The organism is Galbibacter sp. PAP.153, from assembly GCF_037029175.1.
In the GTDB taxonomy this organism is placed as follows: Bacteria; Bacteroidota; Bacteroidia; order Flavobacteriales; family Flavobacteriaceae; genus Galbibacter; species Galbibacter pacificus.
Map to the genome: position 1 here is coordinate 1 of NZ_JAZEUN010000011.1, position 57,671 is coordinate 57,671.

43 protein-coding genes (1 of these 43 running past the window's edge) are annotated in these 57,671 nt (G+C 38.0%); 30 read left to right on the top strand and 13 right to left on the bottom strand.

Features of this window, described 5'->3' with window-relative positions; genetic code table 11:
* Window positions 1-665 precede the first annotated feature (665 nt).
* The 7 genes from ssb (at window position 666) to UXI14_RS08545 (ending at window position 6,143) form a co-directional block, all read left to right on the top strand.
* Window positions 666-1,007: a single-stranded DNA-binding protein gene (gene ssb / locus UXI14_RS08515; RefSeq protein ID WP_335965764.1), complete on the top strand. Its 342-nt coding sequence runs from the start codon at window positions 666-668 to the stop codon at window positions 1,005-1,007.
* A gap of 64 nt (window positions 1,008-1,071) precedes the next feature.
* The gene (locus tag UXI14_RS08520) at window positions 1,072-1,521 is read left to right on the top strand and encodes a JAB domain-containing protein (RefSeq protein WP_335965765.1); all 450 of its coding nucleotides are present in this window, start codon (window positions 1,072-1,074) and stop codon (window positions 1,519-1,521) included.
* Window positions 1,522-1,903: 382 nt separating this feature from the next.
* A complete protein-coding gene (locus tag UXI14_RS08525; RefSeq protein ID WP_335965766.1) occupies window positions 1,904-2,518 on the top strand; it encodes a BfmA/BtgA family mobilization protein in 615 nt (204 codons plus the stop codon).
* Window positions 2,487-3,521: a MobB family relaxase gene (gene mobB, locus UXI14_RS08530; protein ID WP_335965767.1), complete on the top strand. Its 1,035-nt coding sequence runs from the start codon at window positions 2,487-2,489 to the stop codon at window positions 3,519-3,521. Before UXI14_RS08525 ends, mobB begins: the two co-directional genes overlap by 32 nt.
* Window positions 3,518-4,954, top strand: coding sequence for a type IV secretory system conjugative DNA transfer family protein (locus tag UXI14_RS08535; protein ID WP_335965768.1), 1,437 nt, complete (start codon window positions 3,518-3,520; stop codon window positions 4,952-4,954). Before mobB ends, UXI14_RS08535 begins: the two co-directional genes overlap by 4 nt.
* Window positions 4,955-5,259: 305 nt before the next feature.
* Entirely contained in the window at window positions 5,260-5,700 is a 441-nt protein-coding gene (locus tag UXI14_RS08540; protein ID WP_335965769.1) for a hypothetical protein, read from the top strand.
* Window positions 5,700-6,143, top strand: a complete 444-nt coding sequence (locus UXI14_RS08545) for a hypothetical protein (protein ID WP_335965770.1) — start codon at window positions 5,700-5,702, stop codon at window positions 6,141-6,143. The genes UXI14_RS08540 and UXI14_RS08545 overlap by 1 nt, the downstream gene beginning before the upstream one ends.
* Before the next feature lie 387 nt (window positions 6,144-6,530).
* On the opposite strand, the gene UXI14_RS08550 is transcribed toward UXI14_RS08545, so the two are convergent.
* A complete protein-coding gene (locus UXI14_RS08550) occupies window positions 6,531-6,899 on the bottom strand; it encodes a VOC family protein (protein WP_335965771.1) in 369 nt (122 codons plus the stop codon).
* A 236-nt stretch (window positions 6,900-7,135) separates the two neighbouring features.
* Here UXI14_RS08550 and UXI14_RS08555 point away from each other — a divergent pair, with 236 nt between their 5' ends.
* The 5 genes from UXI14_RS08555 (at window position 7,136) to ligD (ending at window position 12,530) form a co-directional block, all read left to right on the top strand.
* Window positions 7,136-9,010 (top strand): tyrosine/phenylalanine carboxypeptidase domain-containing protein, encoded by a 1,875-nt coding sequence (locus UXI14_RS08555; RefSeq protein WP_335965772.1) that lies wholly within the window; start codon window positions 7,136-7,138, stop codon window positions 9,008-9,010.
* Window positions 9,011-9,037: 27 nt separating this feature from the next.
* On the top strand, window positions 9,038-10,087 hold the full coding sequence (locus UXI14_RS08560) for a glutathione synthetase (RefSeq protein WP_335965773.1): 1,050 nt from the start codon (window positions 9,038-9,040) through the stop codon (window positions 10,085-10,087).
* 11 nt (window positions 10,088-10,098) lie between these two features.
* Window positions 10,099-11,007 carry a succinylglutamate desuccinylase/aspartoacylase family protein gene (locus tag UXI14_RS08565; RefSeq protein WP_335965774.1) on the top strand — a complete coding sequence of 303 codons (909 nt, stop codon included), beginning with the start codon at window positions 10,099-10,101 and terminating at the stop codon, window positions 11,005-11,007.
* Between the two features lie 135 nt (window positions 11,008-11,142).
* A complete protein-coding gene (locus UXI14_RS08570) occupies window positions 11,143-11,724 on the top strand; it encodes a DNA polymerase ligase N-terminal domain-containing protein (protein ID WP_335965775.1) in 582 nt (193 codons plus the stop codon).
* Window positions 11,721-12,530 (top strand): non-homologous end-joining DNA ligase, encoded by an 810-nt coding sequence (gene ligD / locus UXI14_RS08575; protein ID WP_335965776.1) that lies wholly within the window; start codon window positions 11,721-11,723, stop codon window positions 12,528-12,530. Before UXI14_RS08570 ends, ligD begins: the two co-directional genes overlap by 4 nt.
* A 14-nt stretch (window positions 12,531-12,544) precedes the next feature.
* Here the strand turns inward: ligD and UXI14_RS08580 are convergent, their stop codons facing one another.
* Together UXI14_RS08580 and UXI14_RS08585 are read right to left on the bottom strand one after the other, a co-directional pair.
* Window positions 12,545-13,501: a cation diffusion facilitator family transporter gene (locus UXI14_RS08580; RefSeq protein WP_335965777.1), complete on the bottom strand. Its 957-nt coding sequence runs from the start codon at window positions 13,499-13,501 to the stop codon at window positions 12,545-12,547.
* Window positions 13,498-13,908, bottom strand: a complete 411-nt coding sequence (locus tag UXI14_RS08585) for a transporter substrate-binding domain-containing protein (protein ID WP_335965778.1) — start codon at window positions 13,906-13,908, stop codon at window positions 13,498-13,500. The genes UXI14_RS08580 and UXI14_RS08585 overlap by 4 nt, the downstream gene beginning before the upstream one ends.
* Window positions 13,909-14,308: 400 nt before the next feature.
* Between UXI14_RS08585 and UXI14_RS08590 the strand changes: the two genes are divergently transcribed.
* A complete protein-coding gene (locus UXI14_RS08590; RefSeq protein ID WP_335965780.1) occupies window positions 14,309-15,574 on the top strand; it encodes a GAF domain-containing sensor histidine kinase in 1,266 nt (421 codons plus the stop codon).
* A gap of 135 nt (window positions 15,575-15,709) precedes the next feature.
* Window positions 15,710-16,192, top strand: coding sequence for a DUF4199 domain-containing protein (locus tag UXI14_RS08595; RefSeq protein WP_335965781.1), 483 nt, complete (start codon window positions 15,710-15,712; stop codon window positions 16,190-16,192).
* Between the two features lie 20 nt (window positions 16,193-16,212).
* Here the strand turns inward: UXI14_RS08595 and UXI14_RS08600 are convergent, their stop codons facing one another.
* Complete coding sequence (locus tag UXI14_RS08600) at window positions 16,213-16,716, bottom strand: pyridoxamine 5'-phosphate oxidase family protein (protein WP_335965782.1); 504 nt, start codon at window positions 16,714-16,716, stop codon at window positions 16,213-16,215.
* Window positions 16,717-16,952: 236 nt separating this feature from the next.
* Window positions 16,953-17,876: a diacylglycerol kinase family protein gene (locus tag UXI14_RS08605; protein ID WP_335965783.1), complete on the bottom strand. Its 924-nt coding sequence runs from the start codon at window positions 17,874-17,876 to the stop codon at window positions 16,953-16,955.
* 145 nt (window positions 17,877-18,021) lie between these two features.
* Here UXI14_RS08605 and surE point away from each other — a divergent pair, with 145 nt between their 5' ends.
* On the top strand, window positions 18,022-18,762 hold the full coding sequence (gene surE / locus UXI14_RS08610) for a 5'/3'-nucleotidase SurE (protein WP_335965784.1): 741 nt from the start codon (window positions 18,022-18,024) through the stop codon (window positions 18,760-18,762).
* Window positions 18,763-18,825: 63 nt separating this feature from the next.
* Here the strand turns inward: surE and UXI14_RS08615 are convergent, their stop codons facing one another.
* Window positions 18,826-19,374 (bottom strand): hypothetical protein, encoded by a 549-nt coding sequence (locus tag UXI14_RS08615; protein ID WP_335965785.1) that lies wholly within the window; start codon window positions 19,372-19,374, stop codon window positions 18,826-18,828.
* A 24-nt stretch (window positions 19,375-19,398) separates the two neighbouring features.
* Complete coding sequence (locus UXI14_RS08620) at window positions 19,399-20,250, bottom strand: SDR family oxidoreductase (protein ID WP_335965786.1); 852 nt, start codon at window positions 20,248-20,250, stop codon at window positions 19,399-19,401.
* 253 nt (window positions 20,251-20,503) lie between these two features.
* Here UXI14_RS08620 and UXI14_RS08625 point away from each other — a divergent pair, with 253 nt between their 5' ends.
* The 4 genes from UXI14_RS08625 (at window position 20,504) to UXI14_RS08640 (ending at window position 23,563) form a co-directional block, all read left to right on the top strand.
* Window positions 20,504-20,989 (top strand): ferritin-like domain-containing protein, encoded by a 486-nt coding sequence (locus UXI14_RS08625; protein WP_335965787.1) that lies wholly within the window; start codon window positions 20,504-20,506, stop codon window positions 20,987-20,989.
* 245 nt (window positions 20,990-21,234) lie between these two features.
* Window positions 21,235-22,260, top strand: a complete 1,026-nt coding sequence (locus UXI14_RS08630) for an AraC family transcriptional regulator (protein WP_335965788.1) — start codon at window positions 21,235-21,237, stop codon at window positions 22,258-22,260.
* A gap of 19 nt (window positions 22,261-22,279) precedes the next feature.
* Complete coding sequence (locus tag UXI14_RS08635; protein WP_335965789.1) at window positions 22,280-22,930, top strand: flavodoxin family protein; 651 nt, start codon at window positions 22,280-22,282, stop codon at window positions 22,928-22,930.
* A 177-nt stretch (window positions 22,931-23,107) separates the two neighbouring features.
* Window positions 23,108-23,563, top strand: a complete 456-nt coding sequence (locus UXI14_RS08640; protein WP_335965790.1) for a PA2169 family four-helix-bundle protein — start codon at window positions 23,108-23,110, stop codon at window positions 23,561-23,563.
* A gap of 26 nt (window positions 23,564-23,589) precedes the next feature.
* Here the strand turns inward: UXI14_RS08640 and UXI14_RS08645 are convergent, their stop codons facing one another.
* A complete protein-coding gene (locus tag UXI14_RS08645) occupies window positions 23,590-24,630 on the bottom strand; it encodes an AraC family transcriptional regulator (protein WP_277899499.1) in 1,041 nt (346 codons plus the stop codon).
* Between the two features lie 202 nt (window positions 24,631-24,832).
* Here UXI14_RS08645 and UXI14_RS08650 point away from each other — a divergent pair, with 202 nt between their 5' ends.
* On the top strand, window positions 24,833-25,870 hold the full coding sequence (locus UXI14_RS08650) for an AraC family transcriptional regulator (RefSeq protein ID WP_335965791.1): 1,038 nt from the start codon (window positions 24,833-24,835) through the stop codon (window positions 25,868-25,870).
* Window positions 25,871-25,884: 14 nt separating this feature from the next.
* Here the strand turns inward: UXI14_RS08650 and UXI14_RS08655 are convergent, their stop codons facing one another.
* Entirely contained in the window at window positions 25,885-26,832 is a 948-nt protein-coding gene (locus UXI14_RS08655) for a glycoside hydrolase family 43 protein (protein WP_335965792.1), read from the bottom strand.
* A 316-nt stretch (window positions 26,833-27,148) separates the two neighbouring features.
* Between UXI14_RS08655 and UXI14_RS08660 the strand changes: the two genes are divergently transcribed.
* From UXI14_RS08660 to UXI14_RS08705, 10 genes are all read left to right on the top strand, one after another.
* Window positions 27,149-29,248, top strand: a complete 2,100-nt coding sequence (locus UXI14_RS08660) for an alpha-glucuronidase family glycosyl hydrolase (protein ID WP_335965869.1) — start codon at window positions 27,149-27,151, stop codon at window positions 29,246-29,248.
* Window positions 29,249-29,269: 21 nt separating this feature from the next.
* Window positions 29,270-30,436, top strand: coding sequence for a mannonate dehydratase (uxuA, locus tag UXI14_RS08665; protein ID WP_335965870.1), 1,167 nt, complete (start codon window positions 29,270-29,272; stop codon window positions 30,434-30,436).
* Between the two features lie 414 nt (window positions 30,437-30,850).
* Entirely contained in the window at window positions 30,851-33,892 is a 3,042-nt protein-coding gene (locus UXI14_RS08670; RefSeq protein ID WP_335965793.1) for a TonB-dependent receptor, read from the top strand.
* A gap of 10 nt (window positions 33,893-33,902) precedes the next feature.
* A complete protein-coding gene (locus UXI14_RS08675; protein ID WP_335965794.1) occupies window positions 33,903-35,369 on the top strand; it encodes a RagB/SusD family nutrient uptake outer membrane protein in 1,467 nt (488 codons plus the stop codon).
* Between the two features lie 357 nt (window positions 35,370-35,726).
* Window positions 35,727-38,819 (top strand): TonB-dependent receptor, encoded by a 3,093-nt coding sequence (locus tag UXI14_RS08680; RefSeq protein ID WP_335965795.1) that lies wholly within the window; start codon window positions 35,727-35,729, stop codon window positions 38,817-38,819.
* Between the two features lie 11 nt (window positions 38,820-38,830).
* Entirely contained in the window at window positions 38,831-40,780 is a 1,950-nt protein-coding gene (locus UXI14_RS08685; protein WP_335965796.1) for a RagB/SusD family nutrient uptake outer membrane protein, read from the top strand.
* Between the two features lie 176 nt (window positions 40,781-40,956).
* Window positions 40,957-43,809 carry a glycosyl hydrolase 115 family protein gene (locus tag UXI14_RS08690; RefSeq protein WP_335965797.1) on the top strand — a complete coding sequence of 951 codons (2,853 nt, stop codon included), beginning with the start codon at window positions 40,957-40,959 and terminating at the stop codon, window positions 43,807-43,809.
* A gap of 145 nt (window positions 43,810-43,954) precedes the next feature.
* Complete coding sequence (locus tag UXI14_RS08695; protein WP_335965871.1) at window positions 43,955-44,932, top strand: glycoside hydrolase family 43 protein; 978 nt, start codon at window positions 43,955-43,957, stop codon at window positions 44,930-44,932.
* 7 nt (window positions 44,933-44,939) lie between these two features.
* Window positions 44,940-46,865, top strand: a complete 1,926-nt coding sequence (locus tag UXI14_RS08700; protein ID WP_335965798.1) for a sialate O-acetylesterase — start codon at window positions 44,940-44,942, stop codon at window positions 46,863-46,865.
* A gap of 96 nt (window positions 46,866-46,961) precedes the next feature.
* Window positions 46,962-47,156 (top strand): hypothetical protein, encoded by a 195-nt coding sequence (locus UXI14_RS08705; RefSeq protein ID WP_335965799.1) that lies wholly within the window; start codon window positions 46,962-46,964, stop codon window positions 47,154-47,156.
* A 223-nt stretch (window positions 47,157-47,379) separates the two neighbouring features.
* Here UXI14_RS08705 and UXI14_RS08710 read toward each other — a convergent pair whose 3' ends face one another.
* The 4 genes from UXI14_RS08710 to UXI14_RS08725 all read right to left on the bottom strand — a co-directional run.
* Window positions 47,380-51,543, bottom strand: a complete 4,164-nt coding sequence (locus UXI14_RS08710; RefSeq protein WP_335965800.1) for a two-component regulator propeller domain-containing protein — start codon at window positions 51,541-51,543, stop codon at window positions 47,380-47,382.
* A 601-nt stretch (window positions 51,544-52,144) separates the two neighbouring features.
* On the bottom strand, window positions 52,145-52,813 hold the full coding sequence (locus UXI14_RS08715) for an alpha/beta hydrolase-fold protein (protein WP_335965801.1): 669 nt from the start codon (window positions 52,811-52,813) through the stop codon (window positions 52,145-52,147).
* A gap of 235 nt (window positions 52,814-53,048) precedes the next feature.
* Window positions 53,049-55,784, bottom strand: coding sequence for a beta-galactosidase GalB (galB, locus tag UXI14_RS08720; protein ID WP_335965802.1), 2,736 nt, complete (start codon window positions 55,782-55,784; stop codon window positions 53,049-53,051).
* A gap of 122 nt (window positions 55,785-55,906) precedes the next feature.
* Window positions 55,907-57,671, bottom strand: partial view of a glycoside hydrolase family 43 protein gene (locus UXI14_RS08725; protein ID WP_335965803.1) — the 3' portion only. 5 nt of this gene lie beyond the right edge of the window; only the last 1,765 of its 1,770 coding nucleotides appear in the window; its start codon lies beyond the right edge, outside the window; it ends in the stop codon at window positions 55,907-55,909.

Genomic DNA, 57,671 nt, shown 5'->3' on the forward strand with positions numbered 1-57,671 from the left:
ATATATTAGTAATGTATTACTTAACTTCAATTAGAACAAAAAAAGCAATATTGATGGGGCATACTTTTAAATTCACTCCCTCTATTCCATAACAATTTCAGCAGTAGTAGATAATTCTTAAAATGAAACCCATACCAGAAATAAATTCCATCGCACACAACTTTCCATTTTTCTAAAAAGCTATTCTCTGTAAATTCTTCTTGGGAATTTTTCTGTCGAATAGCTGAAAATTGTAAAGTTGCTTCCCACCATTTTAAGGGTTTATAATAAAATAAGCCTCTTATTGTTTTCCGGGACAGCGGAAAAACAAGGTAGGGAAATAAAGGGTTCTAACCCGCTGTCATTTTCTTTGCTCACTTAACTTTTCTGTAACGTTCACACAAAAATGCACCGACTAAGAATCCCTAATTCCCTTATGGAACCTCTCAAGGTTATACAAGGTTTTGCTCACTAATAAGGTTTCTACTTCCTTGAAAACCATAAAGGTTTTACATGCGTCGCAGACACTCCTGATTTCTTCCCAAAAACCTTGACAGAACCCACTTCTTTTATGGGTGCTGTGCACGCAAGAAGGCAAACAAACACCCCTTAAAATGTAAACGCTCGCTACCTAAAGTGAGGTACACTGCACAGGGGAATTTAGTAACCTTTTAAATTTTTTAGTTATGAGTACTTTAAAAAATCAAGTGCAACTGATCGGAAATGTGGGGCAGGAGCCTCAGGTAACCATTTTGGAAAATGGAAAAAAAGTAGCCCGAATTTCACTGGCTACCAATGAGAATTACAAAAACTCCAAAGGAGAGAAACAGACCAATACCGACTGGCACCACCTTGTTGCCTGGGGGAAAGTCGCCTCCCTTATCGAGGAGTATGTATTTACGGGCAAAGAGATCGCCGTACAGGGAAAACTTTCCTCTCGCTCTTATGAGGATAAAGAAGGGGTTAAACGTCATGTAACCGAAGTGATCGTTTCAGAAATTTTATTCCTTGGAGGAAGTCCTAAGTAATCCAAATATAAGAGCAGGATCCCCCGGCCTGCTCTTATTTAACTATTTCTAAAATCGTATAGTTATGTTAAGCAAAGTAAGCGAAATACAGCTCTCCTATAAGGACGTTTTTTTGACGAGCCACACCACTGCAATTAAATGCAGTAGCGATGCCGCAGCCCTTTTATATCAGTCTTTTGATACCAAGACCATTGCTTTACAGGAAACCTTTAAAGTGCTGTTGTTAAACAATGCCAATATGGTAAAAGGCATTTATACCCACTCTACAGGCGGAATCACCGGAACTCTGGTAGATATCCGAATCATTTTTGCAGTAGTACTAAAAAGCCTTTCTACTTCAATTATTTTATGCCATAATCATCCAAGTTGCAATCTAAAAGCCAGTACCCTGGATAAGGAACTCACCGGAAAGATTGTAAAAGCAGCTTCGTATTTGGATGTCAAAATTCTCGATCATATTATTTTAAGTCCAAAGGGAAACTTCCTCAGTTTTGCCGATGAATCCTTAATTTAATTTTATTTGCTTTAATTTCAATAGTTTAGGGTATTTCTTTTTATAAAGGAATGCCCTATTTTTATAAGGTAACATCCCCATCCTTTTTTTGATCCTCATTAGCGGGTCTCATTAAATGCATGATTTAACTTTCAAATTTTGATCCTTGCTATGACTTGTCCGGTTTATGATAAGGTTATGGTGTAGCTTATCCAGTCTTTTGTTTTTTAAAGAGGGATTGGACGGCTGTTTTTTATCCCTGCGGGATAAAAAGGTACAGCAAGAGGGCAACACGCTGGCGCGGTGTTCCGGTTTATTTATATTTTTAAGTTACTGAATATCAGTTTCTTAAAGTCGTATAAATAACTGACTGTCAAAGGCTTTTACAGTAAATATTGTTGGAGTGCCCGTAAACAGGGAATTTTTTACAGTAAAAATGGAAGATGCTTATAAAAAATATCGGTTTTCCGCTATCAGTATCAAAAAAGAAACAGCGGATCGGTTTCGGAAGTTTTCCCGGGAGATTTCCGGGTCGCATTCTAAGACCTTGGAGACCATGCTGAATTTTTTTAAGTGGAATGGTCTTTCACCAAATGACAATGTGGGCGTAAAAACCGATACCACTAAAAAACGTATCAATGCCTTGATTGCCATTGTTCGCAATATTGAAAAAGAGCAAACCCTGCCTATCAAAGCTATGTTGGATATTTTATTCCAGGAGGCTTCTCAAATGGAAAATCCTGATGGAAATAAGGAAGAAGAAGTGGGCTTTGATTTTGGATCGCCTGCGATTTTTAATCGGGACACAGAGCTGGAACATTACCAAAATCGCTATGGGGAAATGCAATGGCAGCTGAGTCAATATAAAAACAAAATACAGGAACTCTTGGAGCGATTGACCTATATAAAAGGCACTTTTGGGAAGGGGTATTACAAACTGGATATGGATTATAACGAATTGGAGAATTTTAAAAAAGAACTGGATTATGTACATCACCATCACCCCACAAAGTCTTGATGGCAATTTTAACCAAAGTGCTGCCGGCTTTGTAGACTATCTGGAAAAAGAGAATCAGGGGAAACCACTTTCTGAAATGGAACACTTCTTTGATCAGTACGGAGATGAAATTTCCGTGGAAAAGGTCATCAAAGAAATTGATGGTAATACGGCTAAGCTTAAAAAGACCGAGCCGAAATTCTATTCTATCACCTTAAATCCAAGTCAGCGGGAACTTAAAAGCATAAAGGATTCTCCAGAAGCTTTAAAGCGTTATACCCGGGAAGTAATGAAGGCTTACTCCAAAGCGTTTAATCGCAAGATAGACGGCAGAATTGTCACCGTGGATAATATTAAGTACTATGCCAAGGTAGAACGGCAACGTACCTTTAGTAATCTGGACAAAGAGATACGGGAAAACCAGCCCTATGCTACCCAAATACTAAAATTAAAACAAGAAGTTCGTAGTATTGAGCGCGGGGAGCTCCGTGGAAATGTCAAAATACTACAAAAACAGCTCCAACAGCTGGAGCAAAAAGCGCCGCATAAAATAGATGGGAAACGGATTGTACATGGTATGCTTAAACCAGGACCACAAAGCCATGTCCATATTATTGTCAGTCGAAAAGATACCACCAACCGGTATAGTCTCTCTCCGGGAAGTAAGTATAAAGCCTCGGAAGTAGAAATGAACGGCAAGATGGTAAAACGGGGTTTTGATCGGGACGCTTTTTATAAAGGTGCCGAAAAGACCTTTGATACTATGTTTAATTACAACCGAAATTATGTAGAAAGTTATGCGGCCAGGAAAACCTTTTTAAAAGATCCCAAACTGTATTTTTCTACCATAACCAGACTTCCGACTAGTGAAAGGGCGATGGCCTTTAAATTGTTGCAAAAGACTGGGGTTAATACTTCTTTACTCAGTATTCCAACCAATAAGCTTCAACTCACAATGAAGGCAATTAATACCCTTAAAAAAGGTGTTGGGAAGGTTATTGAATCCGGATCGATTGGGATATGAACTGGCAAATCGTATATATCATCCTATACGTTCTTCCAATGGTGGGTTTAAGCCTTATGCTTTATTTTTTGGTCTACGCAGAAGAAGATGAGCGAATTCCTAAAAAGTACCGAGTGCGTTTTAAACTTAAAAACGCCCAATTTAAAATTGATAATATCCGTCGGGGGGCTTCCGTAATTGGTTCGGCGGGGAGCGGGAAAACCGAGAGTGTGGTTTATAATTTTTTACAGCACTTTAGTAAATACGGTTTTTGTGGGGTCATTCACGACTATAAGGATTTTGAACTTACTGAAATTGCCTATCCCTTGTTTAAGGAAAAGGGCATAAAATTCTATACCCTAGCTTTCGATAAGATTCATTATCGGGTCAATCCCATAGCTCCTAAATACCTGCCCAATGAGGAAAGTGTCAATGAGCTGTCTCGGGTACTTATGGAAAACCTTTTGGAGCAGAATCTTTCGGAGAATATCGGGAGTAATAAATTCTTTTCGGATGCCGTGGAAGGGCTACTCAGTGGGATGATATGGAAAATGAGAACAGACTATCCAGAGTATTGTACCCTCCCCCATGTAATTGCACTTTTCCAATCCATGAGTACCAAACAATTAGTCGCTTTTTTAAAATCAGACCTCACCTCTCATAGTATGGCTAGTGCTTTTATAAGTGGTATTGAATCAGAAAAACAAACCGCTGGTGTAAAGAGTACCCTGGCCAATGCTTTTAAAAAGATCAGTTCTCAAAAGCTGTTTTATGTGTTGTCAAAGGATGAAGTGCCTTTGGATATTAACAATCCGGGAAATCTGGCAGTAATTTCACTGGTCAATCACCCGAAATACGATGCGGCCTACTCCCCTATTATTGCCATGGTAATGCATACCCTGATCAAACAAATGAGTGAACGAGGCAGAGCATCTTCTTTTTTACTCATGGAAGAAGCGCCAACACTCAAACAACCCAATATGCATCGGATACCGGCGACACTGCGAAGCTATGATATTAGTACGGTGTATGTGATGCAAGATAAAATACAGAATGATTTACTTTATGGGGATAAAGCCAGCAAAGCTATTTTAAGTAACCTTTCCTATCAGTTTTTTGGAAAGGCGAATGATCCGGATACCGCTAAATACTACGAGCGTTTTTTTGAAATTATTAAAACCCCCACCAGAAGTATCAGTAAAAGCAGTGGCATGAGTTTTGAAAGTCGTGTTACCAAAGGGGAACGGGAGGTATCTAAGCGAAGGGCTGAGATCTTTTTTAAGTTAAAGCAAGGGGAATTTATTGCATTTGCCGATGGGAAGGATAGAAAGGTGCGATTTAGATTGCAATCCATTTTAAAAGAGAAACCTAAGCAGGAAAGTCATTATTCAGATACGGATATAACCGTGCATTTTCAGCAGATTTATAGGGAGGTATGGGGTTTGTTTAAATGAATATTTTAGAAAAATAGAGAGTTAGTATTTTTTCGGGAGCCTAAAATTATAAGCCTATTTTATATTTTATGAAATTATTTACTTGTAGAACAATTACCGTTTTGTGCTCCATGCTACTTTTTTTATACAGGCTCTCATAATCAATGGAACAGTACTTGTAATGAATAATATATAAATTCGACCAAGAGTTTAGAAAACAACATTTGAAATTCTTACAAAGAATGAATTTAACACCTCATTAATTGATTGAATTCAAATAAAAACTATATTTGTATCATACATTTTTATGTATATTTATAAAGCTTATGACAACTACATTAGAGAAAATAAATAGAGAAATAATAAAATCTTACTCTCATTCATTGAGCGAAGAAGAAAGAGTTAATAAAATTCTTGACCACATCAATGATAAGAAAAAAGAATATTCTATTTTGACCAAATCTCTAGAAAAATTAGGGTTATTGCTCACTAAAATAACTTGGTTAGATAATTTATCAACATCAGATGAAGTGATTATTAGGGGAATTATAGCAATGGGAAAAGCTTCTGACAAACATTTTAAAAAATTCTATTCAGAACAAAGAAAAATATATGTTCCTAAAGGACTTTTCAAAGACAATTTTAAAGAAATGAAAGAAGCAATAGACTTTCACATTGAAGCTGTTAATGAAGTTGAGCATATAATATTCGAATTAAGAAAGAATAATGACTTCAAAGAGTTAAGTTCTTTGGTTAATGAACTTTAATGAAATTTTTCTTCCAAAAAAGCTTTATATCTGAAGTCAAAACACTTCTCAAAAAAAATTCTTACAAAGATTGTGAAAGAGCAATAATCAAAGATATCTTTAAATTAAAATCTGATGATTTATTAGCTCAATGCGTAGCCTACCGACTTAATCCAAATGCAAAAAACCCAATTGCTAAATTAAGAGTTGGCGATGAACAAGGTAAAAGTTCATCTTTTAGAGTATATCTAATTGCAATAGCAATTAAGAATAATTATTATTTCGGATATATTTACCCAAAACAAGGTGTTTATGGAAAAAACGCATTAAAATCTAAAGAAGAAACAAAAATCATAAAAGATCTTTTGAGCGATATTAAGGAAGATAATGTTATAGAAGTTAAACTTAATAAAGATAAAGATAAGATTTGCTTCGTTTCCGATAATAAAGAGATATTTAAATAAGAAACCAAAAAAACATTGAGTAATACTGGTAATCGCTCTCCCCCCCTCTAATTTTATAAAACAAGATGGATTTAAACCTTTTTAAGAGCCTTACTTTTAGCTAAAGTACAGGCTGCACTATATACTTACCTAATCTCTGATTATTTTTTTGATAAATTCAATAGGTGCGTTATTCGGTGCGTATAAAATAATCAACCTCTCATAAGCCCAGTAAATACTATAAAAATAAAATTATGGATAGTTCCTCTTTCTCCGCTGAGAGTGTAACAATCTCAAATAAAATCCCGTAAAACACCAGTGTTTACAGGATTTTTCATTTTATGGCATTTCATTTAAATTTAAAGAATAACAATAGAAAAGAGAATAATTCTATTTGTAGTATCCTATTCATAAATGCATTAATATATTAATTGTAGCCCCGTTGGGGTCTTTTACAAAAAACCTCCTTACGTCCCATTCTTCATTGGTAAGCGGGTATACAATTTCAATATTTTGCTCTTTTGCACGGTTGTACAGGTAATCAACATTGGATACTTCTACGGAAATAAAAATAGCCGTATTGTCCAAAGGTTTGTTCCCGGTGTTTTTAAAAACAGAGATCTGGGCCGTTGGGTTGTCGTTGGATATAAATGTTAATATCCAGCCCATATCCATTGCAAGCTTCATCCCTAGGAATCCGTTATAAAATAGCTTGCTTCTTTCTATATTGTTTGAATATATATTAGGAACCACTCTTTGTATGCCTGTCTCTTTCATTGAATAGTCTTTTTGTTTGAATTTTAATCATTTTTAATTAATAAAAATATTTTTGGCATATTTTAACAATACATAAGCTTTCCATATTAAAAAATTGCCAAAATATTAATTTTAAGTCACTTACCCTTTAAATTATACATAACTTTAAGTATGTTAATAGTGGCGGATATCCCAATGGTACAGGGATTTTAACCCGCATACTACATTTAAAACACAAATAGAAAGATAAAAACAATATGCTTAAATTCAACAAACTTGGTAAGAAAGAAATTGCTGAAATTGTTACTATCCTGGAGCAGGATGAGGAAGTAAATTGTTCGTTGCCCGGAGGAGGATTATTACATATTGAATCGGGATTACCCTACATGGTGGTATATAGAAGGCATAAAGAAAGAAATCATTTAAAGCGTATTGCCATAAATGAGGCTTCATATTTACTTATTGGCAATAAAGATTTTAAAAAATTTCAAAAATTAATTATCGCTATTTCAGATGTGCTTTCTGCAAAGTATAAATCGTTTCTAGTCCTTGAACTTTTTCTGGCAAAAAGCAAGACCAAAACCTTCAAGATTAAAGGGCCGGAGGATATTTTACCGTCATTTTTAAAAACTTTAAAAGAAGCTTTAGACAATTTAGGCAACAACGCTTCTAACGGGCATCTTACTTCAACCATTGAAAATACTACCAAAAGGCAGCCAGAAGGAAAAGCAGCTTTATTAACAATTGGTAAGGCCAAACAATGCGGGGCATTATTGGTGGGCCTCGAAGTGCCACCCGTTTTTTACGATGAAAAATGGAGGTTTTACCCCGTATTTTTTAGAGAATTTAAAGACGCGCTTATTAATGCCATTCACAAAGCTATATTTGAATATATAAGGGTGCAAACTTCGTGTGGGGTGCAAAGTTATCAAGCCCTTGGTAGGCAATCGTTGAAAGAAAAAGTTTTTGAAATCGATAGGAAACTCTCTAAAATAGAGCGTTCATATAAATTTTTATGGTTGGTATCGCCAGCTAACATTTACAATATCAAAAGAACTTTTTTTGAATCGGGATACCATAAAATATTAAAATACCACTACCGCTTGTTACCCATAGACCCCGATATTTTAAAGCGTAACCTCTATAACTTAAGAATTGAGGAAGTAGACGATCCCGCCATGTCTCATTTATTCCGACAGAAAAGAGAGGAACTCGATCTACAGATATCAATGCTAAGTGAACGCGGAACCCCTAACTTCTTTTACAACAGCATTAGACTCTACGGCAACGTTGATGCTATATTGCACGAAACTGCCAAAGCAATACTTACCGAACTCCCGGAAGAAACAGAAAGAGAAGATTGCCCTTCTATGGACGCTATGGAGTTTAGCGCATTTGCGAGAAAGGAATTTGCCTATTTTAAAGACCAGAATACCGATTTTAAAAGCAAGATACACTTGCGTAAGGACGTAAATATTATGATGGTAAACCAAGGCGAATTGTACATTCCTGCCGATTATAAATCTTGTAGAACCGAAGCAAAGGCACTTATACAGCACGAAGTGGGCACTCATGTGCTCACTTATTTTAACGGAAGCAAACAACCTTTGGAACAATTATCTACCGGACTGGCCGATTACGATACCTTGCAGGAAGGCATTGCCGTTATGTCTGAATACCTCTCTGGAGGGCTTACGGTAAACAGGCTGAGAATACTTGCCGGAAGGGTTATAGCCGGAAAGGCTCTTATTGACGGTGGTGATTTTAGGGAAATCTTTAATTTGTTGTTCTCCCAATATGGTTTTTCCAAAGAACACGCCTTTAATATTACCTCGAGGATAATGCAAGGGGGCGGTTTCTTAAAAGATATTATCTACCTAAAAGGCTTGGTAAAGCTTCAGCAATATTTAATAGACGATGGCGATTACGAACAACTATTTGCCGGAAAATTTGGGTTTCACCATATCCACATAATCAACGAGCTTATTCAACGTAAGGTTCTGCATAAAGGAACATTAAAACCAAGTTATGTATATGAAGACTTTTACGAAGACAGGCTTCAGAAGATAAAAAACGGCATGTCTATCCCGAAAATGGCCATAAAACAGACCGAGATGAGCAATACCGCATAAAAATTACTTAAACAAAAAAGAAAAAAGATGAAAATATGCTTTGTATTAAATAAAATTGAAACAGAAAAAGCCGCAACTTCTGTAGCACTTATGACAAAGGCCCATGTAAAAGGACATGACGTTTTTGTAATGGGCGTTGGCGATTTTAATTTTGAATCCAGCGGTACAATTACCCTCAACACAAAACAGGTCCCTACGGGTATTTCCACAAAATCTCCAAAGAAATATTTGGAAATACTGCAAAGTGCCAAGGCCAAAGAGAAAAAAATAGTATCAACCGATGTGGACGTACTTTTTATTAGAAACAACCCTACTGAAGAAGGTGCTACCAGGCACTGGGCAGAACAAGCCGGAATAGCCTTTGGCAGAATGATCCAGCAACAGGGTGTTTTAGTTTTAAACGATGCTTATGCCCTCTCTCATGCTTTTATTGACAAACTTTATTTTGAAGAACTTCCAAAAGACATAAAACCGGCCTCCATAATTACCAGAAAAAAGGAAAATATTTTGTCGTTTTGGGAGAAAAACAATAAAAGAATTGTATTAAAACCTTTGGAAGGATCTGGCGGAAAAGATGTGTATTTAATTGATGAGCATGAAAAAAATACCAATCAGATTATAGAGACCATTAGCAACCATGGGTATGTTATTGCACAAGAATATTTACCTGCCGTGAAAGATGGCGACGTTAGGGTTTTATTAATGAACGGAAGGGTCCTGGAAGAAAATGGTGAGAAAGCTATTATTAGGAGGGTCAGCGGCAAGGGAGAATTTAGGAGCAATTTTAAGCAGGGAGCCACAGCTGACAGCAGCGAACTTACCAAAGAAATGCAATACATTATCGATCTTACGGCGCCCAAATTAATTAAAGACGGCCTCTTTTTTGTAGGGTTGGACATTGTTAAGGACAAACTTATTGAAATTAACGTGCTAAGCCCCGGTGGCCTTGATAGGTTTTCGGATATTGGCCTTCCCGATTTTACAAATACTGTTATCGATGCCATAGAGAGAAAACTTTATTATAAAGAGAAATACAAAGGGCAACTGTCTAACAAAGTGTTGGCCACAATGTATTAAATTAGATAACTATGGATGTTGAAAGAATTATAGGAACTTATACAAGTAACAATCCAGGTCCGCTCTTATTTGTAACTGCTGGAATTCATGGAAACGAACCCAGCGGGGTTCTAGCCCTGCAACATGTTTTCGAGGAGCTAAACCATACAAAACCTACAATAAACGGCACGTTGGTGGGTGTTTCTGGAAATAAGACCGCTTTGGAAAAAAATGTACGCTATATTGACGAGGACCTCAACAGGACCTGGACCGAAGAAAATATAAAATCCGGAAAAAATACTTCGCACGAACATACAGAAATGCATGACATTATAAAAATCCTGCAAACATATCTGGAAAAAGAACATAGCAAGAATTACTTTTTGGATTGCCACACTACCTCATCGGCAAGCCTGCCGTACATTTCGGTACAGGAAGTAAACAATAATGATGCCTGGGCACATCGTTTTCCAACCTATATTGTTAGAGGCTTTAGCGATATTATAACTGGCGACATAGACCATTATTTAAGCAGGATTGGCATTACGGGTTTTGTTTTTGAAGCAGGTCAGCATACCAGCAAAAAAGCCATAGAAAACCACGAAGGCATGATATGGCTTGCCTTGAAGGAAGCCTGTAATATAAAACTGGAAAATTTATCCTGTTATCCCGAATGCGTTACCCGCTTTTCCGTAGACAATGCCCCGGAACAAAAAACTTTTAAAATTTTATATCGGCATGCCCTAAATAAAAAGGATCAATTTAAAATGGAGCCGGGCTTTGAGAATTTCAGCAAAGTAAAAAAAGGACAATTTCTCGCTATGCAAAATGGAAAAAAAATAACAAGCAAGTGGAATGCCCATATTTTTATGCCATTATATCAAGCTCAAGGCGATGATGGCTTTTTTATTATTGATGAAATTGAACCTACTACTGTTTAAGTATTTTTTTTGACGCAATTGGCATAAAACGTAATCCAATGCCTTTTTAAATGTTTTTTTAGCAGTTTCTTATAAAACATTAAGCAAGTTGTTTTATAATTTGTAGTTACCCCATTGAAAATTAGATAATTGATTATGAGAAATAAGGAATATAATAAAAAAAGGGATTTTTCTAAAACAAAAGAGCCAAGAGGAAATTCAAGAAAAAAAGACACAAACAGTCAAATTTTTGTCATCCAAAAACACGATGCCACCAATTTGCATTACGACTTCCGGTTGGAGATAGACAATGTTTTAAAATCATGGTCTGTACCCAAAGGTCCAAGCACAGACCCAAGCATTAAGCGTATGGCAATCCCCACGGAAGACCATCCTCTGGAATATGCCAATTTTGAAGGCACCATTCCAAAAGGACAATATGGCGGAGGCACCGTTATGATCTGGGACAAAGGAACCTATAAAGGCTTAACGGAAGAAGGACAAAACGTATCCGATTCATACAAAAAAGGTGTTCTAGAGTTTTATTTGCAAGGAAAAAAACTACAAGGCGGTTATAGCCTTATACGAATGAATTCGGGTAATATGAAGGGAAATTGGCTTTTGATAAAAAAGGACGACGAAAAGGCAGATGCCCGACGAAATCCCGTTAGTACACAAAACAAAAGTGTAACAAGCAACAGGACACTCAAAGAAATTGCAAAGGAAGAAGCCAAATGAAAATACAAGGAGTACCAATTACACATCCCGATAAAATATTGTTTCCAGAAATCGGCCTGTCCAAAATAGAGATGATTAATTATTACAAAAGGGTTGCAAAATACATGATACCCTATTTAAAAAACAGGCCCCTTACTTTACATAGATTCCCCGACGGGGTGAACAAACAGGGGTTTTACCAAAAAAATGCAGCCGATTATTTCCCGGATTTTATTAAAACCGTACAGATAAAAACCGAAGAAGGGGAAAATACCCAAATTGTATGCAACAATAAAAAAAGTCTAGTTTACCTGGCCAATCAAGGTACTATTGGTTTCCATATTTGGTTGTCCAGAACAGATAAATTGCATAAGCCCGATAAGGTTGTTTTTGACCTCGACCCCTCAAAGGATTCATTTAAAAAATTAAAAGAAGGCGTAAAAATAATCAAGGCGTTTATGGCAAAACAAGGAAAAGAATGTAACGTAATGACAAGCGGGAAAAAAGGAATCCATATCTGGTACCGCATTCGAAGGACTACTACTTTTGAAGATTTACGTCCTAAAATAAAACAATACGCCGAAGAACTTGAAAAATCGCATCCAGAAATTTTTACTACGGCCATTAGAAAAAATAAAAGGAACGGAAAAATTTTTATTGATTATCTTAGAAACTCTTATGCACAAACTTCCGTTTGCCCTTATTCCCTGCGACCAACCAAAAATGCCGGCATTGCCATGCCGCTTTCCTGGAGCGAGCTGGACGATATCCCAGCTTCTGACCATTTCTATGTAAAAAACATTGATAAACGACTTAAGTTTAAATAATTGAGAATGCAGGTTTATACCACATTTTCATCAAAAGTATCTTCTACCATAATAGTTACATCGTGTATTTTCCAATGATAGGCCAATAGTTCGTCCTTGGCTGCTTCAATTTTTCCATCCAGTGCAAAACCCTTCATTGGTATTATGTACAGTTCTCCAAAATATACCATTCCGTGTTCCCTGAACCTAACCCTTACCTGTTTTGCCCAGGGCCATTGTTTTGCCAGTTTTTTAATTTCTTCAACCAGATTGTCCTTTTCATTGTTTTTCACATCCATCGGGTGGCGGTCCATCAAATCGGCTATAGCATTTTTAAGCCCTTTAAAACCATCTTTAATTACCGATATGGATATAAACAATGCGGCCGAAGCATCTGCCCACCAAATTCCAAAACCAACACCCAAAATACCTATAATGGCCGCAAAGGCTGTCATATAATCCGCTTTTTGAGTAGTTGCATCTGTAAATAATATTTTATTGTGCATTTTTTTGGCCAGTGGCATTTTTTTGTACCCCAACCACATGGCCGGAAAGGCACTGTAACACAATGTTAACATCATTAACCACCCCATCCATATCTGGGTATTAAAAACATACACACTTCCAATAGTGGGCCGTTCTGCCTTAATAAGGATAATTGCGGCGTCTATGGCCAAAAAGCAGCCCATGGCAAACAAAGCAACAGAGCCAGTTAAAAAAGCAATGCTGAAAACCTTATGGAACCCATAGGGAAATTCTTTGGTGGCCGGCTTGTTGTATAGACGGCTGGCTATTAAAAAAGATATTGCCGGCAAAATACTCAAGGCATCTTCCAACCAGGCAGTCTTCATGGCTTGCGAGGAACCCATGACCAAAAACATCAAAACAATAACCGTTAATAAATATCCAACAGTCAACCATTCGTAAAAAATTGCTTTTTTAAGTGTTTCCTGCAAATATGGGGGCAATGCAAATTTTCCTGTTATTTTCATCGCGCTTTATTTTTTTCCATAAAGGATTCCAATTCCATCACCAGTTTATTTTCACCTTTGGGTACTAACAATACATGTTCTTCGTCGTAGGTTTTTGTTAAACCTACTTTCTCTTGCCATATGGTGTTTTTTTTAAATCCTCCAATAATGATATGAATATCGGCTTTATTGAGTTTTTTTATCAACTCGCTTTCAGTTCCTTCTATAAGTTGATATGTAATGCTTTTTTCTGAACAAAATTCCTGTAACAATTCAATTTCCGACCCAGAAAACCCTGTATTGTCATGTACGGTAAACGGCGGATTTACAACCACCCCTATTTTTAGTCCGTTAATTTGCGCGTCCAAAACCGAATCTCTTGAATCTTTGGGTAATTCACAGCCTACAAAACTTATATTTATGAACATAAGAAGTAATAACCTTTTTAATATGAATGCCAATTTTTTCATTTTTCTATAATTTGAAGCGTTTTTCAATATTTTACAAGAACTATAACCCCATTTCAGCCTTTTTTATTTATTACAACCTATTAAAATTAACTTAATTTCCCCATAAAGTAATGCTTATCAGATGGATTCAGTCAAGGTAAAAACGGATTGTGTTAATTTCGTTTAACTAGACTGTTCATGCATGGTTTCGGTCATAACAATTTACCAAGCAGCATAATAATGTCACAAACAATTCAATTTTTAACGCAAAAGCGTCAAAATGGATTATTTTATAAAATAATCCATTTTTAAAGCATACCTTTAGGTAAAGAACTCCCTCCTACTGTTAAAAAATAAAATAAACCATTCAATTCACTTTATGGACAACACGTTGGAATTTGATATTCAAAAAGATCTTGATATCATAAACGATTTAAAAATACTTACCGAAATACTGGATATTATCCGCCTTAAAACAGATATGGGGTTTGCCGCCATTACCCGGGTTACCGAAAAAGAATGGATCGTGGCACACATAAAGGACAGCCTACAATTTAATTTTAAAAAGGGCGACAGGCTGCCCTTGCCACATACCATTTGCAGTGAGATAAAACAGGTAAAAAAGCCGCTTCTTATAGAAAACATGGACGAATCCCTTAAATATACCTCGCATCCTTTTAACCTTATCCATAAATGCAAAAGTTTTGCGGGCGTCCCGATATACAAAAACAACAATGAATTATTGGGGACCTTGATAGTCATGGACCGTGATGCCAAGTCGTTCAATACGTATGAAATTACTTCCATGCTCAACAAATATGCATGCATGGTTTCGTCGCAAATAGCCATGAAAGAAACAATTTTGCAAACCAACCGCGAGCTTATGGAAGAAAGAAGGCTGGCCGAACTGCGCGACACCTTTATTGCCATTCTAGGCCATGACCTCCGCAACCCGGTTGGAACCACAAGAATGATCTCGGATATCCTTTTAAAACAATCCCTGCCCGATAACATTGTAAAGCAGATAGAAATTATCAAGTCGTCATCCTACAGGATGCAGGAATTAATAGATACCATTTTGGATTTTGCAAAAGGACACATTGCAGATGGCATCCAACTCCATTTAGTGCGTAATAAAAATCAATTGTTATCTACGCTCTCTCAAGTTGTGGCCGAAGCAAAAGCACTTGACCCCTCCCAAACATTTAAGTGTAAGTTTGAAATTGACAAGGATTTTCCGTGCGACCCAGACAGACTTGGAGAGCTTTTGTCTAACCTTTTGAGCAATGCCATAAAGCACGGCGATAGAAAAGAGCCCATTGTGGTATATGCGGGCATTAAATTTGGTTGCTTTGAAATTTCAGTTACCAATGGCGGTAAAAGAATTCCCGACAACACCATTAAAAACTTGTTCAAACCTTATTACAAGGAAATTTCGGAACAGAACAGACAGGGCCTTGGTTTGGGGCTTTATATTGTTTCCGAAATCGCCAAGGCGCATTCGGGCTCGGTAGAAGTATTTTCGGACTCGCTTAACACCACTTTTCAGTTTAAAATGAACATTAAAAAATTACTTTCGGAATATTACAACTTTAATAAAACAAAATATATAAGCAATGCCAAGCTTGCAAATATGAAAAATTAGCCATTTTATGAAGGAGCATCAAATTTGTATGTAAATTCATTAAATGAGTTAAAAATAATATGGATAGCGTTTATGGTTCTTTAAATATTGTACCAACTTGTATCTTTCTCTGATATTAAAAAATTTGCTTATTCAATGAAAAATCAAAATATATCCATAAAATACGGTGTTGTAACAGGAATATTATTAACTGCCTACTTCTTGTTACTCGCCATGGTTAAACTGCATATACAGCCTGTATTTAGCTTCTTAAACGTTATAATTACGGGTACGGGAATATATTGGGCCATTAAAACCCTAAAAAAATCCAAGGGCGGTGGTTTTAAGTATCAACATGGGTTTTCTGCCGGGTTAATAACAGGATTTACTGCTACTGTTTTCTACACCATTTTTTTCTCGTTGTATATTATTGAGCTGAATCCCGATTTTACGCATAATTTTATGGCCAAATGGAAATTTGATTGGTTTGCCAATACAGGAATGTTAATAATGACGGTCCTGCTCATGGGGCTTGCCACAACTATGGTACTGAGCTTGGCCTTTATGCAATTGTTTAAAGATAGCTGGAACACCAAAGAAGGAAAAAAACACACGCTCTCTAACACTAAAGAGGAATAAACGGAAAATTAAAGATTAGGTTAGCGTTTTAATTTTCCTTTTACATCTTTTTCTGTATGTTTTTCTGTAGATTTATTTTCCACAAAATCCTTTATAAGTTCGATAAATTTATTTTGTTTTTTATCCCAATAATAAGTCGACAAGGGAATCACCTTTATGGCAATCAGCTCTATATCGTCTACACCGTCAAACCATCGGTCGTCCTTTTTGGTATATAATTCTTCAAGTAGTTCTTTGTCTGTATAAATAAATGCTTTTCCATACATGCTTAAAAACTGCTTGTCTTCTGGGTTGCTATATAATAATTGTACTCTTTTATCGGCCAGTATGTTTGAATAATGATCGCTGTTCAGGGAACTTAAAAACCAAATGCTTCCGTCATCCTCAATTTTTTTGGTTTCCATCGGGTTTGCCCCAAGTGGCAATGTGTCAAGATCGGTAAGCAAAATAGCTGTTTTTGTACCCTCTATTATTTCTTTTATTTTTTTTATTGCTTCTGTATGCGATAAATTTTCAGTTTTCATAATCCTATTGATTTGTGATCATTACAAAGCTACAAGACATCATTTTTTATATGTGTTTCAAAAAAACAAATAATTAACCCGCTTAATCATTAGTTTTTTATTCTTTCATCCCAAATTTCCTTATTGAAGCAGAAAACATGCAAATAGAACTTCATGGTGTTAAACTTTGCTTGATTTGGGGCAATTTTTTATAGAAGGGAAGTAGGTTTGGTATTTATCCAAAGATAAAATCATGATTATGGATATTTTATATTTTCAATAAATGTAAAAACCCCTCTTTTTATGGATATATCCATATATTTTCCCGAATAATTTTCCAATAAATTATCGTCTATGTGCAATTGTGGGGCTTTGGCTTTTATTTTTGCCTTTTTGGTTTGAATGCATATGGCAAAGTCATTAATATTTTCGGTTTTGTGCTTGTTTTCTAGCTTTGAGCTCAAGTACCTTATAAATGCTTCTCTTTTGCCTTCGGTAATGAGTATCAAGTAAAAACATTCATCGTTTATGGCGCCATGGGGAGCTAGCTGTAAATTAGGGCCAATATGTTTTATTTTCATAAGTTCTGCCAATAAAAAAGAACCTTCAATGTTTATTCCTTCAACTTTAATTTCCACAGTTACGGGGGGATAATTTTTTACCACTTTAATTAAGTGTTCCAAAGCAAGTTTAATTTTTATTTCGGGAGCTTCATTGTTGGTTTTAAGATCCTTCATAATGGAAAGTAATTGCGGAAAAACTCCAAAGCCCATACTTTCTATAAAAAAGTTTTCTTCTTTAAGCCCTTCAATATTTCCATAATTGTACCATACAGCATTGTTTGCATTATAAATTATTTTTCTATTTGGTTTGCCTTTTATGTTGAGGGTTTTAGAAATATTGTTTGCTTTTCCCAAAGGCAATAGTACAACCTGCGGTCCCGTTCTTTTTTCTTCCCATTTAGCATCTAGCATTTTTTCGAACAACTTTCTCACCGTTCCATCTCCTCCGGCCAATAAAATTAAGTCTTCATCTCCCAAACGGTATTCTTTCCATGCCTCTTCTTTTGTAGAAATATATTCAATTTCCAATAACGATTTATCTACAAGATTCATCAAAAAATTCTTGCTGTGATCGGCACTTCCCGCAGTTGGATTATGTATTATTACTATTTTTTGCATAACTAACTTGTTAATTGTTGGTAGGTATTAAATTATGATGATATATTATTTTTTTTTCATCAATTTAACTAGAATTTAAAAAGCTTTAACAGGATAAAAAAGGTTATTTTTTGTAATTTAAAGTTTAAATGAAAATGTTAAAAAAATGAGAATCCTTGTAACAAACGATGATGGAATATATAGTCCGGGGCTTGCCTGTTTGGCAAAAGTTGCCTCTACTTTTAGTGAAGTCGTGGTCATGGCCCCAGACATAGAACAATCTTCCATGGGACATGCAATAACTTCGGGAAGACCTATTACTTATAAAACATCTCCTATAGTTTTTGATGGCCTGGAAGCATATCGCGTAAAGGGTACTCCCGCAGATTGTGTGGCCATGGGCATTCATTTGTTTGAGAATTTCGATCTAGTACTATCTGGTATAAACATGGGCGCCAACCTTGGAAATTCCGCATGGCACTCAGGTACATTGTCGGCCGCGCGCCAAGCTGTACTTTTTAATGTTCGGGGTATTGCCCTGAGCGTATCGTTGGGCGAAGAGGAAACAGATTTTAATGCCCTTGAAACTTTTGTTAAGAAGACATTGACGGAAGTTATTAATCTTGATGAACAAAAACTCCTCAATATTAACTTTCCACAGCACCCAAACGGAAATATTTTATGGACAAAACAATCAGTACGTCAATACGACGGAAAGGTTATAGCTAGCAAAGACCCCATGGGAAGAGACCATTACTGGTTTACAGTCGTTCCCATAGAAAGTGAAGAAAAAGGGTCGGACAGATGGACCATTAAACAAGGGAACATAAGTATTACGCCCATGCTTTTGGACTTAACCGATAACAAATATCTGGAAGAAAAAATAAAAAATAAGGTTGTGCCTTAGCCCGGTTTCCATTGTAAATTATCAAAGAACGAAAATATTTAAACCCACACCACAAACAATAGGCTAGCGAACCAAAAATTTGGTAAGCTTCCCCCATAAAATATTTTGCAGCCCCAACCAACCACCCCAAGCCATGATAGTATTTATTATTTTACGGCTTCCCGCCTGCTCACCTTTATTATTTATTACTTCGTTACATCCAACTTCGTAACCGACTATGGCTGTTTTCTTTATTTTCACCTTAAAAGTACTGCTGGCTTCCTTTTTTAAAAAGTGATTAATTTTCTTTTTTTTAGCTGAAAAGGGACTGGAAGTTGGTTGTACTACAAAAAAAGCCTCTAAGTCATTTGAACGGATTTTGGTTACCCTTACCCAGTTATCGGGCAAGGATAAGGGAAACGATATTTTTATATAGCTGCCGACCTCCAGAATATCGGTTGGTTTAAAATAATAAGGATCATAAATTATAAATTTGGCTATATATGCCGATAAAAACGACCACTGATTAACCTTAAAAAGCTTTTGCCTGGCATACTCAAATTGTTTTTTTGCTATTTCTCTGCTACTATATTCCCTTGAACTGCTAAAGCACCTGTTTCTAAATACAAACATATCTATATGCTAAACCAAAAAAAATCACCCTCCTATTATTGTGCCTCCATTAACATGCAGTGTCTGTCCCGTCATATACGAACTATCTTCGCTTGCTAAAAAGACATACGCCGGGCCTAGTTCGGCAGGCTGTCCTGCTCTTCCTATGGCAGTATCTTGGCCAAATTTTTTGTAATCATCAAAAGTAGCGGGAATTAAAGGAGTCCATATGGGGCCAGGGGCCACAGCATTTACACGAATTCCCTTATTTGCCAATGAAGCTGAAAGAGAACGCGTAAAAGAAAGTACAGCCCCTTTTGTACTTGAATAATCTATGAGGTCTGGATTTCCGCGATAGGCCGTAATAGAAGTGGTATTAATAATGCTATCCCCTTCTTTTAAATAATCCAATGCTGCCTGCGTAATGTAAAATAAAGGGTAAACATTGGTTTGAAAAGTGGTTTGCATATTAATTAAATCTATTTCCGTTAAGTTTTCTTCCTTAAATTGCATGGCGGCATTATTCACAACAATATTAATAGTACCAAATTCATCTATTACTTTTTGAACGGCATCCCTACAAAAAACTTCATCCTTTAAATCCCCTTTAATCAATAGGCACTGGACTCCCTCTTGTTCTATTCTCTTTTTTGTATTAGTGGCATCTTCGTTTTCGTTAAAGTATATTATGGCAACATTGGCACCTTCTACAGCAAAATGTACAGCACAACTTTCTCCTATTCCGCTATCGCCGCCCGTAATTAACGCGACCTTGCCCGTTAATTTTCCGCTCCCTGTATAATTTTCCCTTATTATAATGGGCTTTGTTTTCATTTTGGACTGTTTTCCGGGTTGTTTTTTTAAGTCTTCCTTTATAAATTCTCTTGGATATTCCATTAGTGTCTTTTTTTAATTATACTTTCTTCTCTTTCACATTTTAGCTATTTCATAAAAAAGAAAAAGCTTCTGTAAATTAATCAATTAAAACCATAATAAACTGTTTTTCAGCTAAATGAGTTAACTAATTTTTTAAATGAATTAACAATAACACAACTATTTAAAAGGGATATTATTTTTTTTAAATGAAGCAATTAAAACATGGGAATACCTATAAATTCATTGTATATATTAACCGTTAATAAAAATTAAGATGAAAACACTAAAAGATTTATTAGAGCACCAATTAAAAGATTTGTACAGTGCTGAAGGACAATTAATCGAGGCCCTTTCCAAAATGGCCAATACCACCACCGACGAAATGTTGCAGGAAGCTTTTGAAACCCACCTTGATGAAACAAAGCAGCACAAAGTAAGAATTGAAGAGGTTTGTAACGAGCTAGGCATAAGCCCCAGTGGGGAAACTTGTAAGGCGATGAAAGGACTTATACATGAAGCCGACGATTTTATGGAAGAAAAGCCTGAAGAAGATGTACTAAACGCAGGCCTTATCGCGGAGGCACAGAGAGTTGAACATTACGAAATTGCTGGATATGGCACTGCTATTAGGTATGCAAAGGAATTAGGTTACCTAGATATAGCAAAAAAACTGCATAAAACACTTGAAGAAGAAAACAATGCAGACGAAACACTAAGTAGCATAGCAGAAAAGCGTTTAAACAAGAAAGCTATTCATTAATTATTATTTTTCTCTAAAAAGGCCTAAAATGCAGAGACTGCTTTTAGGCCTTTTCTTTTTCTTATCGCCAGTAAAAAGCATTTTAAATACTATTTTAATCAAAGTGCAAACAAACTATTAAAATCTATTAAACTATGTTAATTACTTACTATTAAAAATATTATGCCCTAAATTAGAGCAACATCATCTCTTTGCATAGAGATGTTCTTCCCTTGCTATTCCCTATTATAATAAAAAAACAGCCAATGAAATCATTAATAATAGCCGATAATAGTATAGAGGATGTTTTTCTAAAACTCCAACAAAATATAGATGGCACATTATCTCGGGGAGACGGAATGTTTAATTTTCAAGCAAACGAAATAGGGATTTCGGGAAAGTTCTCTGGGAACTGCTATTCCAATTCGGTGTCCTTTATTAAGTGCAATCTTTCTTTAAAAGAGCCCGTTGCCATACATTTACAACCCTCGCGACATACTTCTTTTTTATATTTTATTTTTTGCAACAAAGGAAAAATAATGCACAAAGGAAAAAAAAGAGACTTATACAGGCCCATATACCAGCACCAAACAACCGTAATCAACCCTGGGGAAAAAGGTATGCAGTTTATCCTTCCGAAAGAGTTGACCCATGAGCTTATTTTTATAAAAATCAATCCATTGATTTATTTAAGAAAGGAAAAGTTTATAACTAACCTGGATAAAAATTTACAGGCCCTCTATAGAAATTACAACGGTAAAGAAGGGTATACACATTACGGGAACTATAATTTAAAAATTTGCGATTATTTTAAGGAAATCGAAAACATCAAAGAAAGCGGGTTGTTAAAAAATATTTTCATGGAAGGCCAAATAAAACTGCTGTTGGCACTTTTAATTAAACAGTACAATTGGGATATTCTCAATCAAAATAAAATAAGCGACCTTACCAACACAGAACTTAAGAAAGTAAAAGAAGTTTCAGATTACATAAAAAACAATCCTTCCTTTGCTCACTCTATAAAAAAACTAACTGCAAAATACCTTATTTCACCTTCTAAACTTCAAAAAGGGTTTAAGGTATTGCACAATAGAACCGTAGCCGATTTTATAAAGAACCTGAGAATTGAAATTGCAGAGGAAATGATTAAAAATAGGGACTGTACCATTTCTGAAATTGTTTATGATATTGGTTTTACCAGCCGAAGTTATTTCTCGAAAATATTCAAGGAAAAATACGATTGCAGCCCAAAGAATTATCAGGAAAAATTAAAACTAAGTTTAAATATTTAGTTGAAAACAATTATAGATTATGAAACTCAAGGCACTTTTTTTAAACTGTACATTAAAATATTCTCCCGAAACATCAAACACAAAGGCATTTATAGAAAAATCTGCGGCTATTTTTAAAGATCTTAATGTTGCCACGGAAATAGTGAGAATTACCGATTACCACATAAAATTTGGAACATCATCTGATGAAGGCCCTGAAGACGATTGGCCATTTATTTTCAATAAAATTAAAGAAACAGATATCTTTATCATGGCAACGCCCGTATGGAGAGGCGACAGGAGTTCTGTAGCCAAACTGGTCGCCGAGCGGTTGGATGGTCTTTTTGAGGACAAAAAAGATAAAAACGAGCAATATCCAACCTACAATAAAGTTGCAGGCGTGTTGGTAGATGGTAACGAGGACGGTGCAAAAAAAGCCATTTCCAGTATTTTATTCGACCTTGCCGAACATGGGTTTACCCTGGCCGTTAATTCGTTTAGTTATTATGTTGGAAAAGCAGGCCCCGGCCCAAGTTATATTAAAGCAAAGGGCGACAAGCATGAATTTACAAACAATATGTTGTTGATTATGGCTCAAAATATGGTTCACCTTGCCTCTGTGCTCAAAGAAAATCCATACCGCATAAACCTTTCTTCGGTTAAAAAGAAGGCCGCTGAAATAAGTAACTAATTTTCTTCCGCATAAAAATTTTCTTGAAACCAACTATCCCAAGGCACGCCATAGGCGGTATTTTAAAATGAAAATTTAAGGGAATTTGGCAAAATAGGACACAAAATTATGCTTTCCTTAATAGCGGATCGTATCATGATTTTGTAAATTTAATACACGACACAAAATCAATGAGTTATGAAAAAGTACACCGAAAAAATAGGAGATTCTCTCAACGAAATATTAGTAAAGAACATCGATGCGCAAAACGGATTTCAAAGGGCCATTGACCATACCGACAATAAAGCATTGATTCATTATTTTAGAAACCTTTCAAGAGAACGTAAAGAATTTATCTCGGAACTTCAAGACGAGCTTGTTCTTTACGGTGAAAAGTTTAAATTTTCTGGAACCATTTCAGAAGACATCCATATGGGGTGGATCGATTTTAAATCGCTTTTTACAAAATTCAAGGAAGAAGCCATGCTAGAAGAAGCCATAAGGGGCGAAAAAGCAGCCCTTGAAGAATATAATGAAGCATTGAAATCTGACATTTTTCCAGCGAGTACCGCCACTATTTTGAGATCACAACGCGATAGGATACAGGCCGGAATTAACAAGATACGCTCCATGAAAGATTTTGCCTTAAGCTAGCTTTTGGCACGGTAACCGCCCATGAATTATTTTTGCCTTTTCTCCAAGATTTTTTTCTTGTTTTCCTGCCTAAACATAGAAGGCGATATGCCATAAAATTCCTTAAAAATTTTAGAAAAATAGCTTTTGCTGGACAAACCTATTTTATCTTGTATTTCACTCAGGGAATAATCGGTTTCTGCCAATAAAATGGCTGCCACTTTTAACCGGGAGTTTATTATATAATCGTTTACCGTAACGCCGAAAAGCTCTTTAAAACCGCTTTGCAATTTTCCGGCACTTACCCCCACCGTCGTTGCTATTTCGTGTATGGTGCCAAGCTCTTCTAAGTTTTTATAAATATATTTTGCAGATTTTTCAATCAATTCAATATCAGATTGCCTTAATATGGTTCTGTTTTTACCTTCTTGCAAATCGTCTTTATATTGCATTATTTGTTGCACCAGAATAAGGTAGGATTTTCCTTCCATATATAAATTCCACAAAAACCTTTCCTGGGAAAACGCGTCGATTTCTTTAAATAGGTTTGCAATAACCAAGCTGTAAAACCCTTCATAATAAAAAGAATTACTTCCTTCTTGGTCTCTAAATAGTTTTAAAATGTTTTTGTCGAGGTTTTTAAAATCGCAATCAAGCCTTTCCTTAAACTCCGAACGGATAATTTCAACGCTGTTCAGGCATGCCCGTGTATTGGCCTTAAACTTCAATACATGTCCTTTTCTTCCTTTGTTGGCCACAATGGCATTTTGAAATTTAGATATCCGGTTTAGCTTGTTACTGTTTTCAAACCTATGGTCAACAGCCCCACTGGTACAAAAAAGAAATTTAACCGGATGCACATTATCGACCACAAATTGAAATTCAAAATCCTCCAAAAACTCACAATCGTAAAAAACAATGCCCAATCCCCTACTAAAGTTAAACCCTTTTATGGTTCCGTTACCAAATGTTTCAGGTATTTCTACAGCGTATTCGCCACAGTACTCGCTATAATTGGTTTGAAATAAATTGGCTATATCCTTAATAACTTCGTCAATGGGCAACGATTGTACTTTGATGCTTTTCATTTAGGTCGGCTTGTTTTATAGTTTAGTAAGATACTATTATTTGCCCATTATTCATTTATAAATAGCCTGCAATAAAAAAACTAGAGGTAAAACAACTGTTAAAGTTCTATTTTGTTAATTATAGCTTCTATTTCGTTAATACTCCTTCATTTTATTGTTGATTTTTGGGCTCCTACCGCTACATAACAATCAACAAAAATAGATGAAACCCTTATTTATAGCTGATAAAAAGTTAAAATTCATATACAAGCAAATACAACAGCAAATTGGAGGCGAGCCAAAAGATGGCCTAAACATGGGCGTGCAACTCAAAGGCACACATATAAACGGGCATGTTCATGGCATTAGTTTCTCCAATACAATTTCGTATATAAAGTATAAAGTTTCTTTAAAAGAAGATTTGGCCGTTAAGGTTAAAAGTGCCCACCCAAATTCTTCCCTGTATTTTATGTACTGCAACAAAGGTAGTTTCTTGCATATAAAACAGCATGGCAATAGCTGTAAGAAAATTTATGAAAACCAAACGGTAGTGTTAAAGGCCGGAAAGGCCGGGATACGGTTTATAATACCAAAAAACCAAACCAACGACGTCACCATTGTAAAATTTAACCCGAAAGGGTATTTAAAAAAAGAAAAACAATGGGCATCTAACCTGCATGACTTTCAACCGGTTTTTAAAATACTAAACGAAAACGATGATTTTTCGCATTATGGAAACTGCAACCTTAAAATAGCCGAAATTATAGAACAGATTGACAAGGTAAAAGAAACTGGGGTTTTAAAAAACATTTTCATGGAAGGGCACGTAAAATTATTGCTGGCCTTTCTTATACAGCAATACATAAGCGATTTGCGGTATGACACTAATTCTTTTGAGCTTTCTAATTTGGAAATACAAAAAGTTAAGAGAATATCCAGCGCCATAAAGCAGTCTCCCGAAAAGTCTTATTCCATAAAAAAACTTACCTCTCAATATGCCATTACCCCACCAAAGCTCCAAAAAGGTTTTAAGTTGATGTTTGAAAAAACAGTTACAGGCTATATAAAAAATTCAAGACTTGAAATGGCCGAAGAAATGATTAAAAAAAGGGAATATACCATTTCAGAAATTGTATATAAAATTGGTTTTAGCAGTAAAAGTTATTTTTCTAAAATTTTTAAGGAAAAATACGGGTGTAACCCTAAAGATTATCAAGACAACATAAAGAAAAGCCTTAAAAACAATATCAATGAAGCTTAATTTTTTAATAAAAACTACAATTTTATCCATTTAAATGAATCTGGATATGCCATGATTTTCTTTCCCTTAAAGCCAATTTTCACAATCGCGGTTTTTCTGGGGTGTACTTTAGAAGTAGAGTTATGGGTATGGAGCACATAATAAATATCACCATTTTTATTGGTTACCACATCTCCGTGCCCACTACCAAACTCCCCAATGTTTTCCCGGGAAATTAACGGGTTTTCTTTGGCTTTTGCCCAAGGTCCCATTGGACTTTTACTGGTTGCGTAACCAACTGCATAATCGGGGTTTCTAAAATCGTTGGCAGCATAGATTAAATAATACAGTTTGCCTTTTTTTAAAACCGTTGGCCCTTCGGTTACTTTCCAGTCCGAATTTTGGGTATCTTCCCAATCCGCAGAAGCATGGACGCATTCTTTTAAGGTTTCCGGTTTTATGGCTTTTAAGTCGTTTGTCATTTCAGCAACAAAAATCCTATTCCCCTCTTGCAACCTTACATGGTACAAATAGGGAATTCCTTCATCAAAAAAAATAAAGGGATCTATTTGCCTTACCGGTGCTTCTATGGCCTCTTTATTGTTGGTAAAAGGTCCAAGTGGGTTATCGCTAGTGGCTATGGCTATGTTCTCATTGGCAGTATATGCCATGTAATATCTTTCTTTATACCTAAAAACCTGGGGCGCCCAAAATCCCTTTGTGCCAAAAGCATCCCCTTTTTTTAATGCAAAGCCCTCATTAATCCCAGCGGGGCCTTCCCAATTTTTTAAATCTTTAGATGTATATACCAGAAATCCATCGCCTTCTATACGCGCATCGTTCTTTGTTCCGTATAAATAATAAGTTCCGTTATCTTCAAAAATAGTTGGATCGGCCAAATAGATTTGGCCTTCTTCCATCTTTTGCCCAAAAACTTGTGCAGCAAATAAAAATAGAAGAAATATAATTTTATGTAATTTCATTATTGGTTTGGTTCTTTGGTAGGCATCAAATAAAGTCAAGATGCTTTCAAAAGTAGCTAATCCTACCTAAAAAACAGAAATTAAAATTGCCATTGCACAATCTTGTTGTATTTTCTTATGAATGTAACGTAAAGTAAATAGCATGTAACAAATTACTTTTCTATTTTAGATTGAAAAAAATAATTTTACTCGACATAATTCCAGTCAATGCCCGATAGTGGACACAAGATTTGAAAAAACCGATTTAAAAAAAAGAACATTGAATACTTTTACAAGAATAAGCATCGTTACCGTTTTATTTCTATTTTCCATACAAATGCTTCCTCAAACTGGATATAAACTTTGGCTGGATTACAGAAAAGTAAAAAATAGCGAACTTTTGCAGGAATACCGCAACCAGATCCAATCGGCTTATATCCGGCCCGATACCAAAACGCTGGAAATTGCACAAAAAGAGTTAAGTGTGGGCCTTACAGGATTATTAGGAGACAAACCCACTTTTTTGGAACGTCAAAATATAAAAAATGCTATAATCGTTGCTAAAATAAAAGACCTGAACAAAGAGTACCAAACGTTATTTGAACCGTCTAAAATTGAGGAAAACGGATTTCAAATTTCCCATGTAAAAGAAAACATCATTGTTACTTCCAATGATGATATTGGGGTTCTTTACGGTGTCTTTCATTTGCTTAAACACCTGCAAATGAATCTTCCTTTAGAAAAATTACCCATTATCGATGCACCAAAGATAGATTTAAGAATTTTAAACCATTGGGACAATCTCGACCGGTCTGTAGAAAGGGGCTATGCAGGAAATTCCATATGGAAATGGCATAAACTTCCCGGCTATATCGACCAAAGGTATATTGATTATGCCCGGGCAAATGCTTCCGTAGGAATTAACGGAACCGTACTTACCAATGTAAATGCCAACGCCCTTATTTTAACGCCAATGTACATTAAAAAAGTGGCGGCTTTGGCAAATGTTTTCAGGCCTTATGGAATTCGCGTTTATTTAACCGCACGTTTCTCTGCCCCTATTGAAATTGGCAATCTAAAAACAGCGGACCCCTTAAATCCCGAGGTCAGGAATTGGTGGAAGGTAAAAATAGATAGTATCTATAAAGAAATCCCCGATTTTGGAGGCTTTTTGGTAAAAGCAAACTCTGAAGGGCAACCCGGCCCACAAAACTATGGAAGGTCGCATGCCGATGGCGCCAATATGCTGGCCGATGCCTTGGCCCCGCACAAAGGCATTGTAATGTGGCGTGCTTTTGTATACTCTGAGCACGATGCCACCGACAGGGCCAAACAAGCGTATAACGAATTTGTTCCACTGGATGGAAAATATAAGGAAAACGTGCTATTGCTGGTAAAAAACGGGGCAATCGACTTTCAGCCGCGGGAACCTTTTCACCCAATGTTCGGGGCCATGCCCAAAACACCTTTAATGATGGAGTTTCAAATAACACAGGAATACCTGGGCTTTAGCACTCATTTGGTATACTTGCCCAAACTTTATGAAGAAGTTTTGCAAGCCGATACTTACCAACATGGAAAAGGTTCTTTGGTAGCCAAAGTTATTGATGGAACACTTGACCATAAAAAAATAAGTGGCATGGCCGGCGTAGCAAACATTGGAAGCGACGTAAACTGGACCGGGCATCCCTTTGGCCAAGCCAATTGGTATGGTTTTGGCAGATTGTCATGGAATCCTTATTTAAGTGCCAAAACTATTGCCAATGAATGGCTGCGCATGACCTACTCTACCAATGATGAATTTGTAACCCCTATGATTAAAATGTTGCTAATATCACGGGCGGCAGTGGTAAATTACATGACACCGCTCGGGTTGCACCATTTAATGGATACCGGGCATCATTATGGGCCCGGCCCATGGGTATCCAACCTTTCCCGGCCAGAATGGAACCCTGTATATTACCATAAAGCAGATAGCCTTGGCATTGGGTTCAACCGCACACCAACCGGAAGCAATGCCACCGCCCAATATGCCAAACCCGTTGCCGATACTTTTAACAACCTTGAAACCTGCCCGGAAGAATATCTGTTGTGGTTTCATCACCTCCCGTGGGATTATAAATTAAAAAACGGCAATATTTTATGGAACGGACTTGCCTTAAAATATCAGGAAGGTGTGGGTCAGGTAAGAGAAATGCAATCGCTTTGGGAACAAATAAAACCATATTTTTCGGCAGAACAATACCAAGAAGTAGCTATGCTGTTAAGCATACAGCTTAAAGAAGCCAAATGGTGGCGTGATGCATGTATGAGCTACTTTCAAACATTTTCAAAAAAACCATTCCCAAAAGGCATGGAAACCCCAAAACATTCCCTTAACTATTACAAATCCTTGAAATTTCCATATGCCCCCGGTATAAGGCCCTCATGGCACTAAAAAATACAGTAGATGAAAACAATGCTTAATACCATGCGTTGGTTTGGTCCACTAGACAACACCAACCTAATAGACATAAAACAAGCAGGCGCCGAAGGTATTGTTACCGCGCTTCATCACATTCCCGTTGGAGCTGTTTGGAGCGTGGAAGAAATAAAAAAACGACAAAAAACCATACAAAAAGCAGGAATGGAATGGAGTGTCGTTGAAAGCTTGCCCGTACACGAAGCTATTAAACGTAGATCGGGAGACTATCATCAATACATTAAAAATTATAAAGAAAGTATTAAAAACTTGGCGGCTTGTGGTATTCATGTTGTTACCTACAATTTCATGCCCATTCTCGATTGGGTGCGCACCGACCATAATTACCTTAACCCGGATGGCTCGAAAACATTGCTGTTCAATAAAATTGCATTTGCTTACTTTGACATTCATCTTTTAAAAAGGCCCCATGCCAACAACGATTATTCTGAAGAAGAAAAAAAAGAGGCCAAAGAATATGGCAATTCCTTAAGCGAAGCCGATAAAAAAACACTTTTTAAAAATACTTTATTAGGACTTCCCGGTAGCACCAAAAATTTTACTGCTGATGAAATATTAAGCCTTTTAGAAAATTACAGACATATCGACAATCAAAAATTGCGGGAAAACCTAATATATTTTTTAGCTGAAATTATTCCCATTGCCGAATCTCATAAGGTAAAAATGGCCATTCATCCCGACGATCCTCCTTTTTCGGTTTTAGGGCTGCCAAGAATAGTTTCAACTGAAGAAGACTTGCTACATATCTTTCAGTCGGTTGCTTCAAATGCAAACGGATTGTGTTACTGCACCGGATCGTTGGGCGCACATCCGGAGAACAATTTAACGGCCATTATAGACCGTTTTGGTGACCGCATACATTTTCTGCATCTTCGAAATGTCATTAGAATAAATAAAAACATTTTTAAAGAATCTCCACATCTTCAAGGTTCTAATAATATGAATATAATCGTGGAAAAAATTATCCTCCTAATGCAAAAAAGAGCAGAAAGGCTCCCCATGCGCCCCGACCATGGTTTTTTGCATACTTTGGAAGAAGGTAAAGAGCATTATCCTGGATATTCCCTTATTGGCAGGCTTAAAGGACTTGCCGAGCTACGTGGACTGGAACAAGGAATATTACATAAACTTGAAGAAAGTTAATTGCAATTCTTGCTTTTATTTTTAAAATTCAAAATATTGATAAACAGTATTTTACCGTTCGAAACAACACCTTATTCTCTCTGCAATACCAGCTATGTCTGCAATTTTAACTTCTATGTAACATGAAGTAAAGGATGTGTAACATAACACAGCCGGTAATCAAGTCCTTCAAAATAGCTTTGTTAAGCAAACCCATATTAATTGGGAACCTTATTTTCAAAAACCGAAATCGATTGCGTGTAAAGTTAATCCACAACTCCTCTTTGTGAATTAATCTCAACCGCATGGTTAAGAAAGACAAGTTCAGTAAAAGGAAATTTGTCAATCGATTTTTGTTATAAAATCATAATAAGGTTGAAGTGTTGAATATTAACTTATTGCAAACTATGTAAAACTTTCTAACATCAAAATTTTATGAAACATTTTAAATTTAAAAAGTTATTATTTATAATGAGCCTCTTCTTTTTTGGGCTGGTTCATGCGCAACAAGACATTATTGTTTCTGGAACAGTACAGGATGCGTCAGGCCCGCTGCCAGGTGTAAATGTATTGGTGAAAAATGCCAATACGGGTACTACTACAGATTTTGACGGAAATTATACCCTAAGTGGGATAAATGCCCAATCGACCCTAGTTTTTAGTTATATAGGCTATAAAACAAAAGAGATCCCTGTAAACAGTCAAACAACTATAAATGTAGACATGGAAATTGACGCACAGTCTTTAGAAGATGTGGTGGTGGTAGGTTATGGTACCCAAAACCGGGAAGAAGTTACCGGTGCCATTTCCTCAATTGATTCTGATGCTATTGAAAGTGTCCCCGTGGCAACCGCCGACCAAGCATTACAAGGCAGGGCTCCCGGCGTAAATGTTATAAACAGCGGGGCTCCCGGAAATGCTCCTGTAGTTAGGATACGTGGGTTGGGGACACCCAACAACAATACACCCCTCTATGTTATAGACGGAATTATTTCTTCTGGAATGGCCAATTTAAACCCAAACGATATAAAGTCTATTGAGGTTTTAAAAGATGCAGCCACAACAGCCGTATATGGTTCTAAAGGTTCCAACGGTGTAATTTTAATTACCACAAAAAGCGGAAAGCCCAGTGAAAAGGCTTCTTTAACTTTTGATACCTATACCGGCGTAAACTTTGTAGATGCCCGATATGATGTTTTAGATACCGATCAATATATTCAATATGCCAGCGAAATTGGCCCAACTCCAGAAAGGATTTCCAATCCCGAATATGCCGATATGATGACCAACAATACCAATTGGCAAGATGCACTATTTAGACCCGGATTAATGCAAAACTACAACTTGGGCCTTTCCGGGGGCAATAGTAACAGCAATTATAGGTTTTCGGGAGGCTATTTAAGTCAGGAAGGAGCCGTTGTTGAAACCAAATACGAACGCTTTAACTTTAGGGCAAATAGTAACTTTACTTTTGGCAAACTAAAAATTGGAGAAACCTTGGGGCTATCGTTCGATAAGCAAAACCCCGAAAGGGACAGTGGCGGACGCTCCATATTTGAACATGCCATTAAAATTGCCCCGTACATCCCTATATACAACGAAAACAACCTTGGTGGATTTCAAGGACCGAGTAGCGCCATTGACGGACAGGATGCAGAAAATCCCATTAGGGCACAAACCATTGGCGAAGTAGAAAACAAATCTATTGATGTTGTGGGGAGTATTTTTGCCGAATATGAGCTTTTTAATTCCCTGACTTTTAGAACCCAAGTTGGTTTGGACTACAGTAATTTTAAAAACAGCTCGTTCATTCCTTCATATAATGATGATGAAACGTCGACCAACAGCACTAGTTTTGCCCAAATAGATAAAAACACCGGGATATACCAATCGCTTACCTATACCAACAGTTTTACCTACAAGAAAACTTTTGCCGATGTTCATAATCTGGAACTGCTTCTTTTATCCGAACGCCAGGAAATAAAGAATGAAAGTGTAAACGCAAGAAGTACAAACGACATATCAGACAATGTAAACCAGCTTTCTACAAATGGTGTTGACCTAGGGTCGTCTTCTTCAGAATATTTAAGGATTGGTTATTTAGGGCGTATCAATTATAATTTTAACCGTAAATATTTGTTTGCTGCGTCCATACGCCGCGATGCTTCTTCGAGATTCGGAAAAAACAACCGCTGGGGGTGGTTTCCGTCGTTCTCGGCAGGATGGAACATTGGCAAGGAAGAATTTATGAGCAATAGCCCATTCAGCAATTTAAAACTTCGTGGAAGTTGGGGTAAAACAGGAAACGACAATATTGGCGATTACCTATACAGCTCTACCCTGCTTACCAATTTTATATACCCTATTGGCGGAAGTGCCGTACAGGGAACCACGGCTAGCGGACTGGCAAACCCAGACCTTAAGTGGGAAGAAACAACCATGAAAAACCTTGGCCTGGATGTAGGCCTTAACAACGATCAATTTACTTTGTCTTTTGAATATTTCAACAACCGAAGCGACGATTTGCTTATTAACAGGCCTTTACCGCTATCTCAAGGTTTTAATAACCCGAACGTTACAGAAAATGTCGGGTCGGTAAAAACAACCGGAGTAGAATTCAATTTAGGATATAATGATTATGAAGGAGATTTTACCTGGTCGGCCAATCTAAATTTCAGTTCCACTAAAAACGAGGTTATTTCTTTAGGAGAAGGTGGTGAGAACAGGGAATTGACCGGCGGTAATTTTGAAGGTGAAAACATTTCGAGAATTACGGTTGGCGAACCTCTATTCTATTTCTATGGATTGAAAACAGACGGTATTTATCAAAATCAAGCGGAAATTGATGAAGTGTTAACAGAAAACCCAGATCAAACAGTGGTACAACCGGGAGACATCCGCTTTATGGACCTAAATGGAGATGGAGCGATTAATGCCGATGATAAAACCAAAATTGGTGATCCTTACCCAGATTTCATGCTCGGACTTAACTTAAATGCCCAATACAAAAACTTCGACCTTAACCTGTTTATCAACGGGTCTTATGGAAACGATGTCTACAATACCAATATATACGATTTACAAGGCATGACACGCTTGTTCAATTCAGGAACCGAAGTGCTCGATAGATGGACCGGACCGGGGACTTCAAATACAATCCCGAGAGCTCTCGGGGCCGACCAGAATGCAGGGGCATCCGACCGCTATGTAGAAGATGGATCTTATACCCGGTTAAGGAATTTGGTCGTGGGGTATACCATTCCAACCAGTGTTTTTAATAATGCCATTTCAAAATTCAGAATATATGTAAGTGGCCAAAATTTGATTACCATTACCGATTATTCAGGGCTCGACCCCGAAATAGGGCAATACTCCCTTAACAATCAAAACACAAGAACACAATTTGAAATAGGAATTGACCGCGGAAATTACCCACAACCAAAATCAGTGCTGCTAGGCTTACAACTTGAATTTTAAAAAAAATATTATGAATACTATAAAATTAATTGTTGCATTATTTTCAATCGGACTGCTATTCAATTCATGCGATACGGATGGACTGGAACTGGAAAATCCCACCGAATTGTCGCCAGAAACCTATTTTGAAAATGAAAACCAGGTAAAATCGGCTGTAAATGCCGTATACGCAAACCTACAGACCATAGGCATGTACAGTAGAAATTACTACTATATCATGGACAATATGGCGCACGACAATGAAGGGAACCCACAATTGGAGGCCAATAAAAGGCTCTTTCTCAATTTTTCGTTCGATGCCAGTTCCGAGCTTGTCAATCAATTATGGGACAGTTCTTTCCGTGGGATCAACAAAGCAAATTTTGTGATTGGGAATGAAGAAAAAATCAATGCCATTCCAGCATCATTCTTAAGTCAAACACAAAAAAATAAATATATAGGCGAGGCCAAATTCCTTAGGGCCTTGTATTATTTTAACCTCGTGAGCCGTTATGGCGGCGTACCACTAATTACTACCATTCCAGAAAATGGGCAAGGAATTCCCAGAAGCTCTATAGATGATGTATATGCCCAGATTATTACAGATTTACAAGATGCTTCGCAAACCCTTTTGTCTAAAGATGTAGAAGAAAGTGGTAGGGCCACCAAAGGCGCAGCATATGCATTGCTTGGAAAAGTTTACCTATACCGCGAAAATTATACTGAAGCCCTTAATGCTTTCAACAACGTTTATGGGGTGTATTCCCTAACAGATGATTATTTTGACAATTTTAGGGAAGAAACAGAGCATGGACCCGAATCTATATTTGCGGTAGAATATGATGACGATATGGGGAACAACGCTTTTTGGAATTCAACGGTAAGCGGCGAAGGGCCCAATGAAGCAAGTTTAAGAGGGCAATCGTATGGAATGTTCGATTGGTTTAATACCTACCCGTCTGATGATCTTTTGGATGAATTTGAAGATGGAGACCCACGTTTTGATGCTAGTTTTTATTTAGTGGGCGATGAATATGCCGGAGGTACCATTACTGAAATTAGCCTTGGAAGAAGGGCCGGATGGAGAAAATACCAAAACTACTATAAAGATGCCAATGAAGATCTACAATCGGGCATTAATTTTAGTATTATCCGTTATGCCGATGTATTGTTAATGATGGCCGAAGCAGCAAATGAGGTGGTAGACCAATCCACTGCCATTGGTTATATAAACGAGGTTCGCGACCGCGTAAATATGCCGTTGCTATCAGACGGGATGTCTAAAAATGAAGTTTTTCAAGCTATTATACATGAGCGAAAAGTAGAATTGGCCGGAGAGCAGGTACGTTTTGCAGATTTGGTACGCTGGGGATTAGCTGCACAAGAGTTAAGCCAATATGGTTTTCAAGAAGGGATTCATGAAATAATGCCAATCCCAGAAGCTGAAATCAGTTCAAATGAAAACATAAACAGCGAAGACCAAAACCCGGGATACTAAATTTCTATTTCACACTAATAACTTAAGTCCGAAGCAATTATACTTCGGACTTTTTTTTGATGCCTTCAATTCTAACGTAGAATAAAAAAAATTCATATTAAAAATTAATATTAAAAATGTAAGATAATTATTGTTATATAAAAGTTAATTTATAAGTATGTAACCTACCGAAAACTAAATGTAACAAAACGGCAATGAATACATAATGTAACTCCTAATTTTAAAATTATAAAGCATATCAACATAAGAAAACGTTGTAGTAGGTCAAAAAACCTTTAACCAACCTAGAAAGATATCCTTTATTAAAATGCATTAAACTAACTATAATTAAAAAGTCTAACCAAACAAATTAAATCTATGCAAAACTCAATTTTACGATTTTTTTCGAAAAAAAGTTATCGCTGGCATATCCTGCCCGGATACTTTTTAATATGGCTGCTGATGTCCATGAACACCGTTGATGCTCAATCATCGGTTACCGGAACTGTAGTAGACGATTCGGGAGTCCCTATCCCCGGCGTTAATGTTATTCTAAAGGGCAGCAACACTGGAACAACATCCGACTTCAATGGGGAGTATACCATTAATGTGCCCAATGAAAGTGCAATCCTTGTCTTTTCTTTTGTCGGTTTCGACACACAGGAAATCCCCGTTGGGAATAAAACCACCATCGATGTACAAATGGCCATAAGCACCTCTACTCTTTCAGAAGTAGTTGTAGTTGGTTACGGTAGCCAGCGCAGGGAAGATGTTACGGGTTCCATTGCTTCCATTAAAGGCGGACAATTACAAGAAGTCCCGGCACCAAATATCTCCCAAGCCTTGCAAGGAAGGGTTGCCGGTGTAGAAATGACCCCTACTTCTTCCAAGCCCGGAGCTTCCATGCAAATCCGTATCCGTGGTACACGCTCCTTAAATGCCAGTAACGACCCATTGATTGTTCTTGACGGAATCCCTTTTGCGGGATCTATTGGAGATATCAATCCCAACGACATTCAAAGTCTTGATATATTGAAAGATGCATCGGCATCGGCTATTTATGGGTCAAGGGGCGCCAATGGTGTTATCTTGATTACCACCAAAAAAGGACAAGTTGGACAAGAAGCCAAGATAACTTACAACGGATATTCCGGAATTAAGACCCTCTTCTCAAGGTTCCCGATGATGAACGGAGAAGAGTTTGCCGCCTTGCGTGCAGAAGCCGGTCAATATCAAAATACATTAGACGAATCAGACGATATCAACACCGATTGGCAAGACCTCATTTTTGAAACAGGAGTGCTCATGAGCCATGACATAGGAATTACCGGAGGCACACAAAAAGGTAGTTATAATTTTGGCCTCGGTTATTATAAAGATGATGGTGTTGTTCCCTTGCAGGAATACGAGCGTATTTCGTTACGGGCAAATCTTGACCAAAGAATCGGGAATATTTTTCGGGTTGGCCTAACAACCAATAACAATTATGCCATTACCGATGCCAGTGGAATACCCGCCGTTGGAATGGCATTGGGCAGATCGCCAATAGCAAACCCGTATAATGAAGATGGAAGCCTGAAAAATACCATACTTGAACAAACATCGGGGGCACAATGGGTTCCTACCAATGACCGTTTTTATTCTTTAGGCGATAAATATATTAATCAAAATAGGGCCTTTAGCTCTTATAACAGTATTTTTGGAGAAATTGAAATTCCATTCATAAAAGGGTTAAAATACCGGATTAATTTAGGACTTAACTACCGCCAAAGCAACGATGGAAATTATACAGGTGAAGGGGTTTTTAGCGGTAATCCGGAAAATGTGTCTACCGCTTCGGTAGCCAATTCGCATACCACCAGTTGGACCGTGGAAAACCTTTTAACTTACGAAAGGACCTTTGCCGAAAAACACAAACTTAACTTAACTGCATTATATTCATCTCAAGAGGAACGCTACAACAGGTCGTACATGTCGGCCATGGACATTCCATCAGATCATTTTCAATTTTACAACATTGGCCGGGCCGAAGGACAGATAAACGTAGATCCTGCCCAGCAATGGTATTCTGTATGGGGCCTAATGTCTTATATGGGACGGGCCATGTATTCTTATAACGATAAATATATGTTAAGTGCTACTTTCCGTTCAGACGGTTCGTCAAGATTGGCAGATGGGCATAAATGGCACTCCTACCCTGCCGTTTCCGCAGGATGGAACATTACCAATGAATCTTTTATGGAAAATAGTAGAAACATCGACCTGATAAAATTAAGGGTAGGTTATGGACAAACGGCCAATCAAGCAATAGATCCATATAAAACATTAGGGTTGCTCAATACAAGGCCTTATAATTTTGGCGATCAATTTACTACGGGTTATTATGTATCCGAACTTCCCAATGCCGATCTGGGCTGGGAATATTCCGAAACATGGAACTTTGGATTGGATTTTTCATTCTTTAACAACAGGCTTTCGGGAACTGCCGAATATTATATTCAAAATACAAAAGATGTACTGCTTGGGGTCAATCTTCCATCTACATCGGGTGTAAATAGTTATACCGCCAATATCGGGCAGACCCAAAACAAAGGGGTCGAGCTTTCCTTAAACGGTGTAATTTTTGACAATCCCAATGGGTTTACCTGGGAGGCCGGGTTAAATATCTATGCCAATAGAAACAAATTGGTGTCACTGGCCTCTGGACAAGAACGCGATGAAGCTAACTGGTGGTTTGTGGACCATCCTATTGATGTAATTTACGATTATGAAAAAGTGGGGCTTTGGCAGGAAGACGACCCTTATTTAGACATTCTGGAGCCCGGTGGGAATCCAGGAATGATTAAGGTAAAATACACTGGAGAATACAATGCAGATGGCACCCCGGTACGGGCAATAGGGGCCGATGACCGTCAGATTATGAGCCTTCAACCCGATTTTCAAGGCGGATTTAATACGCGCTTGGCCTATAAAAATCTAGACCTTACGGCGGTTGGGGTTTTTAAAAGCGGCGGGGTTTTAATTAGTTCGCTGTATTCATCTTCTGGTTACTTGAATACATTAAATGGTCGTGCCGGAAATAATGTTAAGGTAGACTATTGGACTCCTGAAAACACAGATGCTAAATATCCAAAACCTGGCGGAATACAAAGTAGCGACAATCCAAAATATGGAAGTACTTTAGGGTATTTTGATGCTTCTTTCTTAAAAGTGCGTACCATATCGTTGGGGTATAATTTTGATCAGGATTTTATTACAAATGCAGGAATAGACAGGTTTAGAATTTACTGCACCGTGCAAAACCCATTTGTACTTTTCTCTCCTTATCACGACGAATCGGGAATGGATCCCGAAACCAACTCCTATGGCGATGAAAATGTGGCCGTTGGTGGCCAAAGGCGCTTGCTCATAATCGGGACAAACACACCGGCAACACGCAATTATTTGGTGGGTATAAATCTAACATTTTAAAAAAAGGAACAATGAAACGTATATACAAAAAGAGCTTTATAGCAACAGCATTACTGATATTTTTCCTTGGATCGTGTTCTAAAGATATTTTAGAAGAACAACCTCGGAGTATTTACGAACCGGGATATTTTAAAACTGAAAATGGCGTTCTTGGTGGCTTAACGGCCATGTACGCACATTTACGGTATATATATGGGCAGGCCTATTACTATAATTCGTGCCTTACCGGTACAGATGAAGCCACCTATGCCCAAAGTGCCGATGGAAATTTTAAGGACATGGACCTTTCGGGCGTGGGGCAATTAACGGCCGCCACAAGTAGAGCCGATGTTCTTTGGGGTACAGCCTTTACCAATATTAATACGGCAAGTGGTATTATTGAAAATGCTTCTGAAGTTGAAAATATTTCGGATGCCCTTATTGCAGAAGCGCGCTTTTTTAGGGCTTTCGATTATTTCTTATTGGTGCAGACCTTTGGCGGTGTCCCATTAGACTTAGGTGCCGGGGAACTTAAATTCAATACTTCAACATCAAGGACTTCCGTTAGGAATACGGTTCCGGAAGTATACACAAAGGCTATTTTTCCAGATTTAGTTACTGCCGTTAACGACTTGCCCGTTGACGGACGCGTAACCGGCGGGGCTACCAAAACCCTTGCCCGGCTTTATTTGGCCAAGGCATACCTAACATACGGATGGTGGCTGGAAAACCCAAACAATATCCCTACATATCCAGAATCTGGCCGCACCGACCCGGCCGGTCATGATGCACAATGGTACTTTCAACAAGCCTACGATGTGGCAACGGCAGCCATAGACAATCCCGGGCCATTTATGTTACAGGAAACTTATTACGACGTAAATCTGGCCTCCAATGACAGAAATAGTGAAATATTGCTATATGCCGACCATACCGAAGATAGCGAACTGTACAATGGCGGAAGCCTTACATACGGAAGTGGTGCTGCCCCCGACAATTTTGCCGTTTGGATGATGACATGGAACTATACCAACCTTAAAAGCGCTTTAGATGCTGCTTGGACCCAAGAAGCAAGCTCTGTACAGAGAGAGGCCGCTCAGGCATACGGCCGTCCGTGGACCCGTATGTGCCCAACTATTGATGTTGTGGAAAATACTTTTGCCGATAAAACAACCGATTCCAGATACGATGGAACCTTTGTAACCACCTTTCGTGCAAACTGGCCAAAAGCAGGCCTTGATGCGGCTTTCATGTACGGCGCCAATTCAATGGAAATATACCCCGGAGATGCCGTATTAACTTTCTTGGACGAAGAGCCCTCGGGAAGCATAGACTATTCCAACACACAATACAATAGCGGAATCGGTGCCGGCGTATTGCCCGGCAGGCCAGACTTTGTAATTTCCCCGCAGGGAATAAGTAGGTTTACATATCCGGGGCTCTGGAAATTGGGTACCTATCGTACCGATAATGGTGATGGATTGGGGCAGCCTAATGCCGGAAGCACACGTCCTTTTAATATTGCCAAGTTTTCCGAACTTTACTTTGTAGCGGCCGAGGCGGCTGTTAAAGGAGCTTCGGGAAGCAGAAGTGCCCGCGATTTGATTAACGTTATTCGTGAACGTGCCGGAAAATGGCGTTGGGACAATAACGGAAATGAAGAAAAAATTGCCGATTACAGTGCCGATATGGCCAGTGCCACGCCAACAACTATAGACATTGATTATGTTTTGGCTGAACGCTCGCGGGAATTTTATGGAGAAGGATACCGCTGGTTCGATTTGGTTCGAACACAAAAGTGGGAAGAACTTGCTGCATCCTATACTATTTGCGGACCCGAACTTGGCAATCATACGCCTGAAACATTTACAAGGACCATTGAAGATTACCATTATTTACGTCCTATCCCCCAAGGGCAACTGGATGGTATGGAAATGACAGAGGCCGAAAAAGATGCTTATCAAAACCCGGGATATCAATAAGAATAATCAATCATCAGCAGTTGGATGTTAAATTGATTAGTTTATTTAGTTAGCGGATTGAAATAGAGCCTCTCTTGAACAGAGTCGCTCTATTTCTTTCTATTTTTAGAAAAATCATTCACCTAAAAAATAAGTAAGCATTTTTCTCTTATCAATAACCAACAGAATTTAAATTCATGAAAATTAACATTAAAGAAATACTCCTTATAGTTTTTGCTTTCCTTGTTATAAACAACCTACAATCACAGGAAAAATATGTGGTCAATACATCCATCGATAATGGTTTTGCCCTTGCTGAAAACAATAATGTTGCTCCTATTTTATATAGCGACATGGATTATAAAGGGGTGCAAAAAGTAATTTTGGACTTGCAGAAAGATATTGAAAGTGTTTCTGGGGCTACCCCAAAACTTTATACAGATATCGATAATTTGAAGGATTCTCCCATTATTGTGGGCACGCTAGGTAAAAGCCCTATTATAAATCAATTAATTGAAAAAAAGTTAATTGATGAATCCAGCTTGAATGGCAAATGGGAAAAATTCATTATAAAAACCATACAAAATCCATTTCCTGGAATTAAGGAAGCTTTGGTCATTGCAGGATCAGACAAACGTGGCACCATATACGGAATTTACGATCTGTGCACACAAATTGGGGTATCGCCGTGGCATTTTTGGGCTGATGTCCCCGCTAAAAAAGCTTCAAAAATTTATATAACTCCGGGAACACATACAATGAACGAACCTAAGATAAAATACCGAGGTGTCTTTATTAATGATGAAGCTCCGGCACTTTCGGGTTGGGTGTATGAAAATTACGGCTCTTTTAATGCTGAATTCTACAATAAAGTTTTCGAACTTATTTTAAGACTAAAAGGCAATTATTTATGGCCTGCCATGTGGGGGCGTATGTTTTATGTAGATGACCCAAAAAACAAAGACTTGGCCGACGAATATGGCATTGTAATGGGCACATCTCACCACGAACCGCTAACAAGGGCCCATGCCGAATGGAAAAAATTTGGAACCGGTGCTTGGGATTATAGCACCAATGCAAAAAATCTGGAAGCATTTTGGCGTGCTGGAATGGAAAGAATGGGAAATACAGAAACCATTGTTACCATTGGGATGCGTGGCGATGGCGACGAACCCATGACGGAAGGCACTGCCATTGAACTCTTGGAAAATATTGTAAAAAAACAACGGGGGATTATTGCAGATGTTACCCAAAAAGACATTACCAAAACACCTCAATTGTGGGCACTTTACAAAGAAGTACAGGACTATTACGACAAAGGGATGCGGGTACCCAAAGATGTAACCCTTTTGCTCTGCGACGACAATTGGGGGAATATTAGGAAACTGCCCGTCCCGTCTGATACGCTTCGCCCCGGTGGATATGGAGTTTATTATCATTTTGACTATGTTGGCGGACCGAGGAATTATAAATGGATAAACACCAACCAGATTGAAAGGACTTGGGAACAAATGCATTTGGCATACAAGCACGGGGTTAAAAACATATGGATTGTAAACGTGGGCGACCTAAAACCTATGGAACTACCCATTTCGTTTTTTTTAGATTTTGCATGGAATCCAGAAAAATGGAACGCTAATAACCTTCCGGATTATTATGTGCAATGGAGCCGCAGCATTTTTGGGAATATGCATGCCGAAGAAATCGCCGATATTCTTATGAAATACACAAAGTATAATTCCAGAAGAAAACCCGAGTTGCTTTCTGCTAAAACATACAGCATTGTTAATTATGGTGAATCCGACCGTATTCAAAAAGAATTTGAAGCATTATCTAACAAGGCAAAGCACATATATGAGAAAATTCCCAAAGCCTACAAAGATGCCTATTATCAATTGGTGCTGTTTCCGGTATTGGCAAGCGCCAATTTAAACAACCTATACATAGAAACGGCAAAAAACAATTATTATGCCGCTCAAGGAAGGGCGCTTACCAATGAAACTGCTAAAAATGTAAAAAATTTATTTGCCAACGATTCCATTCTCACCAATTATTACCATACAAGCCTAGCCAACGGAAAATGGAACCACATGATGTCTCAAACCCATATCGGGTATACTTCCTGGCAAGAACCCAGATACAATGTCATGCCAAAAATAAACCACATAACCATTAAGGATGAGGCTGCAATGGGCATTGCCATTGAAGGTTCCAACAATTGGTATCCAGAAATTAAGGAAGGATTGGAACTTCCCGAATTTGTATCTTATGGAAACGAAACGCATTTTATTGAAATCTTTAATAGCGGAAAAGAAAGCTTTAAATACAACATTAAACCTGCCAACAATTGGTTACGGTTTTCCCAGAGCAAAGGCACCATAAAAGAGCAAAAAAGAATATGGATAAGCCTACAGCAGGAAAAAATCCCGAATGGGCAACATGAAACCCATTTTACAATACAAAAGGGTACCGAACAAGTAAAGGTTAAAGTAAAGATTAATAACCCTCAACAAACAGATATTAATGGTTTTATGGAAAACGACGGTTATATTTCCATGGAAGCAAAAAACTATTCCCGCTCCGTGGGCACAGAAGATATAAATTGGATTACGGTACCAAACTTAGGGAAAACTTCTTCTGGGGTAACTACCCTGCCCGTTACCATTGGCATTGAAAAAATTACGGAAAGCTCGCCAAGGCTGGAGTTCGACTTTCATTCATTTTCTTCAGGTACGGTAAAAATCCATGCTTACTTCTCCCCCACGTTAAATTACAACCCAAGCATTGGCCACTATTACGGTATTGGCATCGATGAGGATGCCCCAAAGGTCATTAACTTTCATGAAAACGACAATGAACACAACTGGAACCAATTGGTTGCAAACAACATAAAAATTATAACAACCAAACTACCCCTTGATAAAGGAGACCATACCCTAAAATATTACATGAAAAACAGTGGTTTGGTGCTCCAAAAAATAGTCATTGAAACCCAACCGTTAAAAGAAAGCTATTTAGGGCCCGATGAAAGTGTTGAAATAAAAAAATAATTATTTTACTGATAACAAATATATGCACCATACACGCAACAGAATAAAAATAGTTTGGCTTCTTGCCATTGTTTTAACAGGATGCCAAACAACGGCCAAAAAGCAACAGGATACTAAAAATACTGCTCAGGCAACACCAAAAAATATGGAAACAGGTTCCCCAAAACCTTTAATAACCAACATGTATACCGCCGATCCCTCGGTACATGTGTTCAACAACAAACTCTATATTTATCCTTCGCACGATATCGACTCCAAAATTGCCAACGATGCAGATGGAAATCATTTTAATATGAGGGATTATCATGTTTTTTCCATGGACAGCATTCCCGGCAAGGTAACCGACCATGGAACGGCATTGGACGTAGACCAAGTGGCTTGGGCAAAAAAGCAACTATGGGCTCCCGATGCCGCCGAAAAAAACGGTACTTTTTTCTTTTATTTTCCCGCCAAGGATGCCAATAATGTTTTTAGGATTGGTGTTGCCACTGGAAAAAAGCCCGAAGGCCCTTTTAAGGCGTCAAACACTTATATCTCGGGTAGTTTTAGTATCGACCCTAGTGTTTTTAAAGATGATGATGGCAGTTATTATATGTATTTTGGCGGTATTATGGGCGGTCAATTACAAAAATGGACAACTGGAAGCTATGCTCCCGAAGATGTCTATCCGGCCGAAGACAGCAGTGCCCTCTGCCCCAAAATTGCCAAACTGTCCAGCAATATGATAAATTTTGAAGAACCCCCAAAAGACATTCAGATTATCGACAAAAACGGGAAACCATTGTTGGCAGGAGACCATGAAAGGCGTTTTTTTGAAGCAGCTTGGATGCATACATACAATGGGAAATACTATTTCTCGTATTCTACCGGAGATACACATAAAATTGTGTATGCCACTGCAAACAATCCTTATGGGCCATTTACTTACCAAGGCGTTATATTAAAACCTGTTGTTGGGTGGACCACTCACCATTCCATTGTAAAATTCAAAGGAAAATGGTATCTTTTTTTTCACGACAGTTCCTTATCAGAAGGAAAAACACATTTAAGATGCATAAAAGTTACCGAATTACATTATAACAAAGATGGAAGCATACAAACCATCGATCCATATTCAAAATAATAAGAACATGAAAAACCTAAGGCAAATTGTAGCTGTTTTATTCATTTTAACAACTTTCAATTTATCAAGTCAAATAAGCCTTCCCAAATTAATTTCAGATGGAATGGTATTGCAACGTGATATCCCCATAACGGTATGGGGCTGGGCTTCCGCAGAAGAAAACATAACTATTTTGTTTAAAGGAAAAACCTATCATACCAAAGCCGGCCAAAACGGGAATTGGGAAGTTGACCTTGAAGCAGGAAAAGCTGGCGGGCCCTATACAATGCGCATTAGTGGCTCGAATACCATAGAAGTAAACAATATTTTGGTGGGCGATGTATGGGTATGCTCCGGACAGTCTAACATGGAAATTCCCATGTCGAGGGTAAAACCTTTGTATGAAGCTGAAATTCCAAAGGCCAACTATCCAACGATTCGTTATTTTGAAGTACCTAAAACCTATAATTTTAGTGGAGAGCAAGAGCAAATTGATGGAGGGAAATGGTTAAATACCACGCCAGAAACCGTACTTAACTTTTCTGCAATTGCCTATTTTTTTGCAAAGGACCTAACAGAACGTTACCAAGTCCCTATTGGCTTAATCAATACTAGCTTGGGAGGCTCGCCAGCCGAGGCATGGTTGAGTGAAGATGCCCTAAAAAAATTCCCAAAAGCCTATAACGAGCTGCTGCTGTATAAAGACAGTACCTATGTTAACGGCATTATTTCCGGGGACCGGGAACGAATTGCCAATTGGTACAGGGAGGTAAACACCAACGATCTGGGAAATGCCCAACATTGGGAAACATTGAATATCGACTCGGCCAAGGATTGGACAAATATGGAAATCCCCGGCTATTGGAACGACCAGATAGAGACCCGCTTTAACGGCGTTGCATGGTACAAAAAAGCCTTTAAAATTTCCCCTGCACATAAAGATGTTTCGGGCAAGCTTTTGCTGGGCCGTATTGTCGATGCAGATTCTGTATTTATAAATGGTCATTTTATAGGCAATACCACATATCAATATCCGCCAAGGAGATATAATATCCCAGAAAACATTTTAAAAGAAGGTGAAAACCAAATTACCGTAAAGGTTATAAACGAACGCGGCAAAGGCGGATTTGTGCCCGAAAAACCTTATCAAATAGTACTAAACGATACTACCATTTCCCTTACCGGAACTTGGAAATTTAAAAAAGGGGTTGCTAAAGAACCTTTAAAACCGCAAACCTTTGTGCGATGGAAGCCCGCAGGCCTTTTTAACGCCATGATTGCTCCATTGCTAAACTATAAAATACAGGGTGTTATTTGGTACCAAGGAGAATCCAATACGGGCAGCCCTGACGAATACCAAGCCCTTTTTTCCACGCTTATCAACGAATGGAGGGCACGGTGGGAGCTCGGTGATTTTCCGTTCTTGTACGTGCAACTGGCCAATTTTATGAAGTCTACCACAAATCCCGAGGAAAGTAACTGGGCAATGTTAAGAAACCAACAATTAAAAACCTTAACAACCCCTAATACCGGAATGGCCGTAACGATAGATATTGGAGAGTGGAACGATATTCATCCGTTGAACAAAAAAGATGTTGGGCACCGTTTGGCACTCTTGGCAGAAAAAATTGCATATCATGAGAAAAACACGGTGGCTTCTGGACCCCTATATAAATCTTCTGAAATTAAGGGCAATAAGATTGTTGTTTCATTTAACGGCATTGGCAGCGGATTGGTAGCAAAGAACGGAGATTCCTTACATTCTTTTGCCGTTGCGGGAGCCGATAAAAACTATGTGTGGGCAAAAGCAACGATACATAACAATAAGGTAATTGTTTGGAGCAATTCCATAGCCAACCCAAAATATGTTAGGTATGCTTGGGCCAATAACCCAGATAAGGCCAATTTGTACAATAAAGAAGGGCTTCCCGCCAGTCCTTTCCAAACTGAATAGTACTTTAAGAATAGTTATTCTTGGGCAATAACAGGCTTTTTTAGGTATCTCATAATGTTGTTACCCCACCCAAAGGTGGTTCTAACCTGTTTGTAAATGGTTGATAGCCTCTTTAAAGATGCCTCATTGCCCTTGCAAAGAGCCTCCATGTGTCTCCCGGCACGGGTAATGGGGCATACTGGAACGGGGTATGCCCCTTTCTTTAAAGCCCCTACCCCCTACCGGAAGGATGCAGCAGCCCACCCAAAGGTGGTTCGAAGCACCTTTGGGTGGGCCAAGGAGTATGTTTAAATAGTCAATAGACATGTCCGAAAAGGGTACATACCCTTTATTTAGAGCCCCCGGCCCCATGCCGCAAGGGGGCAGATGTCGTTCTTTGTAGGCCCCGTACCCCCTTTTAAAATGGAGCAATGGGCATGACCAAAGGGGGAATAAGAGGCATAAAAAGGCCATACCCCCCTTGTTTATCCTAAAAAAGATATTTTGTGCTATGCCTTTAACATGGCCCACGTATCTAACTTGCCATGGATTCGTGCTCGTTTATATATTCTTTTTTAAGATGCGAATCTTTATACACTTTTGGCGAAACCCCATAGAACTCTTTAAAACTTGAAGAAAATTTAGAAACATGCGAGAAACCGGTTGCATAAGTCACTTCAGAAATACTTAAATTTTTGGTGGCCAACAAATCGCCGGCTTGTTTTAACCTGATGTTCCTCACATAATCACGCGCCGATTGATTGGTTAGCTCTTTAAGCTTTCTATATAGGTGAACCCTGCTTATACCAATTTCCCTGGCAATCATTTCTACGTTTAAATCGGGGTTGTCCAGGTTTTCGTTAATCAATTTTGTAACCCTATTGATAAGTTTTTCGTCGGCCGACCTAATTTGGATGGTCTCCAGTTTGTCTTCCGGGATTTGATTTCCGCCATATGTATTTTTAAGCATCTCCCTGTTATGGATTATGTTCTGGACGGTCTTCTTTAAAATCTCCAGATTAAACGGTTTGGAAAGATAGGCGTCTGCCCCGATATCGAGACCGATTATGTTGTCCTGCTCTCTGGACTTGGCCGTCAATAAAATTAATGGGATATGATTTACATTAATGTTCTTTTTTAATTTCCTGCACAAGGTAACACCGTCCATCTCCGGCATTTTTACATCGCTAATGATTAAATCCAACGGTTCCTGAAGAATAATCCCGTAAGCCTCTTTTCCGTTGGAAGCCTCTAAAATATGGTATTTTAAAGACAGCTCCCTTCTAAGGTAATTTCTTATTTCGGCATCATCGTCTATAAGGAGTATGGTGTGTTTCCCTTTACACGGGGCATCTTCCCCATTAGAAACACTATTGGTATTGAACAACGACAAAACGGGTTGCGGTTTGTAACACTTTGGAGCCACGGGGCCTGTTAATGGCAAATGGTCTAGTTCTTTAACATTGGCATTTGCCTTTTCCAGCGGTATTTCCATGATCAGGCTACAACCTTTTTGATCTTTATTGTTCTCTGCATAAACCTTTCCGTTATGTAAATTAACAATAGAGCGCGTTAAGTGCAGGCCAATTCCCGTACCCTCTTTTGGGTGCATTTCGTCTTGGGTGGCACGGTAAAAACGGTCGAAAATCTTTTCAATGGCATGTTCGTCAATGCCTTTGCCGTTATCTTTTACAGTTATTTTAAAACATTTCTTGCCTGCTTCATTTACAACACTTTCAAGGTTTATTTTAATGTGTCCGCCATTGGGCGTAAACTTAAAGGCATTGGATAGTATGTTCTGGATGGTCTTATCAAAATAATTGGGATCTATGGCTGCATACAATTCTTCTTGGTCGTTATGAAATTCCAGATTGATTTCCTTTGCCTTTTTCTGATCTTCAAAAAGGAAACAGATATCCTTTATTAAAGAGACCATTTCTACCTTTTGATACTTTAAGTCTATTTGGCCTTTATCAATTTTCCTCATTTCCATTAACTGATTGATTAAATGCAGGATACGTTCGGAATTTCGGTGCATGATACGGTATGCTTTTTGGCGATCGGGGTCTATATCGCTCTTCATCATTTTTTTCAATGGGTTTGTTATGAGCGACATGGGTGTTTTTATTTCGTGCGAAATGTTTGTGAAAAACTGAATCTTAGCTTCGTTTATCTGGTTTTCATATTGCTGAAGGCGTATTTTTTCTTTAATCTTATACCGTTGATGAATTTGGTTGTATATGGCCCAAGTAATTAAAACGACGATTATTGTATAGCAAATTTTTGCCCATAATGATAAAAACCAAGGCGGCCTTACAATAATGGTGAAGTTTTTAACCGGCGAAAACGACTTAAATTCTTTTGCCTTTACGCGCAAAGAATAGGTTCCCGGAACCAAATCGTTAAAAGTCAGCATGTTTGATCCCTGCTGAAGGCTTACCCATTCCTTGCCGTTGAGGTTATAAAAATAAGTTAACCGTTGGGGTTCTATAAAGTTGGTGGCCGCAAACTCCAGATTAAACGTATTGTCTTTATGCGATAAAAACAATGTATCGGCCTTCATGATATCTTTTTCAATAATGGCACGCCCGTTTGATTTTGTTGCCGTTGTTATCTCTTTGTTCTGCAAATAGCAGGCCGTTAACCTAATGTCGGGTATCTTTCCTTCATCGATAATCTGTTCGGGCTTAAAATAGGTAATGCCGTTAATTCCCCCAAAATATATGGCATTTTGGTCGTCGTAGGTAACTGCTCCTTTGCTAAACTCGTTTCCTTGAAGCCCGTCGTTAAAATAAAAATTGGTAAACTGTTGGCTCGCTTTGTTAAACTTAGATATTCCATGGTGCGTACTAATCCACAGGTTGTTCTGCCCATCTCCCTTAATGGCACATACCACATTGCTCGACAGGCCATCTTTGGTAGAAAAGTTTTCTAGTTTCCACGAGTTTTTGGGCTTGAGGAATATTCCTTCTGAAGTTCCTATCCATAAATTCCCTTCGGCATCTTCATAAAGTGAATAAATAATTTTATGCGCCAAAACCCGGTTAAGCCCATCAGAAAAAATAAAACTATTGGTTTCAAGGTCAAGGCAACTAAGTCCGTTGTACGTTCCTATATACAATTTGTTTTCTTTGGAATACAGCAGCGTATTGATCCAAAAATTCTGCATTTTATTGTTTGGGTTGTAAGACAGGCCAATGGTTGCCCCCGTATTCCTGTCCTTTATTTTCCCGGTCTCGAGGTCTAAAGAAAAAAGGCCCGAGCCCATGGAGCCTATCCATAAGGTTTTGTTGCCATCTTCGGTGATACTGTATATTCTTTCTACTTTATGTGAGTTTTCATCTTTTATTTCATAATTAAAGTTAAACTCACCGGTGCTTTTATTTAGCGAAGCTATTCCGTTTAAGTAAGAGCCCACCCAAACCGTATTGTTCGAATCTTCATAGATACTCATAATGGTTGTAACTTCTTTGTTGAGATAGTGTTTTTTTAAATTCCCCGCATTGTCCAGGCCGTAAACCCCATCTCCATCGGTACCCACCCATAAATTGTTGCTCCTGTCTTCGTGAATGGCCATAACACTATTGGATCCAATGGTGTTGTTGTTAATGGATTGATATCCTATATATTTAAAATTATTCGGTTTGTGTGGGATTAGGGCCACCCCTTTTTGGTAAATGCCCAACCATAGGTTATGCGACCTGTCTTTAATGATGGAGTGCACCTTGGTCTTGGAAAAGTCGAATTTGTTGATTCCCAGGCTAACATCTGAAAATGTTTCTGTATACGGATTAAAAACCTTCATCCCGCTGCTGTCGGTACCTATGTATATTTCATCAGGAGAATTTACATAAAGGGTCTTGATAGATAAATGGCATTGTGTATATGGTATTTTTTTAAAGCTTTTGCTCTTTGGTTCAAACTTGTACAAGCCTTCATTTAGCTTTCCAATATAAATATTCCCGTTGGGTGCCTGGCATATACTGGAGATATTGGCTTCCGACTCGTTTTTATAAAAATAGCGGGATATGGTGCCGTTTTCTGCAATACAATACACTCCTTTGTCTTGTGTTATCACCCAAAGATTTCTCTGTTTATCCTCAAAAAGCTTTTGAATAAACTCTGATTTAACAACTTCTACGGCTAATCTTCCGGCTACAACACCATTCTCGTTATGCAACTTAAATATACCACTCCCGGAAGTGGCAATTAACAGTTCACCATTTTTACGTTCCAAGATGGAAGAAACATGGCAATGTTCTTTTGATCCTTGCTTATCAAATAAATCAATCTCGCTAAAACTTTGTGTTCCCGTGTTGTATTGTTGCAGGCCATTGAAAAAACCGAACAGTAATTGCCCATTTAAAGTTTGGTACATACAACGTACGTAATTGTTTAAAATGGAGGTACTGTCCTTGGTGCTAAATTTATAGGTCTTAAACTTTGCCCCGTCGTACCTGTTAAGGCCGTCTTCGGTAGCAACCCAGATAAGGCCTTCTTTATCTTCCAGTACTTGATTGATAAGTGTACTTGAAAGCTTGTTGTCCGTAGAGTAAAACTTGGCGGTTTGAGCCGGAAGCTGAAGGCATATAAGCAAAAAACACAAATGCCATCCCTTGGCATGCCCTTTTGCTTTAAAAAACAACTTTAATGCGCTTTTATACATAAAAGTACAGGTTCTGGTTAGCGTATTTATCATGGGTGTAATTGTTAGTTTTAGCATTTGCAACATTGCACAAACGCAATCGTTTGCGTGATTCAATCAAATTAAATATGCATCAGTTCAAGGAATATGTTTTTTAAAAACTGCTTCATATAAAAAATCTTTTCAAACCGGAATGTTATGTAATGGTTAATTTGACTACAAGGTATGTTAATTTAATTATAATTCACAATTTTTTATCAAAAAAATATAAAATATAAAATTTTTAAGGGCTATTAATTGATATTATGATAATTAAATAGTGAAGTAAATATCGTTTTAATGGTATTGCATACCCATCTATAATGCATAAAATTGAAGAAGTAACCTATTGATAAGGATTGGTAACATGGAAATATAACCGAATACAAACAATGCATTACATTTGAATATTGAACAACGGCATCATTGCAAAAAAACTATTGAAGATTGTTTTTCCAATTATTGGGACTTGGTTTTAGAAATAAATAATTGTTAGTTTTTCAAGCCCAATAATTAATTAGCTAGTTAAATAGCGTAGGCTGTTCCATAAAAGGAGCAGCCTATTTTTTTGTTACTATAAATTTTCGACTTCAAGTTCAAAAAGCAAGCTTTAAAATTATTTAAAAAGCAATTGTGAAAAATGATAAAGGTCATTTTTCCAAACGTTAAAATCATGCACCCCCGGCTCGATATAATAAATGTGATCTACCTTATTTTCCAAAAGATAATCGTGCGTACGCTTGCTAAAACTTATTAAATCATCTTGATCGCCACAGGAAATCCATAGTAGCTTGATCAAGTTTTTGTCTTTTTCAGGATTAGGAAACAGTTCTTTTGGCGGCTTTGTGTTTGGCGCAGAAGAAAAGCCTCCAATCCAAGCAAATGTACTTAGGTTGTTCAACCCAAAGTTTAATGCCTGTCCCCCACCCATGGAAAGGCCGGCAATAGCCCTATCTACCCTTTGAGATTTGATGGGATAGTGTTGTTCCATATAAGGAATAAGGTCTTCCAGTAAATCATTTTCAAATACCGAGAAAGCTTCTACTTTATCGGGAGCAAAAATATTGCCTGTTGGGCGGTCGTCTTTCATTGCCCTTCCATTTGGAAATACAATTATCATGGGTTCCAGCTTTCCTTTTGCATACAAATTGTCTAAAATAACAGCTGCATTTCCGTTATGCATCCATTCGTATTGATCTCCTCCTATTCCATGAAGTAAATACAAAACCGGATACAACGTATTTACATTGTAGCCCGGAGGGGTATAAACCAATGCTTTGCGCAATACGTCAACGGTCTGGGAATTGTAAGTAATAGTATCGACTTTTCCATGAGGTACATTAACCTGATGAATGTCAAAATCTTTTGGAGGTTTAAGAAATTTTTATGGGGTCTGTGCCTCTAATATTGCAAACCATAAAAATACTGCAAAAAAAACAGTCATGTAATTTTTAGACCTTCTTTTAATACATACCATAATACATAAATTAAATATCAATATATAAGACTGATTTTATAAACTAATTTGCATGAAGCTGAACGGCATCAGGTTCCATGCCCTTGGATTTAATTGTAACTTTAATTTCTCCCGAACCTGTAGCTTTTACTATTGTCAAAATTTTCCCGTTGAAGGCTTCTCGCTTTTTAGAATTAAAAGACACCATATTGGTTGGATCGCCGTTTGCAGTAGCCACAAGAATGCCCTTTCCTTCCAGTTGGAACTCAATTTCTGGGTTTGCATCGGGAACAAAATTCCCCTGCTTATCTTCAACTTGTACTTCAATAAACACTATATCCGTTCCGTTGGCAATTATGGTATCCCTATCAACTTTTGCATTTAATTTATAAGCTTCGCCACTGGTTTTTACAATATCTTCTGCCCATTTTTTATTATGCTTATATGCAATTACCCTTAATTCTCCAGGCTGATATTTCACATCGTTCCAACGCAAGCGGTATTGGTATTTTTCTTTCTTTTTTCTTCCCAAAGACTTGCCGTTTAAAAAAAGTTCTGCCTCGTCTCCCGATGTAAATACATGCACCAGTGTTACTTTTCCCATTCTATCGGGCCAATTCCAGTGAGGCAATATATGTGCCATGGGGTAATCTGGCCTCCAACGGGACTGGTAAAGGTAAAACCTGTCTTTTTTAAACCCGGCCAGGTCAATAATTCCATAATAGGAGCTTCTCGATAAATAATACGGCGTGGGTTCGCCTAAATAATCCCAACCGCTCCATACAAAACCTCCGGCCACATATGGGTGCTTGTCAATGGATGCAAAAACTTTATCTGGCGAAGATCCAAAATCGGCTGAATACAAATTATAATCACTTACAATTCCAAGTTTTTCAATTCCTCCCAAAGCTTCAGCCAGTGGAGAACTAATGCCTTTTGTTACCGGGAAAGTATAACTTCCGCGACTGCTAAATGTGGCCGCATTTTCACTGCTTATAATTACTTTTGTTGGAAACTTTTCATGAAAAGCAGGATACAAAGGCGGTGTATTGATTCCTTTTAAATGTGCATATTCCGGTGCATTACGGATGCCCTCGCCTTGATAGTTTAAATTAATTATGTCCATTTCAGCAGAAAAAGGCATATCTGGTTTTGCATAGTTCATGGATGCCATTGTTAAACGGGTTGGATCTTCTTGACGCACTATTTTGTTGACCTTAGCGGCAACCGCTGCCCCCGCGTGTCCCGTGTATTGTTCACCAACTTCATTTCCCGTGCTCCACAATACCACTGATGGATGATTGCGGTCGCGCCTTACCCAAGCCCGTAAATCTTGTTCGTACCAATCGTTGAAGATAAGATGAAAATCATGAGGGTTCTTTTTACGCTCCCACATATCAAAAAGCTCGTCTATCACCACAAAACCCATGCTATCCGTCAATTCCAATAATTCGGTGGCGGGAGGGTTGTGTGCCATTCTAATTGCATTAACACCCGTTTCGCGAAGTGTTTCCAGTTGGCGTTGGGCGGCCCTTTCGTTAAATGCAGCCCCAAGCGGACCAAGATCATGATGCTGGTTTACGCCTTTTATAAAAACTTTTTCACCATTTATGAGCATTCCTTCTTTAGCAATAAATTCGACCGACCGGATTCCAAATGGGGTTTCGTAATTGTCTATTATTTTTCCATCCTTTTTAACATACGTTTTTGCTATGTACAAATTTGGCGTTTGTGTTGGTGGTGGCCCCCATAACTTAGGATTTTTAATAACTACCGAATCTAAATATTTTAAAGTTTGATTAGGCTTTAATTGTACGGCCTTTCCATTGATAGAAGCTATTTTTTTATTTCCTTGCTTTAAATAAATTTCTGTTGAAACCTGTAAAGAAATCGTTTCATTTGAATCATTTTCCACATTTGCTTCAATTGCAACCAAGGCCGAATCTTTTGTTACCTGTGGTGTACGCACAAAAGTTCCCCAATGAGCTATATGGACAGGATTGGTCTTTACCAGCCATACATTTCTGTAAATCCCACCTCCGGGATACCAACGGGACGAATAATTGGGGTTATCAAGCCTAATCGCCAATTGGTTTTCTTGGCCCGGTTTTAAATAAGACGTAAGCTCTACCCTCCAGGATGAATATCCATAAGGCCAACCGCCTACGATATGCCCGTTACACCACACCATTGCATAAGACATGGCTCCGTCTATATCCAGAAAAATAGTTTTCCCTATATCTGATTCCGGAATGTTTATTTTCTTTCGATACCAAGCTACACCGGGACTTGGAAGCCTACCCATGCCTCCGCCTACTTTAGCCTCCCAACCTTGCATAAAGGGCCCTTGTATGGCCCAGTCGTGTGGTAAATCAATTTTTTGCCAACTGGAATCGTTAAACTCTTTTTTAACAAAAGGAAAATTTTCCCCGGGATTCCCATTGGGAATATCGTATCGTTTAGCGGGATCCTTTATAAAATCGTTTCCCGTGGGCAATATCCATGGTTTTAATACAAAAACATCTGAAGTTTGGGCTACTGCTTTGGTTGGCTTTGCATCGGCAGGTTTGTTATCATTTACTTCTGTTATGGAAGGCCTTGTATCGTAAATTAGCGTATCTGGGGTTTCTTCATCTGGATACTTATAAAAATACCAATCATTGTTTATTGAAATCCGTTCCCGAACCTGTTTAGTCCCGGAACTGTTTTGTTGCCCTTTTCCAGTTTCATTACAAGAAAATAGCAACGCAATTATAATTAATGCAATATTTTTCAATGTTGTTATTAATCTAGTATACATTCTAAAGCTTATTTTATCAAACATTAATTTACTCACTAAGTAAAATTTATGATGCTCCAACGCTTGGATCGAAATGTTATATATTTTTCCACTTAAAGCCCGTGTGCTTGCACAGGGGTAGTTTACTCTACCATTTCCTCCTTTATCAATGGAACCCGCTTTTTGGTAGCATACACCCCTATGTTAGTACCCGTAAATCCATAGGAATTTGCTGTAGATAAGTAACGGGCATCTACTCCCGTTTTTAGTGTTTTCCATTCTGAAGCGTTGCTTGCATATTGAAATTCAAAATTAAGACCGTTTGAAATTACCCTTAAATGAAATAGTTTTTCACCGGTTTCCAGATTTTTTTCGGTCAAAATTTCCCGACCATCTTTCGTTATTTTTTCAACAAGTATTTTTGGGCTTTTTTCATTTCCGGTCAAGGTAAATGCATACTGATGTGTTTCATCTTTCATAATAAGAATGCCAGCGGCCTCATGCAAACCTGAAGGCTCAAAATAAACCGTGGTTTCTGCTTCAAATTTATGGTGTTGAAGGCGGCGGGAAACAAAGGCCGGGGTTTTTAGTTCTACCGTATTTACATCGGCACAGGAAAGTGCCAAATAGCCCGGAATATCTTTTAAAGAATATAAATTCTTTCCATCTCCCCGAATGGTAACCCATTCTTTTGGAAGCAGGGAATCTGTAAAATCCTCGGTTATGCTAAAATTGCCGTAAGTTGTTTTTTTAACACGTGTGCTACCGGGCATTTTTATAATTCTCGGTATTTCTTCATTTTCTCTGGTCATGTATGGAAAACCACTTTTATCCCATTGTACGGGCATTAAAAAAGTTTCCCGGCCCAGGTTTTCAAAATCGTTGTCTATGGGGCGGCATGCCAAAAATACGGCCCACCAACTACTGTCTTTCTTTTGGATAAGGTCGGCATGCCCGGCACAGGTAATGGGCAGTGGCCTGTTTGAGTCTAAGTGTTTTTGGGTCAGTATGGGGTTTTTGTTCCACGGTTTGTAGGGCCCCAGCACCGATTCGGACTTAAATATAACTTCGCGGTGGTTTACAGACGTTCCCCCTTCGGCACACATTAAATAATAATTTCCATTAATTTTATACACATGGGGGCCTTCTATCCAAATAGGTTTTTCTGATAGGTCAACCCCGCCGTTAACAATCATTTTTCGCGGACCCTTCATTGTTTCTGTTTTTATGTCAAACTCCTGTATGCGTATAGCCCGATGCCCTTCGTATTGGCTGCCGCCGTCTGGGGCATCGTTGTTAACCACATAGGCCTTTCCATCGTCATCAAAAAAGAAAGAAGGGTCAATACCTTGAACTTCCGGCAACCAAACCGGATCGGACCAACCCTTGAAGGGGTCTTTCGTTTTAACAAAAAAATTGCCCTTTTTTATGTTGGTCGTTATCATGTAATATGTTTTGTTATGTGGGTTATAACTTATGGCCGGGGCAAAAATCCCTTCGGTAATACGCTGGCCATCCAAAGGCAATTGTTCCGGCCTGTCCAAAACATGCCCTATCTGTTTCCAGTTTACCAAATCTTTGCTGTGAAAAATGGGAACGCCCGGATAATAAGAGAATGTGCTGGTTACCAAAAAATAATCTTCTCCGTTGGAACATATACTTGGATCGGAATACCAGCCCGGCAAAATAGGATTGTAGAAATAAGAACTGTCCGGCAGCGTATTTTCATTATAAAAATCGTCTTTTCCAGTATATTTGAAATCATCAAAATATGCCGTTGATTTCTTAAACGGAATAGTCTCGATTTCTTTTTCATTTGATTTTGAACCCGTATTACAAGACTGGAAAAAAATCATGATAAAAGAGACGAACACCCATAAGCGGTACCCATTTTGTTTTTTTAATGAA

Bases quoted from the DNA above. Each gene is read 5' to 3' on its own strand.
- ssb (WP_335965764.1), top strand. From the start codon at position 666: ATGAGTACTTTAAAAAATCAAGTGCAACTGATCGGAAATGTGGGGCAG.
- UXI14_RS08520 (WP_335965765.1), top strand. From the start codon at position 1,072: ATGTTAAGCAAAGTAAGCGAAATACAGCTCTCCTATAAGGACGTTTTT.
- mobB (WP_335965767.1), top strand. From the start codon at position 2,487: ATGTACATCACCATCACCCCACAAAGTCTTGATGGCAATTTTAACCAA.
- UXI14_RS08535 (WP_335965768.1), top strand. From the start codon at position 3,518: ATGAACTGGCAAATCGTATATATCATCCTATACGTTCTTCCAATGGTG.
- UXI14_RS08540 (WP_335965769.1), top strand. From the start codon at position 5,260: ATGACAACTACATTAGAGAAAATAAATAGAGAAATAATAAAATCTTAC.
- UXI14_RS08545 (WP_335965770.1), top strand. From the start codon at position 5,700: ATGAAATTTTTCTTCCAAAAAAGCTTTATATCTGAAGTCAAAACACTT.
- UXI14_RS08550 (WP_335965771.1), bottom strand. From the start codon at position 6,899: ATGAAAGAGACAGGCATACAAAGAGTGGTTCCTAATATATATTCAAAC.
- UXI14_RS08555 (WP_335965772.1), top strand. From the start codon at position 7,136: ATGCTTAAATTCAACAAACTTGGTAAGAAAGAAATTGCTGAAATTGTT.
- UXI14_RS08560 (WP_335965773.1), top strand. From the start codon at position 9,038: ATGAAAATATGCTTTGTATTAAATAAAATTGAAACAGAAAAAGCCGCA.
- UXI14_RS08565 (WP_335965774.1), top strand. From the start codon at position 10,099: ATGGATGTTGAAAGAATTATAGGAACTTATACAAGTAACAATCCAGGT.
- UXI14_RS08570 (WP_335965775.1), top strand. From the start codon at position 11,143: ATGAGAAATAAGGAATATAATAAAAAAAGGGATTTTTCTAAAACAAAA.
- ligD (WP_335965776.1), top strand. From the start codon at position 11,721: ATGAAAATACAAGGAGTACCAATTACACATCCCGATAAAATATTGTTT.
- UXI14_RS08580 (WP_335965777.1), bottom strand. From the start codon at position 13,501: ATGAAAATAACAGGAAAATTTGCATTGCCCCCATATTTGCAGGAAACA.
- UXI14_RS08585 (WP_335965778.1), bottom strand. From the start codon at position 13,908: ATGTTCATAAATATAAGTTTTGTAGGCTGTGAATTACCCAAAGATTCA.
- UXI14_RS08590 (WP_335965780.1), top strand. From the start codon at position 14,309: ATGGACAACACGTTGGAATTTGATATTCAAAAAGATCTTGATATCATA.
- UXI14_RS08595 (WP_335965781.1), top strand. From the start codon at position 15,710: ATGAAAAATCAAAATATATCCATAAAATACGGTGTTGTAACAGGAATA.
- UXI14_RS08600 (WP_335965782.1), bottom strand. From the start codon at position 16,716: ATGAAAACTGAAAATTTATCGCATACAGAAGCAATAAAAAAAATAAAA.
- UXI14_RS08605 (WP_335965783.1), bottom strand. From the start codon at position 17,876: ATGCAAAAAATAGTAATAATACATAATCCAACTGCGGGAAGTGCCGAT.
- surE (WP_335965784.1), top strand. From the start codon at position 18,022: ATGAGAATCCTTGTAACAAACGATGATGGAATATATAGTCCGGGGCTT.
- UXI14_RS08615 (WP_335965785.1), bottom strand. From the start codon at position 19,374: ATGTTTGTATTTAGAAACAGGTGCTTTAGCAGTTCAAGGGAATATAGT.
- UXI14_RS08620 (WP_335965786.1), bottom strand. From the start codon at position 20,250: ATGGAATATCCAAGAGAATTTATAAAGGAAGACTTAAAAAAACAACCC.
- UXI14_RS08625 (WP_335965787.1), top strand. From the start codon at position 20,504: ATGAAAACACTAAAAGATTTATTAGAGCACCAATTAAAAGATTTGTAC.
- UXI14_RS08630 (WP_335965788.1), top strand. From the start codon at position 21,235: ATGAAATCATTAATAATAGCCGATAATAGTATAGAGGATGTTTTTCTA.
- UXI14_RS08635 (WP_335965789.1), top strand. From the start codon at position 22,280: ATGAAACTCAAGGCACTTTTTTTAAACTGTACATTAAAATATTCTCCC.
- UXI14_RS08640 (WP_335965790.1), top strand. From the start codon at position 23,108: ATGAAAAAGTACACCGAAAAAATAGGAGATTCTCTCAACGAAATATTA.
- UXI14_RS08645 (WP_277899499.1), bottom strand. From the start codon at position 24,630: ATGAAAAGCATCAAAGTACAATCGTTGCCCATTGACGAAGTTATTAAG.
- UXI14_RS08650 (WP_335965791.1), top strand. From the start codon at position 24,833: ATGAAACCCTTATTTATAGCTGATAAAAAGTTAAAATTCATATACAAG.
- UXI14_RS08655 (WP_335965792.1), bottom strand. From the start codon at position 26,832: ATGAAATTACATAAAATTATATTTCTTCTATTTTTATTTGCTGCACAA.
- UXI14_RS08660 (WP_335965869.1), top strand. From the start codon at position 27,149: ATGCTTCCTCAAACTGGATATAAACTTTGGCTGGATTACAGAAAAGTA.
- uxuA (WP_335965870.1), top strand. From the start codon at position 29,270: ATGCTTAATACCATGCGTTGGTTTGGTCCACTAGACAACACCAACCTA.
- UXI14_RS08670 (WP_335965793.1), top strand. From the start codon at position 30,851: ATGAAACATTTTAAATTTAAAAAGTTATTATTTATAATGAGCCTCTTC.
- UXI14_RS08675 (WP_335965794.1), top strand. From the start codon at position 33,903: ATGAATACTATAAAATTAATTGTTGCATTATTTTCAATCGGACTGCTA.
- UXI14_RS08680 (WP_335965795.1), top strand. From the start codon at position 35,727: ATGCAAAACTCAATTTTACGATTTTTTTCGAAAAAAAGTTATCGCTGG.
- UXI14_RS08685 (WP_335965796.1), top strand. From the start codon at position 38,831: ATGAAACGTATATACAAAAAGAGCTTTATAGCAACAGCATTACTGATA.
- UXI14_RS08690 (WP_335965797.1), top strand. From the start codon at position 40,957: ATGAAAATTAACATTAAAGAAATACTCCTTATAGTTTTTGCTTTCCTT.
- UXI14_RS08695 (WP_335965871.1), top strand. From the start codon at position 43,955: ATGGAAACAGGTTCCCCAAAACCTTTAATAACCAACATGTATACCGCC.
- UXI14_RS08700 (WP_335965798.1), top strand. From the start codon at position 44,940: ATGAAAAACCTAAGGCAAATTGTAGCTGTTTTATTCATTTTAACAACT.
- UXI14_RS08705 (WP_335965799.1), top strand. From the start codon at position 46,962: ATGGTTGATAGCCTCTTTAAAGATGCCTCATTGCCCTTGCAAAGAGCC.
- UXI14_RS08710 (WP_335965800.1), bottom strand. From the start codon at position 51,543: ATGATAAATACGCTAACCAGAACCTGTACTTTTATGTATAAAAGCGCA.
- galB (WP_335965802.1), bottom strand. From the start codon at position 55,784: ATGTATACTAGATTAATAACAACATTGAAAAATATTGCATTAATTATA.